This window comes from Streptomyces yokosukanensis (genome assembly GCF_001514035.1).
Lineage (GTDB): Bacteria > Actinomycetota > Actinomycetes > Streptomycetales > Streptomycetaceae > Streptomyces > Streptomyces yokosukanensis.
The window spans coordinates 112,624-155,686 of the sequence record NZ_KQ948226.1 but is presented as its reverse complement, the minus strand read 5'-3'; the positions used below and the strand labels follow the sequence as shown (position 1 = coordinate 155,686).

Below are 43,063 nucleotides of genomic sequence, written 5' to 3'. Positions count from 1 at the left end.
TCCGCAGCAGCGGTTGCTGTTGGAGGTGTCGTGGGAGGTGTTGGAGCGGGCCGGGATCGATCCGACGGTGCTGAAGGGGAGTCGTACGGGTGTCTTCACGGGCGCCATGTACCACGACTACGCCACCACACTGACGCGCGTACCCGACGAGCTGGAGGGCTTCCTGGGCAACGGCAACGCGGGCAGCTTCATCTCGGGCCGGGTGGCGTACACCTTCGGTTTCGAGGGTCCGGCGGTGACGGTGGACACGGCGTGTTCGTCGTCTTTGGTGGCGATGCACTCGGCGGTCCAGGCACTGCGCAGCGGTGAGTGCTCTCTCGCCCTGGCCGGCGGCGTCGCCGTCATGGCCACGCCCGGCAGCTTCGTGGAGTTCTCGCGGCAGCGGGGCCTCGCCCCCGACGGCCGGTGCAAGTCGTTCGCGGCCGGCGCGGACGGTACGGCCTGGGCCGAGGGTGTGGGTCTGGTCCTGCTGGAGCGCCTGTCCGACGCCCGGCGCAACGGCCACGAGGTGCTGGCCCTGGTACGGGGCGCGGCGATCAACCAGGACGGTGCGTCGAACGGCATCACCGCGCCGAACGGTCCTTCGCAGCAGCGTGTGATCCGTCAGGCGTTGGCGAACGCCGGTCTGACCGCGTCCGAGATCGACGTCGTCGAGGCACACGGTACGGGTACGTCGTTGGGTGACCCGATCGAGGCGCAGGCGCTGATCGCCACGTACGGTCAGGAGCGGGCCGGTAGTGAGCCGTTGTGGCTGGGTTCGTTGAAGTCGAACATCGGTCATGCGCAGGCGGCGGCCGGTGTGGCGGGTGTGATCAAGATGGTGCAGGCGATGCGGCACGGTGTGCTGCCGAAGACGCTGCATGTGGATGAGCCGTCGCCGAAGGTGGACTGGTCGGCGGGTGCGGTGGAGCTGCTGACGGAGTCGCGGGAGTGGCCGACGGAGGAGGGGCGTCCGCGTCGTGCCGCGGTCTCCTCCTTCGGCCTCAGCGGCACCAACGCCCACGTCATCCTGGAGGCCGTCGAGGCGGAGCCCCCGGCGGACCGTGCGGCGACTCCGGACGCCCTCGTACCGCTGCTGGTGTCGGGCAAGTCCCCGGAGGCGGTCCGGGCCCAGGCCGAGACGCTGGCGTCCCACTTGCACTCCGATCGTGACGTGCGCCTCACCGACGTGGCGTACTCGCTGGCGACCACCCGCACGCACTTCGAGCATCGTGCGGTGGTGGTGGCGGGTTCGGTGGACGAGGCGCGGGAGGGTCTCGGGTCGGTGCGTCCGGAGGGGGTGGTGTCCGGGCGTCTGGGTGTGTTGTTCACGGGGCAGGGTTCGCAGCGTGTGGGGATGGGGCGTGAACTGTACGGCGCCTTCCCGGTGTTCGCTGATGCCTTCGACGAGGTGTGTGCGGCCGTGGACAAGGAGCTGGGCCGTTCACTGAAGGATGTGGTGTTCGAGGGCGGCGAGCTGCTGGACGAGACGCGGTACGCGCAGCCGGCTCTGTTCGCGGTCGAGGTGGCCCTGTACCGCCTCGTACGCTCCTGGGGCGTGCGCCCCGATTTCGTGGCGGGTCATTCGATCGGCGAGGTGGCTGCCGCTTTTGTGGCGGGTGTGTGGTCGCTGAAGGATGCCGCGGCGCTGGTGGTGGCGCGTGGTCGGTTGATGCAGGCGTTGCCGGCCGGTGGTGTGATGGTCGCGGTGGAGGCCGCCGAGGATGAGGTCACGCCGCTGTTGTCGGAGGGTGTGAGCATTGCGGCCGTCAACGGGCCGACCTCCCTGGTGCTTTCGGGCGCCGAGCATGCGGTGCTGGCCGTGACCGAGGCCCTGGACGGTCGCCGCGTGAAGCGGCTGCGGGTGTCGCACGCCTTCCACTCGCCGCTGATGGACCCGATGCTGGACGACTTCCGGAAGGTCGCGGCCGGCCTGTCGTACAACGCCCCGTCCCTGCCGGTGGTGTCGAACCTGACGGGTGAGGTGGCGGATGCCGGTCGGCTGTGCTCGCCCGAGTACTGGGTGGAGCACGTACGCGGCACGGTCCGCTTCCACGACGGTGTGCAGGCCATGCGCGACCAGAACGTCGCCACCTTCCTGGAGTTGGGACCGGACGGCACCCTGACGGGCATGGTCGCCGGTGACTGCGTACCGTCGCTGCGGCGTGACGTCGACGAGGAACGCGCCCTGCTGACCGCGCTCGGGCAGCTGCACATACGCGGCCTCGGCATCGACTGGGAGCAGGTCTTCGCGGGCCGCGACGCACACCGCGCGGACCTGCCCACCTACGCATTCCAGCACCAGCGGTTCTGGATCGAGGGCGACGGCCCGAGCGTTCCCGAGACGGTCGCCGATCCGGTCGACGCGGCGTTCTGGGAGATCGTGGACAGTGGCGACGCGGACTCGCTGGCGCGGTCCCTGCGGCTCGACGCGACTGCCCTCGACGATGTGCTGCCGGCCCTGTCCGCGTGGCGCCGCCGCCATCGGGACCAGGCGGTGCTGGACGGCTGGCGCTACCGGATCACCTGGCAGCCCGTCACGGACGCGCTCGCACCGGGTGCCGCCGTCGCCGACGGCATGTGGCTGATGCTGGCGCCCACAGGACATGCCGACGCGACGGCGGCGGCCACGAGTGGCGCGCTGACCGCGCAGGGCGGCCGCGTCGTACGGGTGGACGTGGACGGTGAGGACAGGGAGACCCTGGCGAAGCTCGTCCGGGCGCGTCTCGACGCGGAGTCCGGCAGGCCGGTCGGCGTGGTGTCCCTGCTCGCGCTGGACGAGCGGCCCGATCCCGCCCACCCGACGCTGTCGCGCGGCACGGCCGCCACTGTCACCCTCGTGCAGGCTCTCAAGGACCTGGACGTCACCGCCCCGCTGTGGTGCCTGACTTCGGGGGCCGTCGCGGTCCTGGAAGACGGGGAGGTGACGAGTACGGCTCAGCCGATGATGTGGGGACTCGGCACCGTGCTCGCCCTGGACCACCCGAAGACCTGGGGCGGACTGGTCGATCTGGCCGCCGAGCCCGACGAAGCCGCGTTGAGCCGGTTGGTCGCCGCGCTGTGCGGACAGCACGGTGAGGACCAGGTGGCGATCCGGTCCACGGGCGCGTACGCGCGGCGCATGATCCGAGCCGAGTCCGTTGCCGCAGGTGACGACACCGGGCCCGCGCAGGGCTGGACGCCGCGCGGAACGGTGCTCGTCACCGGCGGTACGGGCGGCATCGGTGCGCACGTGGCGCGCTGGGCCGCCGCCCGGGGCGCGGCGCACCTGCTGCTGCTCAGCCGTCGCGGCCCGGCCGCCGAGGGCGCGGCGGCCTTGGAGGCGGAGCTGACCGCGCTCGGCGCCCGTGTCACCGTCGCGGCCTGTGATGTCACCGACCGGGCGGCGCTCGCCGAAGTGATCGCGGAAGTGCCGTCGGACCGGCCCGTCACCGCCGTCTTCCACACGGCCGGCGCGGCGCAGGAGCCGAAGCGGCTGCCCGACAGCACGCTGGCGGAGTTCGCCGAGGTCGGCCGGGCGAAGGTCGCCGGTGCCGTACACCTCGACGAGCTGCTGGCCGACCGTCCCCTCGATGTGTTCGTGGTGTTCTCCTCCGGAGCCGCCGCCTGGGGTGGCGCCGGCCAGAGCGGGTACGCCGCCGCCAACGCCTTCGTCGAGGGGCTGGCGCACCGCAGGCGTGCCGGGGGGCGGGCGGCGACCGCCGTGGCCTGGGGCGCCTGGGCCGGCGGCGGCATGGTCGACGACTCCGTGGCCGAGGAGTTCGCGGGGGTCGGGGTGGAGCTGATGCGACCCGATCTCGCGGTCGAGGCCCTGGACCAGGCGATGGCGCGCGACGAGGGACATCTCGTGGTCGCGGGCATCGACTGGTCGCGGTTCGCGCCGTCCTTCACGGTCGCGCGGGAGCGTCCGCTGTTGCGGGCGCTGCCCGAAGTCACCGCCCTCGCCGCGGCGTCCGCGGCCGCCGTCGGCGCGGACCAGGCGGCCGAGGACGACGGCGCGGCACTGCGGTCCCGGCTGCTGCACCTGTCCCCGCAGGAGCGGCAGACGGTACTGACCGACCTGGTGCTGGCGGAGGCCGGGCAGGTCCTCGGTCATGTCACGGGCTCGGCGGCCGTGGAGGACGGGATCGCCTTCCTGGACATCGGCTTCGACTCGCTGACCGGTCTGGAGCTGCGCAACCGGCTCAACCGGGCGTCGGGACTCGAACTGCCGCAGGGACTGATCTACGACTTCCCGACCGCCGGCATGATCGCCGAACTCATGCGGGACACCCTGGAGCCCGACCTCACCGTCACACCGCAGGCCGTGACGGAGGAATTCACCAAGCTGGAACTGGCGGTGACCCCGGCACTGCACGACGACGCGTCGCGCGCGCGGGCCGTCTCGCAACTGCGCGAGCTGCTGGCCAAGTGGGACCACCTGGAGAACGGAGAGTAGCCGGATGTTCGAGGTCGAGACCTACCTGCGCCGCCTGGGCTTCAGCGAGGTGCCCGAGCCCAGCGTCGAGACGCTGCGTGTGCTGCACAAGAACCACATGATGTCGCTGGCCTACGACAGCAGCGACTTCATCAAGAGCTTCACGGGCTTCCGCAACGTCGTCGACATCGACGTCGACGCGACGTTCCGGGCGATCGTCGCCGGGGGCGCGGGCGGTGTGTGCCACGACCTGAGCGGCCTGTTCCGCAGGCTCCTGACCGAACTCGGCTACGACGTCTCGATCCTGGCCGCGTCCCAGCGCTGGCCCGACGGGCAGTTCGGGCCGGACTTCGAGCACACCTTCAACTGCGTGCGGCTCGACGGGGAGGTCTGGCTCGCCGACGTGGGCTTCGCCGGTCCGTCGTATCTGGAGCCGCTGCGGATGACCGACGAGGTGCAGCACCAGTTCGGTTGCGCCTACCGGCTCAGCACGGCCGGCGCGTACCACGTGCTGGAGCGGAAGGCCGCCACCGGGGACTGGCGGTCGGTGTACCGGTTCGAGCTGACGGCCCGCGCCGTCTCCGACTGGGACCGTCCGCAGGACACCGCCGTCGAGCAGATCGTGAAGGACTCGCTGTTCGCCGGAACCGTGCTGCGCGGCCGCGCCACGGACAACGGGCAGCTCGTGCTCACCGGCAGGCGGCTGCTGCGGGTGGAGAACGGCCACGAATCGGTCCGCACGCTGATCGACAAGGCCGAATTCGAGGGCGTGGTCAAGGACATCCTCGCCGGCTCGGGCAACGGCTGAGGCGGGACGCGACAGAGATGACGATGGATACGGAGACCAGCGGCGCCGGGACCGGAGCGGTCGCCGCCACCGACACGGACGTGGCGGTCGTCGGCTACGGCCCGGTCGGTCAGGTGCTGGCCGTCCTGCTGGCCCGGCGCGGCTGGCGGATCACGGTCGTGGAGCGTTGGCCCCAGCCGTACCCCATGCCGCGGGCGGTCGGCTTCGACGACGAGGCGGCCCGCATCCTGGCGGCGGCCGGCATCGGGCCCTTCCTCGACAAGTTCGGCGAGAACTCACGGGACTACGCCTGGCGCAACGCCGCCGGCGAGACCCTGCTGCACATGGAGAGCGCCGAGCACGGCCACTGCGGCTGGCCGCAGGCGACGGCCATGTACCAGCCGGGACTGGAAGCCACGCTCATCGACCGCGGCACCGACTTCCCGAACCTGCGCGTCGTCCGCGGACAGGAGGTCGTCGAACTCGACGACCGGGGCGACCTGGTCGAGGTGATCTGCGAGGACACCGACGAGCGGGAACACACCTTCACCGCACGGTACGTCGTCGGGTGCGACGGGGCCAACAGCTTCGTCCGGGAGTCGATGGAGAGTTCCCTCACCGACCTCGGATTCTTCTACGACTGGCTCATCTGCGACGTCGTACTGAACGAGCCCCGCGACTTCCACCCCAACAACCTCCAGATCTGCGACCCGCAGCGGCCGCGGACCGCGGTGTCGGCCGGTCCGGGACACCGCCGGTTCGAGTTCATGCGGCTGCCGGGCGAGAGCATGGAGGAGCTGAAGCGGGACGAAACCCTCTGGCGCATGCTGGAGATGTTCTCCGTCCGCCCCGACAACGCGACCCTCGAACGGCACGCCGTCTACACCTTCCAGGCCCGCTGGGCGGCGGAGTGGCGCAAGGGCCGGCTGCTGATCGCGGGGGACGCCGCGCACCTCATGCCGCCCTTCGCTGGGCAGGGCATGTGCTCGGGCTTCAGGGACGTGGCCAATCTGTCGTGGAAACTCGACCTGCTGCTGCGCGGCCTCGCCGACGACCGCGTACTCGACACGTACACCGTCGAGCGCCGGGCGCACGTCCAGAACGCCGTCACCACGTCCGTGAAGCTCGGCAAGGTGATCTGTGTGACCGACCCCGCCGCGGCCGCCGACCGGGATGCGATCATGCTGGCCGGGCGCGACCGCGAGGGGGGCGGCGCGCTGCCGATGTCGACCGCGATCCCCCTCACCGACGGGCTGCTCCACCTGGGCGGCGACGGGGCACCGCTGCTGCCCGCCGGCACCCTGTTCCCGCAGGCGCGGGTGGCGGGTGCCGACGGGGACGGGCCGCTGGACGAGATCGTCGGCCTCGGCTTCGTCCTGCTCGCCGCCGCCGATCCGGCGACTCTGCTGGACGATCGGAGGCGAGCCTTCCTCGACGGCCTCGGTACGCGCTACGCGCATGTCCTGTCCGCGGGCGCACAACCGCACGAGCCCGCTCACGGTGCCGTGCTCGACATCGAGGACCGGTATCTGCCGTACCTGGCCGAGAACGATGCGACCGCCGTGCTGGTGCGCCCCGACTTCACCGTCTTCGGCGCGGCGCGCGGGGCAGAGGCGCTGGGCGCGCTCGTGGACGAACTGGCTCACCGGCTGGGGGCACGGCTCCCGGCCGCCGACTGAGATGTCCCACTTGACAAGCACCATGAGAAAGGAACACGGAACATGGGCGCACGCGAAGACATGTACGGCTTGTTCACGAGTGTCAACGAGATCAATCTGACCGACGATCAGAGCGGCCAGAGCGCCAAGGAGGGCGTGCACAAGAAGAACATCTCCACCAGCTACGACCTCCAGGCCCGGATGTCGAAGAAGGGCATCCTGTGGAACTGGGGCTACCACGACGAGCAGGTGGCCAAGGAGATCAACGCCCGCATACCCGGCTTCCTCGACTACGACACGGACGGCTTCTCCGAGGAACTCTACTTCGCCGCTCTCCGGGAGGTCCCGATCGACCTCGACGACTACGCGGACAAGTTCGTCCTCGAAGTCGGCTGCGGACTGGGCGAGGGACTGAACTTCCTCTCCCGTGTCATCCACGCGAAGACCATGGTCGGTCTCGACCTGTCGGAGCAGGCCGTCAACCGGGCGAACGCCGCGCTGTCCCGCGCCGGGCTGCGGTACGTCCAGGGCGACGCGGAGAACCTGCCCTTCGAGGACGGCGAGGTCGACGTCGTCGTGAACATCGAGAGCGCGCACAACTACCCGAGGCTGGAGAAGTTCCTCCAGGAGGCGGCGCGGGTGCTCAAGCCGGGCGGCTTCTTCACGCACGTCGACCTCTACACCACGCAGCGGCACGCCTTCCTGAAGGAGCTGCAGGCGAAGGACCTCGGCCTGGAGTGGGTCGTCGAACGTGACATCTCGTCGAAGGTGCAGGCCGCGATCCACCAGCGTCTGTCCCCCGACGGCTCCTTCCACAAGGCGCTGCGCGAGCAGCGGGTCGGTGCCATCCAGCGCCACATGGCCAAGCGTGTCGGCCCGGAGGCCGTCGGCGGTTCCTTCGCCGGCTACACCGACAGCGGCTCCACCAAGCTGTTGAAGAAGATGGGCGTACTGCCGTCGCAGTTCATGCCGCCGGTGGACAGCTACCGGCTCTACGTGGCCAAGAAGATCTGATCGCCGTCGGCGGAGCCAGGGCCGCTCCGCGCCGCATCCACGAGCGGCAGCCCTTCGGCGACGGTCGGTACGATCTCGCCGAAGGGCCGACGGACCTGGTCCTCGCCGTCCGGGAACCGCTCGCGTTCCGCACTGTTCAGCACCCGGAGGGGTCACGATGACCGACGCCGCGCACCCGGCACCCGTCACCGGAACCACCCGTCTCTACGCCGTCCTCGGTGACCCGGTCACCCAGGTGCAGTCGCCCGGACTGCTCAACCCGCTCTTCGCCGAGCTGGGCATCGACGCGGTACTGGTTCCCGTGCACGTCCGGCCCGTCGACCTCGCGGACGTGGTCCGCGGTCTGCAATGCGTCGGCAACCTCGACGGCCTGTTCGTGACGGTGCCGCACAAGACGGCCGCCGTACGCCTGGCGGACCGGCACAGCCGCACCGTGGAGATCACCGGCAGCGCCAACGCGCTGCGACGCGAGGCCGACGGCGCCTGGCTCGCCGAGAACTTCGACGGTTCCGGGTTCGTGGCGGGCCTCACCGGGGCCGGACATGATCCAGCCGGCCGGAAAGTGGCGCTGCTCGGTGCGGGCGGTGCGGGCAGCGCCGTCGCGGCGGCCCTGCTCACCGCGGGCGTGGACAGCCTGTCCATCTCCGACCCGGACGGGCCCCGTCTGGCCGCGCTCGTCGCCCGGCTCACCGACCACTGGCCGGGCCGCGTCCACGCCGCCGCCGAACCACCGCTGCACGACAGCGACATCGCCGTCAACGCCACCCCGCTCGGTCTGCGCCCCGACGACCCGCTGCCGTTCTCGCCCCGTGATCTGGCCCCCGGCTGCGTGGTGGCGGACATCATCATGAAACCCAGGGACACACCGCTGCTGCGGGAAGCGGCTGCGCTGGGCCTCCGGGTACACCACGGAATGCACATGCTGACGGGCCAGGTGGACTCCTACCGGGCGTTCTTCGGGCTGGGCACGCCACGAACCGCGGACCGGGGCGACAGGGGACCCGGGGCCGGGCGACGGGTGTCCTGATCCGAGTCCGGCCAGTCACCGACATCGCGGGACGGGCCGCCCTGGAGTGGCCGCCGCGATCGCCGTGACCAGCCGCCAGGGCGGCTCCACTCCGGACGACGCCCTCCGGATCGTCCTCGCGCATCAGCCGCTCGACAGCGCAGCAGGGCGCGCGCCGCAGCCGCCCTGGTCGGCCGCTGCCTGGCGGCCCCATTGCCGGTACTTTCGTGATGCAGGCATCGGACCTGTGTTCTCCCGTCCGCCAAGGCGATCACGCCTGGCTTCAGGGCCGCCGCAAATCCGGTTCCCCTCAGGACGGGTGGGTCTTCACCCCGCTCCGCCGGTCGCGCGGGAGGTCTCGCTTCGCCATGGGGACCGCTATTGCCCACGGTTCCCGTCTCCCCCCGTGCATATGTTTGAAGCAGTGAATTTCTGCTTCGCTGTAGGCTGAAACAGTCCGTCCAAAAGGAAGTTGACGCGTACAGGCGACAGGGGGGAGGCCCGTCTTCCGTCTGTCAGCAGCGTACTGGGGAGCGAGGGCCGACGTCCGGTCAGGACGCGGACAGACTGAACCGATGACGGGCTCAGCGACATCAATATCAGGCAAGAGGCGCTTTAGGTCGAGACGGGGGTTTGCGTGCTGAGGCAAGGGGCGTTAGAGCAGGCGGGACACGGTGGGCGCGGATACGGGTCGGTAGCGAGGCCATGTGCCTCGGGGGAGCCGTCCGGGCGTGACGCGGTTCGCGTCATGTTGGTGGCCGAACAGTCGGTGACCCGGGCCGGTCTCCGTTCGATACTGACCTCGACGCCGGAGCTGCGCGTGGTCAGTAGCTACGGCGATCCGGAGCAGGCCATGGAGGCGACCCGTCAGGACCAGCCGGAGGTCGTCCTCGTCGGCACGCGGGAGAGCCTCGTCGCGGACGCGGCCGCCGCGCAGCAGCTGGTGTCGGTGAACGGCGCACCGGGGGCGAAGGCCATCCTGCTGCACCCCGCCGAGACCAGCGTGGAGGTGTCCCAGGTCCTCACCGGTGGTGTGCACGGCTGTATCGATCCCGCGATGGACGAGGAGCAGATCATCCGGGCGGTGATGACCGTCGCCATGGGCGGCGCGGTGTTCCTGCCGGCCCCCAAGGTCCAGCAGGTGGAGCAGATGCTGGTGATCGACGGGCCCAGCCCGGCCGAGGTACGTCTGACCGAGCGGGAACGCGCGGTGCTGGGCGGGCTCGCCCGCGGGCTGAACAACTCCGAGATCGCCACGGAGTTGTTTCTGGCCGAGGCAACCGTGAAGAAGCATCTGACCCAGGCCATGCGCAAGATCGGCCAGCCCGACCGGCTGCGCGCCGGCCTGTACGCCTACCAACACGGGATCTTCCGCTGAGAGTTGTCCCGCCATGTCAGGTCTGGGTGTCACTCATATCGTTGGGCGGAGTTGTCCGCGGCGGCGTGTAGTCCTACCTCGTCCGGCACAGGACTCGGCGGTCAGCGGAACGCCGAGCCGCTTCCACGGGACGGCCCTTAGCTGAAAGGGACATCCGACGGGCGACCATCGGAGTATGTCGCGGGCACCTTCGAGGTATCTCCAGTCTCCGAAGGTGTGTTCTGTCAGGTGTCGGCGGGCGGTTACGTTTGTTGCGCTCTTTCGAGCCGCTCTGCCGCCCAGTCAACGGAACGGCGGCGGGCGTCCGCTCGCCATCATCAAAGCGGGGATTTCGTGAGCGATTTCACCATCAGCCATGTCGAATTCTATGTCGGGGACGCCCGGCAGGCCGCCTACTACTACCGCACCGCATTCGGATTCCGCACGATAGCCGAAGGCGGTCCGGAGACCGGTCAGCAGGACCGCCGGTCGATTCTCCTCGCCCAGGGCGACATCCGCCTCCTCATGACGTCCGACCTGACGCCGGACGGTCCGGCCGCCCGGTACGTGGCGCGCCACGGAGACGGTGTGGCGAACATCGCGCTGCGGACGCAGGACGCCGAGCGGGCGTTCCGCAGGGCGGTCGAGCACGGCGCCGAGCAGGTCGCCGGCCCGCACCCGGTCGAGCAGCCGGACGGCACCGTCATCTCCGCCGCCGTCACGGCGTTCGGCGACACCGTCCACTCCTTCGTGCAGTACGAGAGCGCCGAGCAACTGCCCGGCCCCCACCTGCGCCGGGTGGACACCGCAGGCAACCCGCCCGCCGATCAGCAACTCCTTCATTCCCTGGACCATTTCGCGGTCTGCCTTCCCGCCGGCGAACTCGAGAAGACGGTGGCCTTCTACGAGAAGGCGCTGGGCTTCAACGAGGCATTCGAAGAGTTCATCGAGGTCGGCGACCAGGCAATGGAATCCAAGGTGGTGCGCAGCTCGTCCGGCGCCGTCACTTTCACCTTCCTGGAGCCCGACGTACGGCGTAAGCCGGGCCAGATAGATGCGTTCCTCGACGCGCATGGTGGGGCCGGAGTCCAGCACCTGGCATTCGGCACCTCGGTGATCGCCGGTGCGGTACCGAAACTCTCCTCCCAGGGCGTCGAGTTCCTGCACACCCCCGCCACGTACTACGACGCGGTAGAGGGCCGGGTGGGCTCGCTCGGCGGCGATCTGGACGTGCTGCGCGAGCTGTGCGTGCTCGCCGACCGTGACGACTGGGGCCTGCTGTACCAGATCTTCACCCGCTCGCCGCACGCCCGGGGGACGTTCTTCCTCGAACTCATCGAGCGGCGCGGGGCACAGACCTTCGGGAGCGGCAACATCAAGGGGCTCTACGAGGCGGTCGAGCGAGCCCAGGCGGTCGCCGACGCAGGCGCTCGATGACCGACACCGCCCTCGGCCGGCCGCTGACGGTCGAGGAGTACGCTCGGCTCGCTCAGGCGCGGCTGCCCGGCGCGACATGGCACTACTTCGACGGCGGGGCCGGTACGGAGAGCACCGTCGAGGGCAATCTCGCGGCGTTCCGCCGGGTCCGGATCCGCCCGCGGGTGCTGAACGACGTCTCCCGCTGTGATCTGTCGACGACGATCCTGGGTGATCCGGTCGGGGCACCCCTCGGTGTCGCCCCCATGGCCTACCACGAACTCGCCTGTGAAGAAGGCGAGTTGGCGACCGTGGAGGCGGCCGGTGAGCTGCGGGTGCCCACAGTGGTCGGCATCTTCGCCAGCCGGACCTTCGAGGACATCGCCGCGCACGCCACCGGCCCCCTGTGGTTGCAGCTCTACTGGCTGCACCGGCGCGACGTACTGGAGCGGGTGGTACGACGGGCCGAGGACGCCGGGTTCCGGGCGCTGGTGCTGACCGTGGACACACCGCGGCTCGGCCGGCGGCTGCGCGAGGCGCGCCACGGCTTCCACCTGCCCCCCCACATCACGGCGCCCAACCTCGACGGCGAGGTCACCGGGTTCCTGCATGAACGCAAGGACGGCAGCTCGGCCCTGTCGAGGCATGCCGACGCGTTCATCGACCCGTCGCTGAGCTGGTCGGACCTGGACTGGCTGCGGTCCCGTACCCGGCTGCCGCTCGTCCTCAAGGGCGTCCTCACCGCCGAGGACGCGGCGCGCGCCGCTGAGCAAGGCATCGACGGGCTGGTGGTGTCCAACCACGGCGGACGCCAACTCGACGGGGCCGCGGCCACCATGGACGCGCTGCCGGACGTGGTGCGGGCGGTCGCCGGCCGCTGCCCGGTGTTCCTCGACGGCGGGGTCCGCAGCGGGACCGACGTACTGAAGGCGCTGGCTCTGGGCGCTCAGGCCGTCTTCCTCGGCCGACCCGTGCTGTGGGGACTGGCGGCCAACGGAGAAGCCGGCGCACGCCATGTGCTCACACTGCTGCGAGACGAGCTGGAGGACGCCATGGCGCTGTCCGGCTGCCCGTCCCTCGCGTCCCTCACCCCGGAACGACTGGACTGCGAGCGGGCCGCAGCCGCACGGAACGACGCACACGACGACCCTCCGGAAGGACGGCGATGAACGCATCCGCATTCCATCTCAGCGAGGAAGACCGCACGTTGCTGCCCTCGGAGGAGGAGGTGGAGTCCTACCAGGAGCACGGCTGGTACCTGTCGAAGAAGCTGCTGACCGACGAGGAGGTCGATGCTCTCGACGCCGCGGCCGACCGCTTCTACGCCGGCCACCGCGACCGCACCCTCCCGGTCCGGCCGCCGCGCCTGGCCTACTGGGAACCGTCCCGCGGCGACGTGCACCGGCACAACGACTACGTCTTCTACGAGGACGACACCGTCCGCCGCATCCTGTCCAAGCCGATCATCGGCGCGGTCGCCGCGCGGATCGCCCGCACCGCGCAGATACGGCTGTGGAACAGCACCCTCATCCACAAGCCGCCGCGCCCCGAGGACGAGGGCAACATCGTGCCCTGGCACTTCGACCGGCACTACTGGCAGACCTGCACCTCCGACGAGATGCTGACCGCCTTCATCCCCTTCCACGACTGTGACGAGGAGATGGGCACCATCACCATGGTCGACGGCAGCCACCGCTGGAAGGAGATCGGCGGCGACGACACGACCACCAAGCACTTCGCCGAACGTGACCGGTCGGAGCTGGACCAGATGCTGGAGGAGAACGCCGCCTACAACAACGAGACGGTCCGCAAGGTGCCCATCGTCATACCGAAGGGGCACATCAGCTTCCACCACTGCCGCACGTACCACGGCAGCGGACTGAACCGCAGCAACCGTCCGCGGCGCGCGATCTCCTTCCACCTGCAGGACCGGGCGAACCAGTGGCGGCCGTTCAGGATCTCCACGGGCGATCAGGTCGTCTACAACAACGACGTCCTGGTGCGGAAGACGGCCGACGGCAACCCCGACTACTCGGACCCGGACTTCTGCCCGGTGCTCTGGCAGGAGCAGCCGTAATGCCGCGGTCCGGACCGGATGCCGAACTCACGTCGGCCGAGCTCCACTCCTCGCTGTCGGACCCGCTGCTCGACGTGATGAACTTCCTCAACGAGGTGACGCTGCGTCACCCCGAGGCGATCTCATTCGGTCCGGGCCGCCCCTACGACGGGTTCTTCGAGGTGGACCGGATCGGCGACTACCTCACGGCTTACACCCGGCACCTGGAGGCGGACCTCGGCCGCACGCCCGGGGAGATCCGCACCGCGCTCTTCCAGTACGGCCGGACCAACGGCCAGATCAACGAGCTGGTCGCCCGGACGATCGCCAATGACGAGGGCATCCACGCCGATCCGTCGCACATCGTCGTCACCGTCGGCTGCCAGGAGGCGATGCTCCTCGTGCTCCGGGCGCTCATCGCCGGACCGGACGACGTACTGCTGGTGACCGACCCGGGGTACGTCGGCATCACCGGCGCGGCGCGGCTGCTGGACGCCGAGACAGTGCCGGTACCCGAGGACGACGCGGGCCTGGACCTCGACGCACTGCGCGCGGTGATCCGGGAGGTGCGTGCCCGGGGCAAGCGACCGCGCGCCGTCTATGTGATCCCGGACTTCGCCAACCCCTCCGGCGCGTCGATGTCCCTCGACCGGCGGCTTCAGCTCCTCGACCTCGCCGCCGAGGAGGACCTTCTGCTGCTGGAGGACAACCCGTACGGGTTCTTCAGCAGCACCGGGGAGCACCGGCCCACCCTGAAATCGCTCGACACCCGACACCGGGTGATCTACTTCGGTTCGTTCGCCAAGACCTGCTTCCCCGGCGCCAGGGTCGGCTATGTCATCGCGGACCAGCCGGTCGTCGTCGGCAGCGGCGCACGCACGGTCCTCGCGGAAGAGCTGTCGAAGATCAAGAGCATGGTCACGGTCAACACACCTGCACTCGCCCAGGCCGTGGTCGGCGGGATGCTCGTCGCGCACGGCTGCCGGCTACGGGAAGCCGACAAGGACCTCATCGACTTCTACCGCGGCAACATGAACGCACTGCTGGAGGCGCTCGCGCGGCATCTGCCCCAGGACCGGTGGCAGGTGCGGTGGAACGTACCCGACGGCGGGTTCTTCCTCGTGGTGACCCTGCCGATCGCCGCCGACAACGAGTTTCTGGAGGAGTCGGCCCGCGATCACGGTGTGATCTGGACACCGATGAGCTACTTCCATCTGCGAAGCGGCGGCGAGCGGCAGATCCGGCTGTCCGCCAGCTATCTGACGCCCGATGAGATCGATGAGGGAGTACGGCGCCTCGCGGCGCACGTCACACAGCGGATCATCCGGGGCAGCTGATGGCCGTGACAGAGCTGCGCACGGCCGCCGTCGTCGGCACCGGCCTCATCGGTACCTCCGTGGCCCTCGCGCTGGCGGAGCGGGGCGTCACCACCTATTTGATCGACAGGGACCGCTCCGTGGCCCGCACCGCCGCCGCGCTCGGTGCCGGCACGGCGAGGATGCCCGACGCCCCCGTGGATCTGGCCGTGCTGGCGGTGCCGCCGGGGAGCGTTGCGGCCGTTCTGGAGGAGCACCAGAAAGGCCGGCTCGCCCGGACCTACACCGATGTGGCAAGTGTGAAGAGCCCGCCGCAGGCCGACATGGAGGCCCGCGGTTGCGATCTGGCCTCCTTCGTCGGTGGCCATCCCCTGGCGGGGCGGGAACGCTCGGGGCCGCTGGCCGGGCGGGCGGACCTCTTCGGTGGCCGGCCCTGGGTGCTGACACCCGGCCCGGCGACCGAACAGGTCGCGCTGGGCCGTGCCCTGGAACTGGTCAGACTGTGTGGCGGTGTGCCGGTCGTGCTCAGTCCCGAGGACCACGACCACGCCGTCGCGCTCGTCTCCCACGTCCCGCACCTGCTGGCCAGTCTGATGGCCGCACGGTTGCAGGACGGCGCGGAGCTCTCGGTCCGGCTCGCCGGCCAGGGGCTGAGGGACGTCACCCGCATCGCCGCGGGCGACGCCGCCCTGTGGACGGACATCCTGGCGACCAACGCGCCGGCTGTGGCGGAGGTCCTGGGCGATGTCGCCGACGACCTGGCGGAGGTGCTCCGCGCACTGCGCGCGCTGGCTTCGGTGGACGCCGTCACGGCACGGTCCCATCCGGCCGCGACGGAGCTGGCCAAGCTGCTCGCGCGCGGCAACGCGGGACATGCCAGGATCCCCGGCAAACACGGCGGAACTCCCGTAACGTACTCATCAGTTCGGGTCGTCCTGCGCGACCGGGCGGGTGAGCTGGCCCGGGTGCTGGCGGACGCTTCGGGTACGGGAGTCAACATCGAGGACATCCGTCTGGACCATGCGACGGACGGGAACACCGGGCTCGTGGAGCTCTTGGTGGCGGGCGGGTCGGCCGACGCGCTCACGGCCGGACTCCGGCGCCACGGCTGGCTCATCCACGCGTAGCTTCGCAGGCGGCACCTGAGCGATATCGGGCCGACCGGCCTTGGCGAGCGATTTCGGAGGAGTACGACCGTGCGGGCAGCAGTGATGTTCGGGGCAGGAGACGTCCAGGTGAAGGAGGTGCCCGATGCCCGGATTGCTCAGCAGACCGATGCCGTGGTGCGGGTCACCCACGCCGCCATCTGCGGCAGCGACCTCTGGCGCTACCAGAAGCTCCAGCCGACACCGGACGGCGTCAGGGTCGGGCACGAATTCATCGGCGTGGTCGAGGAGGTCGGGGCACAGGTCACCTCCGTGCGGCGCGGCGACCTGGTGCTCGCACCGTTCAAGTGGTCCGACGGGACCTGCGAGTTCTGCCGTGCGGGGCTGCACTCCTCGTGTCTGAACGGCGGGTTCTGGGGCGGGGAGCTGGACGGCGGTCAGGGCGAGGCGGTGCGGGTGCCGCAGGCGGACGGCACGCTGGTACCGCTCCCGCTGGAGCCGGCGGATCCACGGCTGCCGGCGGTGCTGGCGCTGTCCGACGTGCTGTGCACGGGGCACCACGCCGCCAGGGCTGCGGGAGTGGGACCAGGCGCCACCGTCGTCGTGGTCGGTGACGGCGCGGTCGGGCTGTGTGCGGTTCTGGCCTCCGCCCGGCTGGGCGCGGAGCGCATCGTCATCCTGGGACGGCATGCCCGGCGTACGGACCTGGCGCGCCGCTACGGTGCGGTCGAGGTGGTGCCGGAGCGCGGCGCGGACGCCGTCGAGCGGGTCCGGGCGCTGACCGGCGGGCACGGCGCGCATGCCGTGCTGGAGTGCGTCGGGACCGGCGCGGCGCTGCGCGACGCACTGGACATGGCCCGTCCCGGTGGCGCGGTCGGCTACGTGGGAGTGCCCCAGGACGGCGAAGGCGTCGACGTACGACGGTTCTACCGCCGCAACGTCACCCTCGCCGGCGGTGTCACCCCGGCGCGCGCCTATGTGCCGGTGCTCCTGCCCGACGTGCTGTCCGGACGGCTCGACGCCTCCGCGGTCTTCGACCGCACCGTGGAGGTCGACGGCATCCCGGACGGCTACAAGGCCATGGCGGAGCGCGAGGCCCTCAAGGTCCTGATCCGCCCCTGAGCCCCGCCGTGAGCGTGGTCGAGCCCGGTGGCCCGACCACGCTCACGGCATCCCGCACGCATCACGGCCTCAGCTCGCCTTCGAGCACGGTCACCGCCTGCCCCAGCAGGGCGACCCGGTCACCGTGCAGGGTGACCCCCACCCGCCCGCCCCGTGGGGACAGTTGCACCCCGATGAGTTCGGTGCGGCCCAGCCGCCCGGCCCAGTGGGGCGCGAGGACGCAGTGGGCGGCGCCGGTGACGGGGTCCTCGGGGATGCCGGCGGCGGGTGCGAAGACCCGGGAGACGAAGTCGTGGTCGGCGCCGCCGGGTCCGCCGGCGGTCACGATGACCGCCCGACCGCTGAACTCCGCCAGCGCGGCGATGTCCGGGGACAGATCGCCCACCGCCGCCGCGTCCGGCAGTTCCACGACGAGATCGTGGCTCGCCCGGCCGGTCCACACCGGCTCGGCGCCCAGCACCTTGGCGAGCCGCTGCGGCACGGGGGCGGTGGTGGGCGGATCCGCGGGGAAGTCCAGGGTGATGCCACGGTGTCCCTGCGGGCGGGCGGCCAGCACTCCGCTCAGGGTCTCGAACCGGAGGGTCGAGTCGCGGGCCGCGCCGTGCGCCGTGTAGAGGACGTGCGCGGTGGCCAAGGTGGCGTGGCCGCACAGATCGACCTCCACGGTCGGCGTGAACCACCGCAGTCCGTAGGTGTCTTCCCCGACCGGGTGCACGAACGCGGTTTCCGACAGGTTGAATTCGGCGGCCACCTGCTGCATCCAGGCCGCGTCGGCCGGCGTGTCCAGCAAGCACACACCGGCGGGGTTGCCGGCGAACGGCCGGTCGGTGAACGCATCGACGATGAAGGCGCGCATGCTCCCGAGGCTACGGACAGCTGGGTGACCTGGCGGAAGAAGGCGCGTGATCGGCGCTCTTCGGACCACTGTCGGGAGCCCAATGGGGAGGGGGGAACGGTCCGAGAGGAGGCTGTGTCAGTACCCGACCGATCACTAGCATTCATGAGCGATCGCTCGGCGTACCGCTGGCAATCACCACATGCCCGTCGCAGCGGCGGCGGGTGCAGGGCGCACCCACGTCCGGAAGGGCAGGCATGCAAACAACGGAAGCCAAGGTCCCGCCGTTACTGCTCGCGGTGCTCATCTCCCTGAGTGTCGGCGGACTGATGTCCTCGGACATCAACCTCCCCGGACTGCACCAGACCGCCCACGCCCTCGGCAGCTCCGTCTCCTCTGTCCAAGCGACGTTCAGCCCCTACCTCGTGGGGCTCCTGGTGGCTCAGCTGCTCTACGGACCCTGGTCCGACGCCGTCGGTCGGCGCCGCCTTGTCATCGGTGGCTTCTCGCTCTACGCCGCGGCCTCGCTGGCCTGCGCGCTGTCGCCGAACATCGCGGTCTTCGCCGCGGCCCGGCTGCTCCAGGCGCTGGGCGCGGGCGCGGGCCTCGTACTGGCCCGGGCCATCGTCGGCGATCTGTACGGGCAGCAGACCGCGGCCCGGGTCTTCACCACGATCATGCCGGTGGTCGGCGCATCGCCGGCCGTCTCACCGCTCATGGGCGGTTATCTGACCACGTACCTGTCATGGCGCGCCCCCTTCTTCCTGACGGCAGCGATCGCACTGGTCACCGTCCTCGCCGTGGTCCTCAAAGTGCCCGAGTCGCTGCCCCGGCAACGGCGCGCACCGCGGCTGCGTACGACGGTGGGGAACTATCGGAAGCTGCTGCTGAGCCCCAAGTTCTGGGGCTACGGGCTCAACCTCGGCGTGGGGTACGCGGTGTACACCGGCTATCTGGTCGCCTCCCCGGTGATCTTCCAGCGTCTGGGCATGAGCACCGAGGTCAACGGATACTGCTACATCAGCATCGCTGCCGCCTACATCTCGGGAAACCTCATATCGCGCCGCCTGGTCACACGGCACTCGATCGACCGGTTGCTGGCCCGGGGCCATCTGATCTTCTCCAGCGGTGCGCTGCTCCTGCTCGCCGTGGGGCTGACCGGTCCGCACACCCCCTGGCCGTTGCTGATCCTCATGACCGTCGTGACCATAGGCAACGGCTTTCTCTTCCCGATGTCCGTGACCGGCGGGGTGACCTCGTTCCCCACGATGGCGGGAGCGGCCTCCGGCCTGCTGGGGGCGGTGCAGATGGCCGGCGGCAGCCTGTCGTCGCTTCTGGTGAGCAGAATCCCGTCCGACACCCGGTCGTTCGCGATTCTGGTGGCCGTCTTCGCGCTGATCGGCATCACCGCGTTCCACAGCCTGCGGGCTGTCGCAAACCGTTCCGCCACCGCGTCCGGCGTGCCGCGGGCGACGACACCTGTCGCACCCGGGGCATCCGCAACTCCGAACGAAGAATGAGGAGAAACACCGATGGGCCAGGTCTCCCGCCGTCTGCAAGAACTGGGGCTGACGCTTCCACCTCTGCTGCCGAAGCTGGCGAACTATGTGCCGACGAAGACGGTTGGCGAACTCGTCTTCGTATCCGGCCACGGACCCCTCAACCCGGACGGATCGGTGAAGTACCGGGGTCGTCTCGGGGCGGACTTCACCGTGGACGAGGGCAAGGAAGCTGCCCGCCTGGTCACGTTGAACATCCTCTCGGCCCTCCAGGCCGAACTCGGTGACCTGGACCGGATACGGGAGTTCGTCAAACTTCTGGTCATGGTGCAGTCCGCCCCCGAGTTCCAGGAACAGCACGTGGTCGCGGAAGGCGCCTCCGATCTCCTCGTCGACGTCTTCGGCCCCGAACGTGGCTCTCACGCCCGATCCGCTGTCGGAATGATCAGCTTGCCGTTCGGTATCGCGGTCGAAATCGAGGCCGTCGTACGCATCGCTCCCTGACCGCCTCAGACCCGCTACCTACGCCGCGGGCCCAGAGAGGGCCCGCGGCGTAGGTAGCGGGTCGCACGCTGTCCGACTCGACGTTGCTCAGCGCTGCTTGTGGAACCAGGCAGTAGAAGTACGGCAACTCGACACCACCCCTTCCTCGGGAAGCGGCACAGGGGTGCGCGGTCTCCGGGATCCTGTTCAACCATGAGTCCCCGCGGCGGGGCGCCGAGTTCGTCACTCGGAAGATCTCCCTGGCGGTCGCGCAGATCAAGCTCGGGCTTGTAGGACAAGCTCAGCCTCGGCAACCTAGACGCCGTACGCGACTGGGGGATTCGCCGGTGGCTCGGAGCGGCCCCGGTAGCGGTACCGGACGGTCGTCGCGGGCGGTACGAGGCTGACCCGGCCGGGTCGGATGATGTGGGGCGTGCCGTCGACGGTGAGGTCGGTCTCGTACCGGTACAGGTGCAGCTGCCACAGGTCGGGCAGGCGGAAGACGTCGGTGTGCCCGGCCGGGCCGTGGATGCCGACACCGACGTTCGCCACGACCGGCGGCTCGTCCAGGCACACCACGGCCTCAAGCACGGTGAAAATCTACCAGCGGTGGTGAGCCGGGCCCACGCGCCGGACGCGATGCCTTCCCTAGCGTGGTGCACATGACGACAACCAGAGAGCATCTGCTCAGCTCGGTGCGGATGGCGCACTTCGTCGCCCACGGATCTCTGCGCCTGGACGCCGTGGTGCCTTCGGAGTTGAACACCGAGGCCATGGAGGTGTTCGGCGCAGGCATTCCTGCGGTGCCGTACGGCACGCCGGTCACCAAGGCCTGTCCCGAGGGTTCCTTCATGCGCCGGCTCGTCGACCTGCCCGAGGTCGCGGGCGCGTTGCACAGTCTCGTCGGCCCCGATCCGAACATCGACCACCACTTCGTACACGTCCGGGAGCCGCACGAGGGCCGGGCACAGCCGCTGCACGCGGACGCGATCATCGACGCACGGACCGACGCGTTCGACGTGCAGTTCATGTACTACCCGCAGGATGTGACGCTGGAGATGGGCGGCACACTGAGCGTGCCCGGCAGCCATCTGACCTGGCGGAACCGGGCGTGGCGTCGGAACTGAACACCGTCTTCCCCTGGTACGAGCCGGCGACCGGCCGTCTGGAGCTGTACAACCGCGTCCTGCTGTGGCGGGCGCTGACCGGCGACGCGGACTTCGACCTGGACCACTGGGTCACCCGCGTCTCGAACCGACCGCAGGAGGTGCCCGCATGACCGCGATCAACCCCGCCCCCACCCCGACCGCCAGCAACTTCTGGTGCTGTACCTGGGCACGTCCGCACTGGACTCCGACGTCATCGGCTGGGCACTCTACGACGGTACCGGCCGCACATGCCCCACCACGGGCGACAGCGACGAACCTCCCTACGCGACGGGCGTGGCCGCCCTGCGCGACGGCTGGCGCCTGATCCAGGCGTCCCAGCTGATCCCGCCGTATCCGGGGCACGAGTACGACGTGTCGTTTCTGAAACACGAGTTCTTCTTCGAGAAGTTCGTCGACCTCCAGAACGTCTGACGGCTCCCGCGCCGGACGGTTCGTGGCCGGACCGGCCGGGTCTTCGGGGGTGTCAGCCATCCACGCACCGCGCGCTCCTGGGCGACGATGCCGCGGGCCCACCAGGCCACAGAGGGCAACGCCAGAACGGCCGGTGGTAGCTGCGGGTCGACATCCTCGCGCAACTCTTCCGGACAAGGCTTGGGCACAGCGGCATCCATCCCACCCGCCCTACAGGGCAAGCCAGTTCAGCGCGCCCGACCCCGCGCCTTGAGCGGCACCGCCGGCAGCTCCGGCGCAGGCAGCGGATCCCCGTCGTACCCCTTCACTTCCCCAAATCTCGACCCGCTCATCCAGTCCTTCCGGGCCTGCTCGATCTCGGCCTGGGTGCGTCCGACGAAGTTCCACCACATGATCAGCTCCTCGGCGAACGGCTCGCCGCCCAGCAGCATGATCCCGGCGTCCGACTCGGCGCGCAGCGGCAGTTCGGACCGTCCGCAGCCGAGGTAGAGCATCGAGCCGGGCAGTACGGGTACACCGTCCACACGGACCTCGCCCGACATGGCCAGTACGCCGTACTCGAAGTCGGGCTCCAGCGGCAGCCGTACGTCGGCGCCCCGGGTCAGGGCCAGGTCGGCGCCGACGATCGGGGTGAACGTCGTACCGGGTGAGGCGGAGCCGTCGAGGTCGCCGAGGATCACCGTGGCCGTCAGGCCGGGCGCGGTGACCGTGGGCAGGTCCGGGTGGTACTCGAACATCGGGTCGGTGTGGCGGTGTTCGTCGGGCAGCGCGACCCACAGCTGGGCGCCGTGCAGCAGGCGCGCGTGCGGACGCGGGCTCTCCTCGGAGTGGCTGATCGCGCGACCGGAGGTCATCAGGCCGAGTTGCCTGGGACCGATCGTCTGCAGGCTGCCGGTCGAGTCGCGGTGCAGCACCTCGCCCTCGTGCAGCCAGCTGACCGTCTGCAGCCCGATGTGCGGATGCGGCGGGACCTGCATGCCGGGCTCGTCGGCGATGTCGTCCGGGCCGTAGTGGTCGACGAAGGCCCACGCGCCGATCATGCGACGGCCGAGGTTGGGCAGCAGCCGGCGCACCTCGGTCGACTCGCCCAGCTTCACCTGGCGGGGGCTCAGCAGTTCGCGGACGGGCTCGGCCACGACGAATCCGCGGCCGCCGCAGACACTGGGCACGGGCGCGCGGTCTAGGTTGCTCATGGCGCCCAACTTAGCGGGGCGGACAGGCTACCGGTGAGTGCGGAAACGCCGATTTTCCTCGGGTAGGTCAATCAACCGACGTACATGCGGGGACCACGGCCTTCGGCACGACACGGCTGCCCTCGGAGGACGGAGTCAAGGTGGTCATGGCCGACGGCTCCGGCGCCGATACCGGGACGTACGTCCTCATCGCCGCCGCCCGCAGGCCATCACCGTCGCCGTCGGCACCCACCTCGAACTGCGGCCCGGCGCCCGGGTGCGCGGCACCGTTCGAGGGGCGGCCGGACCGCTCGGCGGCGACCGGGCGTACGCCTTCTCGGACCTGCGCGGATGTCGGCCACCACGACGTCGAACTCACCCACCCGGGCGCGTGGTTCGGGCCCGCCCGCCCCCTCGGGAAACGGCCGGCTCAGGGCTGCGGCGCGTACGGGGACGGCTCCGCCGTGGACGACGGCACCGCGCTCGGCACCGGGGTCGGCGTGCCGATCGTCGGGCGCGGGGGACGGGCCGGCTCGGCCGGTCGGTCCGGGCGGCCGCGCACCGTGAAGAACACCAGCGCGGCCACCGCGGCCAGGGCGAGCACGCCGACCACGGCCCGGCGCAGCACCAGCCGCCGGGGCCGTGCCGCTTCCGTCGGCGGGCGCAGGGGCCGCAGGTCGGCGGGCCCGACGGAGTGCGCCCGGGCGGCCAGCGCGGCTCGCAGCCGCTCTTCCAGCAGCGCTTCTTCGATCCCCGTGCCGGACCCGTTCATCGCAGTCCTTCCAGACGTCGGCCGAGCGCGTCCAGGGCCCGGCTGGCCGTGGACTTGACGGCACCGCGCGACAGACCGAGCGTCTCGGCGATCTCGGCCTCGCTCAGATGCGACCAGTAGCGCAGCACCAGCACCTCCCGCTGCCGCCGGGTCAGTGTGCGCAACGCCGCCAGCACCTCCCGATGGTCCTCGTGCAGCAGCACGTCCTCCTCCGGGGCGGGCGCGTGCTGCTCGGGCGCGGGGGTGTGCGCCCGTACGGTCCTTCGCCGGCGCAGCACCGAGCGGGCCCCGTTGACCACGCTGGTCCGCAGATACGCCTCCGGGTCGTCGAGCGAGTCGAGCCGGTGACCGTGGCGGCGCCAGAGCGCGGTGAAGGCGTCCTGGACGACGTCCTCGGCCGTGGGCAGGTCGTCCACCAGCAGCACCGCCAGCCGGACCAGCGAGAGCCGGCGGTGGTGGTACAACTCCTCGATCCGGGGCGGCTGTTCGGGTGCCGTGAGGGCGACCGCGCCGGACCCGGCGCCGGCACCGGGAGCGGCCGGATCGGGGGAGCTGTGCGTGCGGGCACGGGCGAGGACACGGGTGCGCAGCGCGCGGGTGACGCGCCGCCAGGGCGCGGGGCGCCGCTCGCTGCCGGCCACCCGGCCCCAGGGCAGGGCCGCCGCCGGTGGTGGTGCTGTCGTCATGGGTCTCCCGGAGCCGGAAGCGGGGCGTCGCCGAGCGACGGCCCGCTTCCGACCCCTGACTCGGGGGTGGTGCCGGGTGGTGCTGCTCAGCCGTGCCGCGGAACCGGAACCGGCGCGGGCGTGGCGGGACCGTGGTGCGCGAGATGCCCGGCCCGCGCCGGTGCGGGTGCGGGCTGCGGGGCCGCGTGCGCGGGCGTCGACGGTACGGGGCTCGGTGTCGCACGCGTCGGGGCAGGTACCGGCACCGGTGTGGCCGGCACGGGCCGCGGGGTGGCAGGCACGGGTGACGGGGTCGCCGTACGAACGGGCGAGGGGACGGGTGACGGGGTCGCCGTACGGACCGGCGAGGGGACGGGTGACGGGGTCGCGTGGCTGCCGCTCTGGGCCGCCTCGGCGGTCATGGTGCCGGCGAGCGCCAGGGCCGCGCCCACGGCGGAGACCCCCAGGACGGCACGGAGCCGGCGGCCACGGCTGGGGCGGAATGCACGGTGTATGGACATGGGTTCCTTCGGTCGTTCGGGGTCGGACATCTGCTCGAAGTGGAGGCCTCCACCCCGACAGACGTCCGACCCCGCCCGAGGTTGCAGGCGACGACCGAAGAATTTTCCGCGCCCGCCGGGCCGGTCAGCCCAGCTTCTTCAGCAGTGCCTCGGCGACCGGGCCCGCGGAGGCCGGGTTCTGGCCGGTGATCAGGCCGCGGTCGGTCACCACGTGCGCCGCCCACGGCTCGCCCGCCCGGATGTCCACGCCCGCCTCGGTCAGCCGGTCCTCGAGCAGCCACTCGGCCCGCTCGGCGAATCCGGCCTGGCCCTCCTCCACGTTGGTGAACGCGGTCGCCCGGTAGCCGGCGAAGGCGTTCGTGCCGTCGGGGCGGACCGCGGCGAGCAGCGCGGCCGGCCCATGGCAGACGATGGCCAGCGGCTTGCCCGAGTCGAGGGCCGCGACGAGCAGCCGGCCCGAGTCGGCGTCCACGGCGAGGTCCTCCATCGGGCCGTGCCCGCCGGGGTAGAACACGGCGGCGAAGTCGGCGAGGTCCACCTCGGCGAGCTTGACCGGAGTGCGCAGTTCGGTCATCTCCCGCAGACCGCGCTCGACCGCCTCGACGTTCTCCTGGCCGCCGTTGACCTCGGGGGCCAGGCTCGCCCGGTCGACCTGCGGCACCACACCGCCCGGCGTGGCGACCACGATCTCGTGACCGGCGGCCTTCAGGGCGCGGTACGGGACCACGGCCTCGTCGGCCCAGAAGCCGGTCGGGTGCGCGGTGCCGTCGGCGAGCGTCCAGTGGTCGGCACCGGTCAGCACGAAGAGGATCTTGGACATGGGTTCCTTCTCCCGGAAGCTGGGGTATCCGCCATCGAACGTAGGTGAAGCGCACCTTGGGCGACCGGTGAAACGCCGAATGCCTGTACGGGTTGCCCGGTGTGCGAACGGGGCGCCAGCTGCCGGAGGGCACCGCGCGCCGACGTCATCCCTCGAACGCGGTCGCCCCCTCCTCCGCGAACGCGACGGCGTCCGGGTGGCCGAACAGACCGGGCAGTCCGCCGGTGTGGACGAAGACCGTCCGCTCGCCCGGACGGATGTCGCCGTCGGCGACCGCCGCGCGCAGCCCGGCCAGGGCACGGCCGGTGTACACGGGGTCGAGGACGAGCCCCTCGGCGCGGGCGGCGAGCCGCAGCGCCTCGGACGCCGGGCCGGTCAGCGTCGCGTACCCGGCGCCCACCTGGTCCCGGCGCACCCGCAGCCCCTCGGCCGTGACCTGCTGCGTCGTGAGCGGCGCCGCGAACTCCACCACGGCGGCGGCCGGATCGGCCAGGGCGCCCACGTCGACGCCGAGCACCGCGTCGGTGCCGAGCGCTGCGACCAGTCCGGCCATGGTGCCGCCCGAGCCGAGCGCGACCACCACCGTCCGCAACCGGGGCACCTGCTCGTCCAGTTCCTCGCCGCAGCGCACATATCCCCGGGCGCCCGGCACGCCCGAACCGCCGAACGGGATCAGTGCGGGCCGGGCACCGCCCGCCCGCAGCCGCCCGCACACCTCGGCCGCGGCGGCGTCCAGCCCCGCCCGGTCCACGTCGCCCGCCCAGGCGAGCCGCGCCCCGAACAGCCCGTCCAGCGCGAGGTTCCCGGACCGGGAGGTGCCCGGGGCGCCGCGCAGCACGAGGACGGCGGACAGGCCCAGCCGGGCCGCCGCGGCGGCGGTCAGCCGGGCGTGGTTGCTCTGCGGGGCGCCCGTGGTCACCAGGGTGTCCGCGCCCTCGGCGAGCGCCGCGCCGACCGTCCACTCCAGCTTGCGGATCTTGTTCCCGCCGCCGCCCGGACCGGTCAGGTCGTCCCGCTTGATCCACAGGTCCTCGGGACCGAGCCCGAGCGCGGCGGCCAGCCTGGGCGCCGGTTCGACGGGGGTGGGGAAGGTGCCGAGCGAGACGGGGGAGCAGCCCATGGCGTACGTCCTTCGGTGCGGGTCGCGGTCGTTCCAGGTCAGTCGATCACACCGGCAGCAGCCGGGCGATCAGCGCGCCGAGCTGACGGGCCGTACGGCACTCGTGCATCTCGACCAGGCCGGCGTAGTCGGGCGCCGCCGAGTCGCCGGTGCCCCACTGCCCGCGCGGTTCGGGGTTCAGCCAGTACACGCGGCGGGCCCGCCGGGCGACCTCGCGCACGGCGGCCAGGTTCGGGTCGCTCATGTTCGTCCGGGCGTCCCCGAGGACGAACACCGTCGTGCGCGGGCCCACCGCGTCGCCGTAGCGCTCGGCGAACTCGCCCAGCGCGACGCCGTAGTCGCTGCTGCCGTGCCAGCCGGTGAGCGTGGCCTCGGCGCGGATCCGGGCGCTCAGCCCGTCGGGGTCGGCGCGCCCGTGGTCGAGCAGGCCGGTCACCTCGTCCAACCGGTTGACGAAGGCGAACACCCGGATCTTGCTGAACTGGTCGTGCAGCGCCTGCACCAGGAGCATCGTGAAGTCCGAGAAGCCGGACACCGAGCCGGACACGTCGCACAGCAGCACCAGTTCGGGACGGACCGGGCGGCGTCGGCGCAGCACCGGGCGCATCGGCACGCCACCCGTGGACAGCGAGGAGCGCAGTGTGCGGCGCAGATCGACGGTGCCGCGCGCGGCACGGCGCCGGCGCGCGGCCAGCCGGGTGGCCAGCTTCCGGGCGAGCGGTTGAACCGCCCTGCGCAGCTCGGCCAGTTGGTCCCGGCCCGCGAACAGGAAGTCCACCCGGTCCGCGGTCGGTACGACCCCGCGCCGGGCGATCTCCTCGCGCCCGCGCCGCTCGGCGACCCTGCGCCGCGCCTCCGTCCCGACCATCCGCCGGAACGCCTCGATTCGGCGCCGGATCTCGTCGTCCAGCAGCCGGTCCGCGAAGCCCTCCCCGCCGCCGTCCCGGCCCCGCACGTCCGCCCGCACCCGCGCCAACAGGGTCTGCGGACGCAGCCGGTCCAGTGTCTGGTACGCCGACCAGCCGTCCGCGCCCGGTGAACTGCCGTATCCGCCCAGGCCGTCGACCGCCTCCGCCGCCAACCGGGCCAGCAGCGCGCCGTCGTCGGCCGCGAGGGCCTCGGCCAGCCGCTCGCGCAGCGCCTCGCGGCCGGCGCGCTCGCCGTCCGGGCCGCCGACCCCGCGCGGGAAGTACAGGTCGAAGACCGGATCGAACACCGCCCGCTGGCCCGCGCCGTGCAGCAGCGTCGCCGCCAGCCCCTCGCGCAGCCGCTCCCGGTCCGCGAGCCCCAGCGCCTCCACCGCACGCGCGGCGTCCACGCTCTCGCCGGTGCCGATCCGCACCCCGTGCGCGCGCAGCGCCCCGACCAGCCCGGTGATCCGCTCGGCGACAGCGGTCACAGCGCGTCCAGGTCGAGCTTGGCCGCCGCCTTCTGGATGTCGTCCTGATGCTTGAGGATCACCCCGAGGCTGTCCCGTACGACGGTCTCGTCCAGGGTGTCGGCGCCGAGCGCCAGCAGGGTGTGCGCCCAGTCGACGGTCTCGGCGACGGACGGCGCCTTGCGCAGGTCCATCGCGCGCAGCGCCCCGACGACCCGGACCACCGACTCGGTCAGCGCGGCGCCGAGGCCCGGCACCTTGAGCCCGACGATCCGCCGCTCCAGTTCCTCCTCGGGGAAGCCGATGTGCAGGAACAGGCAGCGGCGGCGCAGCGCCTCGGACAGCTCCCGGCCGGCGTTGGAGGTGAGGACGACGAACGGGCGGCGGGTCGCGGTGACCGTGCCCAGCTCCGGGACCGTGATCTGGAAGTCGCTGAGCACCTCCAGCAGCAGTCCCTCCATCTCGATGTCGGCCTTGTCCGTCTCGTCGATCAGCAGCACCGTCGGCTCGTCGCCGCGGATGGCGGTCAGCAGCGGGCGGGGAAGCAGGAACTCCTCGCTGAAGATGTCGGTGCGGGTCTCGTCCCAGCTCTCGTCGCGGCCGGCGCTGATCCGCAGCAGCTGCTTGGCGTGGTTCCACTCGTACAGCGCGCGGGACTCGTCCACGCCCTCGTAGCACTGCAGCCGTACCAGCCGGGCCCCGGCCATCTGGGCGACCGCCTTGGCCAGCTCGGTCTTGCCGACCCCGGCGGGGCCCTCGACCAGCAGCGGCTTTCCCAGCCGGCCGGCGAGGAACACGGTCGTGGCGACGGCGGGCGAGGCGAGGTAGCCGGTCTCGGCGAGGCGGGCGGAGACGTCGTCGACGGACGTGAACAACGGGGCCTCCGGCGGGTCGGGAGCGGATGTCCGATCTCCTATCTAAGCGCTTGTTCAGCCTCTCTGTCACGTGATTACACCGATCGGTTTCCCCATCGGGCGCGCCGAGGTAACCTCGCCGTATGCCCACCACCGACAAGGCGTCCTCCCGCGACCGGCTGCTCGGCGCCGCCGCCCGGCTCACCTACCGTGACGGCGTCGGCGTCGGCATCGAGGCGCTGTGCCGGGAGGCGGGCGTCTCCAAGCGGTCCATGTACCAGCTCTTCGACGGCAAGGACGCGATGCTGGCCGCGAGCCTGGAGCAGCGGATTCCGCGGTACGAGGCCCTCCTCGCGCACCCCGAAGCGGAGCACGCCACCCCGCGCGAGCGCATCCTGCACGTCTTCGAGCAGATGACGAAGGCCGCCGCGGACGCCGACTACCGCGGCTGCCCCTACCTGGCCGTCCTGGTCGAGCTGAAGGACCCCGAGCACCCGGCGAGCGTGGTGGCGCGCGGGGTCAAGGAGCGCCTGACCGAGACCTTCCGCGCCGAGGCGGAGCGCGGCGGCGCCCAGGATCCCCACCTGCTCGCCCGCCAGCTCGTGCTGGTCTTCGACGGCGCCAGCGCCCGGGCCGGCGCGCAGGTGGAACACCTGGACGACGGACTGGCCACGACCACGGTGACGGCGCTGCTGGACGCGGCCGGGATGGAGTAGCCACGCCGAAGCGGCGCGCCGCCATGCCCCGTACGGGCCAGCACAACGCGCCGACCGGCTTCCGCGGCCGGTCCAATGAAACCGTGACCGCGCCCCCGGACGACTGCCTCGCGCGCAACGAATGGATCTGCGGCGCTTATCTGAGCAGCCGCCGCCAGATCCTGCTCGACGCGGTCGTCCAGCACCTCCAGCTCACCGCGCTGTCGGTCCTCATCGGCCTCGTCATCGCCCTGCCGCTCGCGGTGCTGGCCCGCCGCTGGGGCTGGGCGGCCGGCCCGGTCCTCGCCCTGACGACGATCCTCTACACCATCCCGTCCCTGGCGATGTTCTCCCTGCTCCTGCCCCTGTACGGCCTCTCGGCCGCGCTCGTCGTCGCCGGTCTCGTGCTGTACTCGCTCACCCTGCTCGTCCGGAACGTGCTCGCGGGCCTGCGCGCCGTCCCCGAGGAGACCCGGCAGGCCGCGCGCGGCCTCGGCTACGGCCCGATCCGCCTGCTGCTCACCGTGGAACTGCCCCTCGCCCTGCCCGCCGCGATGGCCGGGCTGCGCATCGCCACCGTCTCCGCGGTCTCCCTGGTCACGGTCGGCGCGATCGTCGGCTTCGGCGGCCTCGGAAACCTCATCTACGCGGGCATGAACACCTACTTCAAGGCCCAGGTGCTCACCGCGTCCGTGCTGTGCGTGCTGATCGCCGTCGCCGCCGACCTGCTCCTGCTGGGTGTGCAATGGCTGATCACGCCGTGGACCAGGGCGGGGCGCGCACGTGTGCCGCCCCGGCGGGGCCGGGCGCGCGGCACGGCCGTGGAGACGAAGGCGGGCCGGGCATGAGCGGTCACCGGCGCCGGGCAGACCCTGGCGCGAGGGCCGCGGGGTGCCCATGAACACGCTCGGCGCGTCCTGGCACTGGCTCACCGACCCCGCGCACTGGTCCGGTGACGACGGCATCGGGCACCGGCTGCTGCAGCACGTGGTGCTCACCGTCGTCTGCCTGGTCCTCAGCTGCCTGATCGCATTGCCCGTCGCCCTGGTCCTCGGCCACCTCGGCAAGGGCGGCGCGCTCGCCGTCAACATCTCCAACGTCGGCCGCGCCGTGCCCACCTTCGCCGTCCTGGTCCTGCTGCTCCTGACCCCGGTCGGCGCCTGGAGCGAAGGCCCCACCGTGGTGGCCCTGGTGCTGTTCGCCGTCCCGCCGCTGCTCACCAACGCCTACGTCGGCATGCGCGAGGTCGACCGCGGCGTCGTCCGGGCGGCCCGGGGCATGGGGATGACCGGACGGCAGATGCTGCTGCGCGTGGAACTGCCCCTCGCCCTGCCACTGGTCCTGAACGGGGTGCGGATCGCCGCCGTCCAGCTCGTCGCCACCGCCACCATCGCCGCGCTCGCGGGCGGCGGCGGGCTCGGCCGGATCATCACCGCCGGCTTCAACCTCGCCAGTACGCCCCAGGTGGTCGCGGGCGCCCTGCTCGTCGCCGTGTTCGCGCTCGTCGTCGAGGGCGTCTTCGAGATCGCCGAGCGGCTGGCACCGGTGTGGGCGCGGGGCGGGCGATGAGACGAGCCCTGCCGGCCCTCGCGCTCCTCGCCCTCACCGCCTGCTCGACCGGGCCCTCCCTGGAGCACCGCGGCCAGGTCACCGCACCGCCCGGCGACAGCCACCGTCTCACCATCGGCTCGGCCGGGTTCACCGAGAGCGACCTGCTCGCCCAGATGTACGCCCAGCTGCTGAACCAGGCCGGCTACAAGACCTCGATCCTCACCGTCGCCAACCGCGAGCTGTACGAACCGGCACTGGAGTCCGGCCAGATCGACGTCGTGCCCGAGTACGCGGCCACCTTCGCCGACTGGCTGAACGCCAAGACCCACGGCGCCGACGCGAGACCCGTCGGCTCACCCGACCTCGACGCCACGATGAAGGCCCTGCGCGCGCTCGCCGCACCGCGCGGTCTCACCGTGCTGCCACCCGGCCGGGCCGTCGACCAGAACGCCTTCGCGGTCAGCGCCTCCTACGCCCGGCAGCACCACCTCGAAACACTCAGCGACCTCGGCGCCTCGAAGCTGAGGGTGCGGATCGCGGCGGGCGACGAATGCGTCCAACGCCCGTACTGCGAACCGGGGTTGAAGAAGGTGTACGGCATCGACGTCATCGGCGTCGACCCCAAGGGCGTCGGCACCACCCAGGCCAAGCGGGCGGTGCAGGAGGGCCGGGACCAGATGGTGCTGACCACCACCACCGACGCCACCCTGGACCAGTTCGGGCTGGTGCTCCTCGCCGACGACAAGCACCTGCAGAACGCCGACTACGTGGTACCGGTCGTCAACCGCTCCCGCGCGGGCAGCGAGCGCGTGGCGAAGGCGTTGGGCAAGCTCAACGACGTCCTCACCACCGAGGACCTGGCGCGGCTGAACCAGCAGGTGGACAGCTGGCGCCGGCTGCCCGCCGACGTGACCCGGACCTGGCTGAAGGACAAGGGCCTGCTGAAGTGACCGGGGCCCGCCCGGCCGACTCCGCTCAGGCGTCGGACACCGAGTCGAAGCTGACCTGCCCCCGCGCCACGCCCCGCGCGTCCGCGTCCACCGAACGGCGCAGCGCCTCGTGCAGCTTCGCCGGGGTGAGCACGCCGAGGAAGCGGGCGCCGTCCACCACCGCGACCCAGCCCGCGTCGTACTGCAGCATCACCCCGAACGCCTGCTTCAGCGGTGCGCCCACCGGCACCCACGCGGTCATCCGGTGGGTCAGCTCCCCCACCGTGCCGCCCGCCGTCAGCTCGTCGATGCCGACCCAGCCGCGCAGATCACCGTCCGCGTCGAGGACGACGGCCCAGCGGGCGCGCTCGGCCCGCAGCCGCTCGACAGCTCGCGCCGCGGGCTCGTCCAGCCGGGCCACCGGCGGCTGCTCCAGGTCGTCCGGCTCGATCGTGGTGACCGACAGCCGCTTCAGGCCCCGGTCGGCGCCCACGAACCCCGCGACATACGGGGTCGCGGGCGCCCCGAGCACCGTGCCCGGCGTGTCGAACTGCTCGATCCGGCCCTGCCCGTACACGGCGATCCGGTCGCCGAGCCGGACGGCCTCCTCGATGTCGTGCGTGACCAGCAGCACGGTCTTGCGCACCGCGGCCTGCATCCGCAGGAACTCGTCCTGCAACTGCTCGCGCACCACCGGGTCGACCGCGCCGAACGGCTCGTCCATCAGCAGCACCGGCGGATCCGCCGCGAGCGCCCGCGCCACCCCCACCCGCTGCCGCTGCCCGCCGGACAGCTGCTCGGGATAGCGCGGCCCGTACGTCTTCGGGTCGAGCCCCACCAGATCCAGCAGCTCGGCGGCGCGCGCCCGCGCCTTCGGCCGCTTCCAGCCGAGCAGCGCGGGCACGGTCGCGGTGTTGTCGAGGACCGTGCGGTGCGGGAAGAGGCCGACCTGCTGGATGACGTACCCGATGCGGCGGCGCAGCCGCACCGGATCGACGGCGGCGACGTCCTCACCCTCCACGAAGATCCGTCCCGAGGTCGGCTCGATCAGCCGGTTGACCATCATCATGGTCGTGGTCTTGCCGCAGCCGGACGGGCCGACGAGGGTGACCAGCTCACCCTCGGCCACCTCGAAGGACAGGTCGTCCACGGCCGTCGTACCGTCCGGGTAGCGCTTGGTGACCTGCTCGAACCGGATCATTCCCTCACGCTAACGGCGCCGCCCGCGGCATGCCCGCCGACGAGGTGAAACGGGTCACCGCGCGGAATCGGGCCGGGACGTTCCGTCAGCCGAGCAGGATCACCTCCAGCGTGCGCGGGCCGTGCACGCCCTCCACCCGGTCGAGTTCGATGTCGCTGGTGGCCGACGGGCCCGAGATCCAGGTCAACGGGCGCACCGGATCGAGGCGTTCGAGGGCCTGCGGGACCGAGGAGACCACCTGCTCCGGGACGCGGACGACACAGATGTGATGGTCGGGGACGAGCGAGATGCGGCGCCGGCCCTGGTCGGGGGAGCCGTCCAGGACGATCGTGCCGGTCTCGGCGATCGCCGCGGCACAGCCCGTCACCACACTGTCGACCCGGTCGAGCCGCTGCGGGGTGCTCTCCGCCAGGTCCTGGACCCGCACCACGTCCGCGGCAGACAGCCACCCGGGCGGCAGACCGGGCGGCACCAGCACCTCCCGGGAGCCGCGCCCGGCCAGCAGCCGCGCCACGAGGTCCGGCAGCTCCTCGGCGCCGGCGCGGTGCACGATCGCCCGGTAGTCCGCCAGGTTCTCGGCCAGCAGCTCCACGGTCCGCCCGGTCGTACGCTCCCCGTGCTCGCGCAGATAGTCCCGGCCCACGGCCTCCTCGTACGGCCCGTCGTGCGGGGTCACATCGGCGAGTGCCCGCCGCACCCGGCCCAGGACCCGGTCCCTGCTGCTCACTTGCCCGCCCCCTGCTCGCCGCTCTCGCCCTGTGTGCGCTGCCACCAGTCCCGGAACGGCTCCGCCGGTACGGCCGGCAGGTCCCGGGTGCCGCTCCACGCCCGGCCCGGACCCGGCAGCGCACGAGGGTGCAGCCGGCGGGTGCGGGAGGCGAGCCGCTGCCCGGCGCGCAGGGCACCGGGGTGGGTGAACGCCCAGCGCGCCGCACGCATGGCCGCCCGTTCGGCCGCATGACCCTTGGCCGGCTTCAGCACCACCTTGTCGCCCCGCCGCACCGCGGGGCCGCCCTGCACGACCCGCTCCCGCAGATGCACCAGCACCTCGGGGATGTCGATCGCGACCGGGCAGACCTCGTAGCAGGCGCCGCACAGAGTCGACGCGTACGGCAGCGAGGCATCGATCTCGCTTGCCGTGCCCCGGAGTTGGGGACTGAGGATCGCGCCGATCGGGCCCGGGTACACCGAGCCGTAGGCGTGCCCGCCGGCCCGCTCGTAGACGGGGCAGACGTTGAGGCAGGCCGAGCAGCGGATGCAGCGCAGGGCCTGGCGGCCGACCCGGTCGGCGAGGGTGTCGGTGCGGCCGTTGTCGAGCAGCACCAGATGGAAGGTGCGGGGCCCGTCGCCGTCCGTCGTCCCGGTCCACATGCTCGTGTACGGGTTCATGCGCTCGGCGGTGGAGGAGCGGGGCAGCGTCTGCAGGAAGACCTCCAGGTCCCGCCAGGTCGGCACCACCTTCTCGATGCCCACGACCGAGATCAGCGTCTCGGGCAGGGTCAGGCACATCCGGCCGTTGCCCTCGGACTCCACCACCACCAGCGTGCCGGTCTCGGCGACCATGAAGTTGGCCCCCGAGATGCCGACCTTGGCCCGCAGGAACTTCTCCCGCAGATGCAGCCGGGCGGCCTCGGCGAGTTCGGCGGGCGTGTCGCTGAGCCCCTCGGGGGCCGGACGGCCCCACGCGCCCATCTCCGCGCGGAAGATGTCCCGGATCTCACCGCGGTTGCGGTGGATCGCCGGTACCAGGATGTGCGAGGGACGGTCCTTGCCCAACTGCACGATCAGCTCGGCGAGATCGGTCTCGTAGGCGCGGATGCCCTCGGCCTCCAGGGCCTCGTTCAGCCCGATCTCCTGCGTGGCCATCGACTTGACCTTGACGACCTCCGACTCGCCGGTCTCCTTGACCAGGGCGGCGACGATCCGGTTGGCCTCCTCGGCGTCGGCGGCCCAGTGGACCGTGCCGCCCGCCGCCGTGACCGACTCCTCCAACTGCTCCAGATAGCGGTCGAGATGGTGCAGCGTGTGGTCCTTGATCCGGCGCCCCGCCTCGCGCAGCCCGGCCCAGTCGGACAACTCCGCGACGGCCTTGGCCCGTTTGGCGCGGATGGTATGGGTCGCGTGGCGCAGGTTTTCCCGCAGCGTGGGATTGCGAACGGCATCGCGTGCCGCCTTCGGGAACGCCGGGTGGGCGGGTGGGGGAGATGCGGGCATGCCGACGAACGTTCTGCTCATACCGCCGGTTCCTCCTCCGTGCTCGCCAGGATCTCCGCGATGTGCACCGGCCGCATGGTGCTGCCCGACCGGCTCATCGTGCCGCCGATGTGCATCAGACACGAGTTGTCGGCCGCGCACAGCACCTGCGCGCCCGTCGACTCGGCACTGCGCACCTTGTCCGCGCCCATCGCCGCCGACACCTCCGCGTTCTTCAGCGCGAACGTGCCCCCGAAGCCGCAGCACTCCTCGGCCCCCGGCAGCTCGACCAGCTCCAGATCCCGCACCGCCCGCAGCAGCCGCCGCGGCCGGTCGCCCAGACCGAGGGAGCGCAGGCCGTGGCAGGTCGGATGGTAGGTGACCTTGTGCGGGTATCGGGCGCCGACGTCCGTCACCCCGAGCACATCCACCAGGAACTCCGTCAGCTCGTACGTCTTCGGCACCACCGGCGCCAGCGTCCGTGCAAGCGCGTCCCCGCGGCCCTCGGCACGGGCCCGTTCACCCATCCGCGGATACAGCTCCCGCACCATCGCCCCGCAGGACCCGGACGGGGTCACGATCGCGTCGTAGCCGCCGAAGACATCGGAGAAGTGCCGGGCGAGCGGCTCGGCCTCATGGCGATAGCCGGTGTTGTAGTGCGCCTGCCCGCAACAGCTCTGGCCGCTCGGGAAGTCGACGTCGACACCCAGTCTGGTCAGCAGTTTCACCGTGGCGCGGCCGGTATCCGGATAGAGCGTGTCGTTGACACAGGTCAGGAACAGAGCGACACGCATCGCGGCTCCTCGGGATCGGTCATCGGACGAGTGCAGGGTAGTCGGCGGAGATCGCCGTGGGGAGAGTGCCGCTATCGCGGGGCGAGCCGCGCCTCGGCCGCCCGCCAGCGCGCGTCGTCGCCGCGGGGCTCGTACCGGACCGGCGGCTGGGTACGGGAGATCAGCCGGCGCATCTCGGCGAGGTCGCCGACCAGCCCGTGGGCCCGGGCCTGGACCAGCACATTGCCGAGGGCGGCCGCCTCGGCCGGACCGGCCATCACGGGCAGCCCGCAGGCGTCCGCGGTCAGCTGGCACAGCAGCGCGTTCCGGGTGCCGCCCCCGACGAGATGCACCACGTCCACCGGTCGGTCGGCCAGCCGCCGCGCGTCCTCGACCGCCCGCCGGTGGGCGAGGGCTAGTGAGTCCAGGATGCACCGGGTGACCTCCGCCCGCGTCGTCGGCACCGGCTGCCCGGACGCCCGGCACGCGGCGGCGATCCGCTCCGGCATCCGTCCCGGCGCCAGGAACGCCGCGTCCCCCGCGTCCACCACCGAGCGCAGCGACGGCACGGCTCCGGCCTCGCGCAGCAGCGTCTCCAAGTCCGGCCCGCCCCAGACCCGTTGGCACTCCTGGAGCAGCCACAGTCCCATGATGTTGCGCAGATACCGGACCGTGCCGTCGAGCCCCAGCTCGTTGGTGAAGTTCGCGGCCCGGCTCTCCTCGGTGAGCACGGGAGCGGCCAGCTCCAGCCCGGCCAGGGACCAGGTGCCGGTGCAGATGTACGCGAAACGCTCACCGGTCGCGGGGACGGCGGCCACCGCCGAGGCGGTGTCGTGCGAGCCGACGGCCGTCACCGGCACCGGACCGGCCAGCCCCGTCTCCCGGAGCACCTCGGGCCGCAGCACCCCGGCCGGATCACCGGGCCGCCGCAGCGGCCCGAACAGGCCGAGGTCGACACCGAGCCGCTCGGCGAGGGCGTACGACCAGGTCCGGGTCCGCGGGTCGATCAGCTGGGTGGTGGAGGCGTTGGTCAGCTCGGTGCCCTGCTCGCCGGTCAGCCAGTACGACAGCAGGTCCGGGATCAGCAACAGCCTCCGTGCCTGCGCCAGTTGAACGCTCGAACGGGCGGCGACCAGCTGGTACAGCGTGTTGAACGGCGCGTACTGGACGCCCGTCGCCGCGTACAGCCGCGCGGCCGGCACGGTCGCCCACACCTTCTCAGCGACGCCCTCCGTGCGGGCGTCGCGATAGTGCACCGGGTTGCCCAGCAGGGCTCCGTCGGCGTCCAGCAGCCCGTAGTCGACGCCCCAGCCGTCGAGGCCGACGGAGTCCACCGGGCCCGCCGCCCGCAGCCCGTCCAGGACGCCGCCGTACAGCGCGAGCACGTCCCAGCGCAGCCCCTCCGCAAGACGCACCGGCCGGTTGGGGAACCGGTGCGCCTCGCCCAGCTCCAGCGAGTCCGCGCCCACCCGGCCGACCATCACCCGCCCGCTGGACGCGCCCAGATCGACCGCGGCGTACGTGTGCACGCCCGTGCTCATCGCAGGAACGCGGCCGCCACACCCGCGTCGACGGGGATGTGCAGCCCCGTGGTGTGGGTGAGGTCGCCGCCCGTGAGCGCGAAGACGGCACCGGCGACATGCTCGGGCAGCACCTCCCGCTTCAGGATCGTCCGCTGTGCGTAGAACTCCCCCAGCTTCTCCTCCGGCACCCCGTACACCGCGGCCCGCTGCGCACCCCAGCCGCCCGCGAAGATGCCCGAGCCGCGCACCACACCGTCCGGGTTGACCCCGTTGACCCGGATCCCGTGCTCCCCCAACTCGGCCGCCAGCAGCCGCACTTGATGTGCCTGGTCGGCCTTGGCCGCGGAGTACGCGATGTTGTTCGGCCCGGCGAACACGGCGTTCTTGGAGGCGATGTACACGATGTCACCGCCCAGCCCCTGCGCGATCATCACCCGGGCCGCCTCCCGCGACACGAGGAAGGACCCGCGAGCCATGACGGCGTGCTGGAGGTCCCAGTCCCGCGCCGAGGTCTCCAGCAGCGGCCTGGAGACGGAGATCCCGGCGTTGTTCACGACGAGGTCGACCCCGCCGAAGGCGAGCGCGGCGGCCCGGAACGCACCGGCGACCTGCTTCTCGTCGGTGACGTCCACGGTGACGGCGACGGCCCGGTCCGGCCCGCCCAGCTCCGCGGCGACGGCCGCGGCGCTCTCGCCGTTCACATCGGTGACCACGACACACGCCCCCTCGGCGACCAGCCGGTGCGCGATCGCCTTCCCTATCCCGCTGCCGGCCCCGGTGACGACGGCGACCCGCGTCGCCAGCGGCCGGGGCCGCGGCATCCGCCGCAGCTTGGCCTCCTCGAGGGCCCAGTACTCGATGCGGAACTTCTCGGCCTCCTCGATCGGCGCGTACGTCGACACGGCTTCCGCGCCGCGCATCACGTTGATGGCGTTGACGTAGAACTCACCGGCCACGCGGGCGGTCTGCCCGTCATTGCCGAAGGAGAACATGCCGACCCCGGGGATCAGCACGATCGTCGGATCGGCGCCGCGCAGGGCGGGGGAGTTGGGCAGCGCGTGCCGCGCGTAGTAGGCGGCGTACTCCTCGCGGTACCCGGCGTGCAGCTCCTTCAGCCGGGCCACGGCCTGCTCCGGTGGCGCGGTCGGCGGCAGGTCCAGCACCAGCGGCCGTACCTTCGTGCGCAGGAAGTGGTCGGGGCAGGAGGTGCCGAGCGCGGCAAGGCGCGGATGCCCGGCCCGGGAGAGGAAGTCCAGCACCACGTCGGCGTCCTCGAAGTGCCCGACCTGCGGCCGGTCCTGGGACGCGAGGGCGCGCACATACGGTGCGAGGGCGGCCGCCCGCTCCCTCCGCTCGGCCTCGGGCAGCGCCTCGTACCCCTCGACGACCGGTCCGAAGGGCTCCTGCTTCCCGCGCCGGGCGAGGAACTCCTCGGCCGTGCGGATGATGTACAGGGAGTTGCGCTCGCACTCCTCGGAGGTCTCGCCCCAGGCGGTGATCCCGTGTCCGCCGAGAACGCACCCGACGGCTCGCGGACGGGCGGCCCTGACCGCGGCGATGTCGAGCCCCAGCTGGAACCCGGGCCGCCGCCACGGCACCCACACCACCCGGTCCCCGAAGCACTCGGCGGTCAGCTTCTCCCCGTCCGCCGCGCAGGCGAGCGCGATACCGGAGTCCGGATGCAGATGATCGACGTGCGGGGCGTCAACCAGCGCGTGCATGGCGGTGTCGATGGACGGCGCGGCCCCGCCCTTCCCGTGCAGGCAGTAGTCGAACGCGCCGACCATCCGGTCCTCGTGCTCGACTCCGGGATAGACGTCCACGAGGGCCCGCAGCCGGTCCAGCCGCAGCACGGCGAGTCCGGCCTCGGTGAGGGTGCCGAGATCGCCTCCGGACCCCTTGACCCACATCAGCTCGACGTCGCCACCGGTCACGGGATCGGTCGCGAGGCCTTTCGCGGAGGCGTTCCCGCCGGCGTAGTTGGTGTTGCGGGGATCGGCGCCGAGCCGATGGGCACGGTCCAGGAGGGCAGAGGTTTCGGGACGGGTGGTCATGGCTTCCGGTTCCTTTTCAGAAGGGGGCAGGTGTCGAAGGGCCGCGGGGATCGGAGCGCACCGCCACGGACGGCCCGCACCCCGCCGACGGGAGAACCCGGCGGACGCTCAGGCCCCCCAGCCGGCCTGCCGCCCCCCGACGCGCTCGGCGACGATCCTCCGGCCCCACCCGGAGCGCGCGTACGCGGCCAGCGGCTCGGGATCCAGTCCCATCTCCTCGCGCACCTCGCGCAGCACCGGCCGCACATCGGTCCCGTAGGCGTCCATCAGCACACCGTTGGCCCCCAGCACGTCCCCGCAGACCTGAGCCTCGGCCAACGCCTCGCGGTCGACCGACAGCGCCTTGGCCGTGGCCTCCTGGACGTTCATCACCGACCGGATGATCGCCGGAATCTTCGCCTCGATGTTGTGGCACTGGTCGAGCATGAAGGCGACCTCGGACGTGAACCCGCCCCCGTGCACCACTTCGCACATGATCCGGAACAACTGGAAGGGATCGGCCGCTCCCACCATCAGGTCGTCGTCCGCGTAGAACCGCGAGTTGAAGTCGAACCCTCCGAGCCTGCCCTCCCGCAGCAGCGTGGCCACGATGAACTCGATGTTGGTCCCCGGCGCGTGATGCCCGGTGTCGACCACGACCCGCGCCTTCGGTCCCAGCTTCAGACAGTGGGCGTAGGCGGTGCCCCAGTCCGGCACGTCGGTCGTGTAGAAGGCCGGCTCGAACAACTTGTACTCCAGCAGCATCCGCTGCCCCTCGCCGAGCCGTCCGTACACCTCGGCCAGCCCCTCCGCCAGCCGGTCCTGGCGTTCGCGGATGTCGTCCTGGCCGGGGTAGTTCGTGCCGTCGGCGAACCACAGCTTCAGATCCCGCGACCCGGTCGCGTCCATGATGTCGACGCACTCCAGCAGATGATCGAGGGCCTTGCGCCGTACCGCCGCGTCCGGATGGCAGATGCTGCCCAGCCTGTAGTCGTCGTCCTGGAAGGTGTTGGCGTTGATCGCGCCCAGCCGCAGCCCGCGCTCCTCGGCGTACTTCGCCAATTCCGCGTATCCGTCGTGGCCGTCGACCCGGTCCCAGGGGATGTGCAGCGCGACGGTCGGGGCCACGCCGGTGAACTCGTGGACCTTCGCCGCGTCCTGCAGCTTCTCCCACGGATCGCGGGGCACACCTGCCTGGGTGAACACCTTGAAGCGGGTCCCGGAGTTCCCGTACGCCCACGACGGCGTCTCGACGGCCTGGGTCTTGAGCGCGGCCTTCACCGCGGCGCGGTCGGTCACTGCAGTGCTCCTGGTGGTGTCGGTTGGCGACGGAGTCATGAAACGATTCAGGACGGCAAGCTAGGGGCCCTCCGAAGGGGTGTCAAGCGCTCCGGCCGACACCGTCGGCCGTGACTCCGCCGTAACCTTTAGCCATCGAAACCTTTTCGATACGGACCCATTGACGCGCCCCGGCCGCGGTGCCTACGGTCCCGGCAATCCAGTTGAAACCTTTCACGACGGGGTGGAGCCCTCGCGGTGCTCCCGCCGGTGTCGTCGAGGAGCCTGACATGACCCACCCGCCTGACCCGGGGCCGGCGCCGGTGCTCGCGCTGAAGGGTGTCTCCAAGTCCTTCGGCGCCGTGCACGCCCTCAGGGACGTCTGCCTGGAGCTGCTGCCCGGCGAGGTGCACGCGCTGGCCGGCGAGAACGGCGCGGGCAAGTCGACGCTGATCAAGACCCTCGCCGGGGTGCACCGGCCGGACGCCGGCCAGGTGCTGCTCGACGGCGAGCCCGTCGTCTTCCACGGCCCCGGCGACGCGCGCGACGCCGGGATCGCCGTCATCTACCAGGAACCCACTCTCTTCCCGGACCTGTCCATCGCCGAGAACATCTTCATGGGCCGCCAGCCCAAGCGGGCCCTCGGCCGCATCGACCACAGGGCCACCCGCGCGGCCACGGCCGCCCTGATGAAACGGCTCGGCGTCGGACTGGACCCCGGCCGCCCCGCCCGGGGACTGTCGATCGCCGACCAGCAGATCGTGGAGATCGCCAAGGCGCTCTCGTTCGACGCCCGGGTCCTGATCATGGACGAGCCGACGGCCGCCCTCACCGGCAGCGAGGTCGCCCGGCTCTTCGGTGTCGTGCGCACGCTGAGCGCGCAGGGCGCCGCCGTGCTGTTCGTCTCGCACCGGCTCGACGAGATCTTCCAGATCTGCCGGCGTGTCACCACACTGCGGGACGGCGCCCGGATCGCCGACGAGCCGCTCGCCGGCATGACCGAGGACGACCTGGTCCGCCGGATGGTGGGCCGCGACCTGGCCGCGCTGTATCCGAAGCAGGACGCCACCCCGGGCGAGGTCGCGCTCAGTGTGCGCCGGCTGACCCGCGAAGGCGTCTTCACCGACGTGTCCTTCGAGGTGCGGCGCGGTGAGATCGTCGGTCTCGCGGGGCTGGTCGGCGCGGGCCGTACCGAGGTGGCCCGTGCGGTGTTCGGCGTCGACCGGTGGGACGCGGGGGAGGTCGAGGTCGTCGGACGCCGGCTTCCGCGCGGCGCGCCGTCCACGGCCATGGCCGCCGGGCTGGCCCTCGTCCCCGAGGACCGACGCGCCCAGGGCCTGGTGATGGGCATGTCCATCGAGCGGAACATCGGCCTGACCGGGCTGCGGACGACCGTGACGGCCGGACTGGTGGACCGGCGCGCCGAACGCAGCCGCTCGCTCGACTGGGCGGTCCGGCTCCAGGTGAAGTACGCCCGGATCGCCGACGCCGTCTCCACCCTCTCCGGCGGCAACCAGCAGAAGGTCGTCCTCGCCAAGTGGCTCGCCACCGGCCCGAAGGTGCTCATCGTGGACGAGCCGACGCGCGGGATCGACGTCGGTACGAAGGCCGAGGTGCACCGCCTGCTGTCCCGGCTCGCCGCCGAGGGGGTCGCGGTACTGATGATCTCCTCCGACCTGCCGGAGATCCTCGGCATGGCCGACCGGGTGCTGGTGATGCACGAGGGCCGGCTCACCGCCGACATCCCCCGGGCCCGGGCCACCGAGGAGAGCGTGATGGCCGCAGCCACCGGGAGGGCCGCCGTATGACGGTGACGACTCCGAACCCGGCCCCCGTCGCCGAGGCTCCCCGGTCCGGCGGGAGCCGGCTGGTCGAGCGCCTGCTGCGGATGCGCGAACTCGCCATCCTCGTCGTCTTCCTGGTGATGATCGCGATCACCCAGGCGGGCAACAGC

At 71.7% G+C, this 43,063-nt stretch carries 36 protein-coding genes and 3 pseudogenes (1 of these 39 cut by a window edge); 23 read left to right on the top strand and 16 right to left on the bottom strand.

The annotated features are described in order from the left end of the window. The 12 genes from AQI95_RS49950 to AQI95_RS37275 form a co-directional block, all read left to right on the top strand. The coding region (locus tag AQI95_RS49950; RefSeq protein WP_159056644.1) for a type I polyketide synthase at nt 1–4,417 on the top strand (4,417 nt) is incomplete at its 5' end. A 4-nt stretch (nt 4,418–4,421) separates the two neighbouring features. After that, complete coding sequence (locus AQI95_RS37325) at nt 4,422–5,204, top strand: arylamine N-acetyltransferase family protein (RefSeq protein WP_067134733.1); 783 nt, start codon at nt 4,422–4,424, stop codon at nt 5,202–5,204. Between the two features lie 23 nt (nt 5,205–5,227). Next, nucleotides 5,228–6,862: a bifunctional 3-(3-hydroxy-phenyl)propionate/3-hydroxycinnamic acid hydroxylase MhpA gene (gene mhpA, locus AQI95_RS37320; RefSeq protein WP_107121865.1), complete on the top strand. Its 1,635-nt coding sequence runs from the start codon at nt 5,228–5,230 to the stop codon at nt 6,860–6,862. Between the two features lie 42 nt (nt 6,863–6,904). After that, complete coding sequence (locus AQI95_RS37315) at nt 6,905–7,855, top strand: class I SAM-dependent methyltransferase (RefSeq protein ID WP_067134727.1); 951 nt, start codon at nt 6,905–6,907, stop codon at nt 7,853–7,855. A 157-nt stretch (nt 7,856–8,012) separates the two neighbouring features. Further along, nucleotides 8,013–8,882 (top strand): shikimate dehydrogenase family protein, encoded by an 870-nt coding sequence (locus AQI95_RS37310; protein WP_067134724.1) that lies wholly within the window; start codon nt 8,013–8,015, stop codon nt 8,880–8,882. 727 nt (nt 8,883–9,609) lie between these two features. Beyond that, nucleotides 9,610–10,239 (top strand): response regulator transcription factor, encoded by a 630-nt coding sequence (locus tag AQI95_RS37305; RefSeq protein WP_067134723.1) that lies wholly within the window; start codon nt 9,610–9,612, stop codon nt 10,237–10,239. A gap of 333 nt (nt 10,240–10,572) precedes the next feature. Next, entirely contained in the window at nt 10,573–11,655 is a 1,083-nt protein-coding gene (gene hppD, locus AQI95_RS37300; protein WP_067134721.1) for a 4-hydroxyphenylpyruvate dioxygenase, read from the top strand. Beyond that, nucleotides 11,652–12,803, top strand: coding sequence for an alpha-hydroxy acid oxidase (locus AQI95_RS37295; protein ID WP_079071779.1), 1,152 nt, complete (start codon nt 11,652–11,654; stop codon nt 12,801–12,803). The genes hppD and AQI95_RS37295 overlap by 4 nt, the downstream gene beginning before the upstream one ends. Further along, the gene (locus tag AQI95_RS37290) at nt 12,800–13,711 is read left to right on the top strand and encodes a phytanoyl-CoA dioxygenase family protein (protein ID WP_067134719.1); all 912 of its coding nucleotides are present in this window, start codon (nt 12,800–12,802) and stop codon (nt 13,709–13,711) included. The genes AQI95_RS37295 and AQI95_RS37290 overlap by 4 nt, the downstream gene beginning before the upstream one ends. Beyond that, entirely contained in the window at nt 13,711–15,027 is a 1,317-nt protein-coding gene (locus AQI95_RS37285; protein WP_067134717.1) for an aminotransferase-like domain-containing protein, read from the top strand. Before AQI95_RS37290 ends, AQI95_RS37285 begins: the two co-directional genes overlap by 1 nt. Before the next feature lie 14 nt (nt 15,028–15,041). After that, nucleotides 15,042–16,133 (top strand): prephenate dehydrogenase, encoded by a 1,092-nt coding sequence (locus tag AQI95_RS37280; RefSeq protein ID WP_067134755.1) that lies wholly within the window; start codon nt 15,042–15,044, stop codon nt 16,131–16,133. A gap of 69 nt (nt 16,134–16,202) precedes the next feature. Next, nucleotides 16,203–17,234, top strand: coding sequence for a zinc-binding dehydrogenase (locus AQI95_RS37275; RefSeq protein WP_067134715.1), 1,032 nt, complete (start codon nt 16,203–16,205; stop codon nt 17,232–17,234). A gap of 61 nt (nt 17,235–17,295) precedes the next feature. On the opposite strand, the gene AQI95_RS37270 is transcribed toward AQI95_RS37275, so the two are convergent. Then, on the bottom strand, nt 17,296–18,090 hold the full coding sequence (locus AQI95_RS37270; protein ID WP_067134713.1) for a PhzF family phenazine biosynthesis protein: 795 nt from the start codon (nt 18,088–18,090) through the stop codon (nt 17,296–17,298). A gap of 236 nt (nt 18,091–18,326) precedes the next feature. Here AQI95_RS37270 and AQI95_RS37265 point away from each other — a divergent pair, with 236 nt between their 5' ends. From AQI95_RS37265 to AQI95_RS45545, 3 genes and pseudogenes are all read left to right on the top strand, one after another. Beyond that, entirely contained in the window at nt 18,327–19,589 is a 1,263-nt protein-coding gene (locus AQI95_RS37265; protein WP_067134711.1) for a multidrug effflux MFS transporter, read from the top strand. A gap of 12 nt (nt 19,590–19,601) precedes the next feature. Beyond that, nucleotides 19,602–20,072, top strand: coding sequence for a RidA family protein (locus tag AQI95_RS37260; protein WP_067134710.1), 471 nt, complete (start codon nt 19,602–19,604; stop codon nt 20,070–20,072). Nucleotides 20,073–20,236: 164 nt separating this feature from the next. Next, nucleotides 20,237–20,390 (top strand): annotated as a pseudogene (locus tag AQI95_RS45545) (GDP-mannose 4,6-dehydratase); the annotation flags it as partial. Nucleotides 20,391–20,402: 12 nt separating this feature from the next. Here AQI95_RS45545 and AQI95_RS37255 read toward each other — a convergent pair. Next, a pseudogene (locus AQI95_RS37255) lies at nt 20,403–20,642 on the bottom strand (AraC family transcriptional regulator); the annotation flags it as partial. 71 nt (nt 20,643–20,713) lie between these two features. Between AQI95_RS37255 and AQI95_RS37250 the strand changes: the two are divergent. Both AQI95_RS37250 and AQI95_RS37245 read left to right on the top strand, forming a co-directional pair. After that, nucleotides 20,714–21,330, top strand: a pseudogene (locus AQI95_RS37250) (phytanoyl-CoA dioxygenase family protein). A 43-nt stretch (nt 21,331–21,373) separates the two neighbouring features. Further along, nucleotides 21,374–21,631: a hypothetical protein gene (locus tag AQI95_RS37245; protein WP_341849494.1), complete on the top strand. Its 258-nt coding sequence runs from the start codon at nt 21,374–21,376 to the stop codon at nt 21,629–21,631. 227 nt (nt 21,632–21,858) lie between these two features. Here the strand turns inward: AQI95_RS37245 and AQI95_RS37240 are convergent, their stop codons facing one another. From AQI95_RS37240 to AQI95_RS37210, 7 genes are all read right to left on the bottom strand, one after another. After that, nucleotides 21,859–22,824: a pirin family protein gene (locus AQI95_RS37240; RefSeq protein WP_067134705.1), complete on the bottom strand. Its 966-nt coding sequence runs from the start codon at nt 22,822–22,824 to the stop codon at nt 21,859–21,861. A gap of 409 nt (nt 22,825–23,233) precedes the next feature. Further along, nucleotides 23,234–23,575, bottom strand: a complete 342-nt coding sequence (locus tag AQI95_RS37235) for a hypothetical protein (protein WP_067134703.1) — start codon at nt 23,573–23,575, stop codon at nt 23,234–23,236. Then, entirely contained in the window at nt 23,572–24,261 is a 690-nt protein-coding gene (locus AQI95_RS37230) for an RNA polymerase sigma factor (RefSeq protein ID WP_067134701.1), read from the bottom strand. The genes AQI95_RS37235 and AQI95_RS37230 overlap by 4 nt, the downstream gene beginning before the upstream one ends. Before the next feature lie 624 nt (nt 24,262–24,885). Further along, entirely contained in the window at nt 24,886–25,581 is a 696-nt protein-coding gene (locus AQI95_RS37225) for a type 1 glutamine amidotransferase domain-containing protein (RefSeq protein ID WP_067134698.1), read from the bottom strand. Between the two features lie 145 nt (nt 25,582–25,726). Further along, on the bottom strand, nt 25,727–26,701 hold the full coding sequence (locus tag AQI95_RS37220; RefSeq protein ID WP_067134696.1) for a pyridoxal-phosphate dependent enzyme: 975 nt from the start codon (nt 26,699–26,701) through the stop codon (nt 25,727–25,729). Between the two features lie 46 nt (nt 26,702–26,747). Beyond that, nucleotides 26,748–28,100 (bottom strand): VWA domain-containing protein, encoded by a 1,353-nt coding sequence (locus tag AQI95_RS37215; protein ID WP_067134693.1) that lies wholly within the window; start codon nt 28,098–28,100, stop codon nt 26,748–26,750. After that, nucleotides 28,097–28,954: an AAA family ATPase gene (locus AQI95_RS37210; RefSeq protein WP_067134692.1), complete on the bottom strand. Its 858-nt coding sequence runs from the start codon at nt 28,952–28,954 to the stop codon at nt 28,097–28,099. Before AQI95_RS37210 ends, AQI95_RS37215 begins: the two co-directional genes overlap by 4 nt. Before the next feature lie 122 nt (nt 28,955–29,076). On the opposite strand from AQI95_RS37210, the gene AQI95_RS37205 reads away from it, so the two are divergent. From AQI95_RS37205 to AQI95_RS37190, 4 genes are all read left to right on the top strand, one after another. Continuing rightward, nucleotides 29,077–29,649 (top strand): TetR/AcrR family transcriptional regulator, encoded by a 573-nt coding sequence (locus AQI95_RS37205; RefSeq protein WP_067134691.1) that lies wholly within the window; start codon nt 29,077–29,079, stop codon nt 29,647–29,649. An 83-nt stretch (nt 29,650–29,732) separates the two neighbouring features. Then, on the top strand, nt 29,733–30,476 hold the full coding sequence (locus AQI95_RS37200) for an ABC transporter permease (RefSeq protein WP_079071781.1): 744 nt from the start codon (nt 29,733–29,735) through the stop codon (nt 30,474–30,476). 49 nt (nt 30,477–30,525) lie between these two features. Continuing rightward, nucleotides 30,526–31,197 (top strand): ABC transporter permease, encoded by a 672-nt coding sequence (locus AQI95_RS37195; protein WP_067134689.1) that lies wholly within the window; start codon nt 30,526–30,528, stop codon nt 31,195–31,197. Beyond that, nucleotides 31,194–32,129, top strand: coding sequence for an ABC transporter substrate-binding protein (locus AQI95_RS37190; RefSeq protein WP_067134753.1), 936 nt, complete (start codon nt 31,194–31,196; stop codon nt 32,127–32,129). Before AQI95_RS37195 ends, AQI95_RS37190 begins: the two co-directional genes overlap by 4 nt. A 25-nt stretch (nt 32,130–32,154) precedes the next feature. Here AQI95_RS37190 and AQI95_RS37185 read toward each other — a convergent pair whose 3' ends face one another. The 7 genes from AQI95_RS37185 to rhaI all read right to left on the bottom strand — a co-directional run bounded on the left by AQI95_RS37185 (nt 32,155) and on the right by rhaI (nt 41,130). Further along, nucleotides 32,155–33,309 carry a betaine/proline/choline family ABC transporter ATP-binding protein gene (locus AQI95_RS37185; protein ID WP_067134687.1) on the bottom strand — a complete coding sequence of 385 codons (1,155 nt, stop codon included), beginning with the start codon at nt 33,307–33,309 and terminating at the stop codon, nt 32,155–32,157. A gap of 85 nt (nt 33,310–33,394) precedes the next feature. Further along, nucleotides 33,395–34,036 carry a LutC/YkgG family protein gene (locus AQI95_RS37180; protein WP_067134685.1) on the bottom strand — a complete coding sequence of 214 codons (642 nt, stop codon included), beginning with the start codon at nt 34,034–34,036 and terminating at the stop codon, nt 33,395–33,397. Continuing rightward, nucleotides 34,033–35,544: a LutB/LldF family L-lactate oxidation iron-sulfur protein gene (locus AQI95_RS37175; protein ID WP_067134681.1), complete on the bottom strand. Its 1,512-nt coding sequence runs from the start codon at nt 35,542–35,544 to the stop codon at nt 34,033–34,035. Before AQI95_RS37175 ends, AQI95_RS37180 begins: the two co-directional genes overlap by 4 nt. After that, nucleotides 35,541–36,296, bottom strand: a complete 756-nt coding sequence (locus tag AQI95_RS37170; RefSeq protein WP_067134680.1) for a (Fe-S)-binding protein — start codon at nt 36,294–36,296, stop codon at nt 35,541–35,543. Before AQI95_RS37170 ends, AQI95_RS37175 begins: the two co-directional genes overlap by 4 nt. A gap of 71 nt (nt 36,297–36,367) precedes the next feature. After that, nucleotides 36,368–37,816, bottom strand: a complete 1,449-nt coding sequence (locus AQI95_RS37165; RefSeq protein ID WP_067134679.1) for a rhamnulokinase — start codon at nt 37,814–37,816, stop codon at nt 36,368–36,370. Continuing rightward, entirely contained in the window at nt 37,813–39,852 is a 2,040-nt protein-coding gene (locus tag AQI95_RS37160; RefSeq protein ID WP_067134678.1) for a bifunctional rhamnulose-1-phosphate aldolase/short-chain dehydrogenase, read from the bottom strand. The genes AQI95_RS37165 and AQI95_RS37160 overlap by 4 nt, the downstream gene beginning before the upstream one ends. Before the next feature lie 108 nt (nt 39,853–39,960). Further along, on the bottom strand, nt 39,961–41,130 hold the full coding sequence (gene rhaI, locus AQI95_RS37155; RefSeq protein WP_067134676.1) for an L-rhamnose isomerase: 1,170 nt from the start codon (nt 41,128–41,130) through the stop codon (nt 39,961–39,963). 269 nt (nt 41,131–41,399) lie between these two features. Between rhaI and AQI95_RS37150 the strand changes: the two genes are divergently transcribed. Beyond that, nucleotides 41,400–42,917: a sugar ABC transporter ATP-binding protein gene (locus AQI95_RS37150; RefSeq protein WP_067134673.1), complete on the top strand. Its 1,518-nt coding sequence runs from the start codon at nt 41,400–41,402 to the stop codon at nt 42,915–42,917. After that, nucleotides 42,914–43,063, top strand: the 5' end (the start) of a protein-coding gene (locus AQI95_RS37145) for an ABC transporter permease (RefSeq protein WP_067134671.1). The gene runs 921 nt beyond the window's last position; the window shows 150 of its 1,071 coding nt (coding positions 1–150); its start codon is at nt 42,914–42,916; its stop codon lies beyond the right edge, outside the window. Before AQI95_RS37150 ends, AQI95_RS37145 begins: the two co-directional genes overlap by 4 nt.

Bases quoted from the DNA above. Each gene is read 5' to 3' on its own strand.
- AQI95_RS37325 (WP_067134733.1), top strand. From the start codon at position 4,422: ATGTTCGAGGTCGAGACCTACCTGCGCCGCCTGGGCTTCAGCGAGGTG.
- mhpA (WP_107121865.1), top strand. From the start codon at position 5,228: ATGGATACGGAGACCAGCGGCGCCGGGACCGGAGCGGTCGCCGCCACC.
- AQI95_RS37315 (WP_067134727.1), top strand. From the start codon at position 6,905: ATGGGCGCACGCGAAGACATGTACGGCTTGTTCACGAGTGTCAACGAG.
- AQI95_RS37310 (WP_067134724.1), top strand. From the start codon at position 8,013: ATGACCGACGCCGCGCACCCGGCACCCGTCACCGGAACCACCCGTCTC.
- AQI95_RS37305 (WP_067134723.1), top strand. From the start codon at position 9,610: ATGTTGGTGGCCGAACAGTCGGTGACCCGGGCCGGTCTCCGTTCGATA.
- AQI95_RS37295 (WP_079071779.1), top strand. From the start codon at position 11,652: ATGACCGACACCGCCCTCGGCCGGCCGCTGACGGTCGAGGAGTACGCT.
- AQI95_RS37290 (WP_067134719.1), top strand. From the start codon at position 12,800: ATGAACGCATCCGCATTCCATCTCAGCGAGGAAGACCGCACGTTGCTG.
- AQI95_RS37285 (WP_067134717.1), top strand. From the start codon at position 13,711: ATGCCGCGGTCCGGACCGGATGCCGAACTCACGTCGGCCGAGCTCCAC.
- AQI95_RS37270 (WP_067134713.1), bottom strand. From the start codon at position 18,090: ATGCGCGCCTTCATCGTCGATGCGTTCACCGACCGGCCGTTCGCCGGC.
- AQI95_RS37265 (WP_067134711.1), top strand. From the start codon at position 18,327: ATGCAAACAACGGAAGCCAAGGTCCCGCCGTTACTGCTCGCGGTGCTC.
- AQI95_RS37260 (WP_067134710.1), top strand. From the start codon at position 19,602: ATGGGCCAGGTCTCCCGCCGTCTGCAAGAACTGGGGCTGACGCTTCCA.
- AQI95_RS37240 (WP_067134705.1), bottom strand. From the start codon at position 22,824: ATGAGCAACCTAGACCGCGCGCCCGTGCCCAGTGTCTGCGGCGGCCGC.
- AQI95_RS37235 (WP_067134703.1), bottom strand. From the start codon at position 23,575: ATGAACGGGTCCGGCACGGGGATCGAAGAAGCGCTGCTGGAAGAGCGG.
- AQI95_RS37230 (WP_067134701.1), bottom strand. From the start codon at position 24,261: ATGACGACAGCACCACCACCGGCGGCGGCCCTGCCCTGGGGCCGGGTG.
- AQI95_RS37225 (WP_067134698.1), bottom strand. From the start codon at position 25,581: ATGTCCAAGATCCTCTTCGTGCTGACCGGTGCCGACCACTGGACGCTC.
- AQI95_RS37220 (WP_067134696.1), bottom strand. From the start codon at position 26,701: ATGGGCTGCTCCCCCGTCTCGCTCGGCACCTTCCCCACCCCCGTCGAA.
- AQI95_RS37205 (WP_067134691.1), top strand. From the start codon at position 29,077: ATGCCCACCACCGACAAGGCGTCCTCCCGCGACCGGCTGCTCGGCGCC.
- AQI95_RS37195 (WP_067134689.1), top strand. From the start codon at position 30,526: ATGAACACGCTCGGCGCGTCCTGGCACTGGCTCACCGACCCCGCGCAC.
- AQI95_RS37190 (WP_067134753.1), top strand. From the start codon at position 31,194: ATGAGACGAGCCCTGCCGGCCCTCGCGCTCCTCGCCCTCACCGCCTGC.
- AQI95_RS37185 (WP_067134687.1), bottom strand. From the start codon at position 33,309: ATGATCCGGTTCGAGCAGGTCACCAAGCGCTACCCGGACGGTACGACG.
- AQI95_RS37175 (WP_067134681.1), bottom strand. From the start codon at position 35,544: ATGAGCAGAACGTTCGTCGGCATGCCCGCATCTCCCCCACCCGCCCAC.
- AQI95_RS37170 (WP_067134680.1), bottom strand. From the start codon at position 36,296: ATGCGTGTCGCTCTGTTCCTGACCTGTGTCAACGACACGCTCTATCCG.
- AQI95_RS37165 (WP_067134679.1), bottom strand. From the start codon at position 37,816: ATGAGCACGGGCGTGCACACGTACGCCGCGGTCGATCTGGGCGCGTCC.
- AQI95_RS37160 (WP_067134678.1), bottom strand. From the start codon at position 39,852: ATGACCACCCGTCCCGAAACCTCTGCCCTCCTGGACCGTGCCCATCGG.
- AQI95_RS37150 (WP_067134673.1), top strand. From the start codon at position 41,400: ATGACCCACCCGCCTGACCCGGGGCCGGCGCCGGTGCTCGCGCTGAAG.